We start from the raw sequence: 57671 nt of genomic DNA on the forward strand, positions 1-57671 counted from the left end.
AGGTAGATGCCCATGGGCTTGGGTTCGATCCAACGGGCAAGGGCCATACCCCACCATGGCCGACGCGCCGCCCCGTGCCAAGCGGCGGATCGAAAGCGCGCGACGGATCGTTGATCGATCAGAGTGTTACTGGAAGGCCGCAACCATGATCGACCTGTCTAGCCTGTGGGGTTTGCTCACCGTTATCGGCCCGCTTCTGTTGCTGGGCGTGCTGGCATGGGCGGTGCTGCACAACCGTCGCAGCCGTGGCGCACGCGATGCGACCGAACGCGCGACCGCGAAAAATTACGACGAGCAGGACCGGATCGACCGGAACCGGTAAAGGATAACGTCGGGCTTCGACTTTCTTCCGGGCCTTTTCGGTCAAGCAGGCGCGCGCGAAGCTGGTTCGATCGAACGGTAAGGCTGTTCGATCCGAGGATGCCGCGGCGCAGTAGGCTCGCGTATCCCAATCCGTACCAGAACCTAGTCCGGGGCATAGGCGCGATGGAACAGGTCCACGGCGTCCTGCGCATCGCGTTCGCGTTCCTCCGCCGGCAACGGCCCGGCGCTGCCCCATAGCTGGGTATTGTGCCGAATCTGGATCAACTGGATCAGATGCTGCGCGGCACGAAACGGGTCTGCCCGACGGAAATGACCGGCGGCCATTTCGCGTTCGAGGTAGGTTGCCAGCCGCGCCTTCACCTGCGCGGGGCCACGATCGTCGAACAGGCGACCGATCTCGGGGAAGCGTCCTCCTTCCCCGATGACCAGCCGGTACAGGCTGACCGCATCGGGACTGAGCAGCTTTTCCGAAAAGCGCCGCGCGAAATCGAGCAGGGTCGTGCGGCAGTCGCGTCCCGGCCGCAACGCGTCGTACAGTTGCGCACGAAAAGCCTCGGTTACGTCGTCGAGCACGGCGGCGAACAACGCCTCCTTCGACGGGAAATAGGCCCATAACGTCCCCTTAGACCCGCCCAGCTTGCCTGCGATGGTCGACATCGACGTCGCGGCATAGCCGTGATCGAGGAAATTGCGTCGCGCGATCGCGATGATCGCCGCCTGGCGTGCGGCACGGCTTTCATCGCGGCGGGTCGGGCTTGCGAACATAACCGTACCATACGGTACGCTTTCAAATTGACAAGCAAATGCAGTGGGAGCAGAGGCGCAATCGTACCGGGGAGTACGGTGAAATCATGCGTTCGATTCGACGATATGGCAGCGTGGCGATCCTGCTGGCGCTGGGCGGATGCGCGGCACCCGATCTGGGCGCGCCCCCCGAAATCGCGTCGGCGAATCGCTACGCCTCGACCGCGACGCTGGCCGGATCGTCGGCGCGCTGGCCCGACGCGGCATGGTGGCGCGGCTATGGCGATCCACAGCTCGACGCGCTGATCGGCGAGGCGCTGGCCGGATCGCCGGATATCACCATCGCCGCCGCCCGGGTCCGCGCTGCCGAAGGCGTGGCGCGACAGGCGGGGGCCGCCGGCCAGCCTTTCGTAACCGGCGAAGCATCGGCGGGGCTGACCAAGCAGAGCTACAATGCCGGAATCCCGCGCGCCTTCGTCCCAAGTGGGTGGAACGACACCGGGCGGGTCGCGCTCAACGCCGGACTCGATCTCGACCTGTTCGGGCGCAACCGCGCGTCGCTGGTCGCCGCGACCTCCGCCGCCGAAGCCGCGCGGCTGGACCGCGAACAGGCGGCGCTGGTGCTGGCGAGCGATATCGCCGCCGCCTATGCCGATCTGGCGCGGCTCTATTCGTTGCGCGACGTGCTGGCCCGCGCGCTGGAAGTACGGACGCAGACGCAGCGGCTGGTCGCCGATCGGCTGGCCAACGGGCTGGAGACGCAGGGCGAACTGAAACAGGCGCAGTCGGCGGTGCCCGCGTCGCGCGCCGAACTGGCCGCCAATGCCGAACAGATCGCACTGACCGGCAACCGCATCGCCGCGTTGATCGGTGCGGGACCGGATCGCGCGCGGACGCTGACGCGGCCGGCAGTGACGGCCCTACCCGCCGATTTGCCTGCCGATGCCGGGATCGCGCTGGCCGGGCGGCGTCCCGACCTGCTCGCCGCGCGGGCGCGGGTCGAGGCGGCGGCAAGCCGGATCAAGGTCGCGCGCGCCGACTTCTATCCTGATATCCGCCTGTCGGGCCTGTTCGGGTTGCAGTCGCTCGGACTCGACGTGCTGGCGAACGGCGGATCGACGATCGGGTCGGTCGGCCCTGCGATCACACTGCCGATCTTCAACGGCGGGCGCATCGACGGCCGGTATCGCGAAGTCCGCGCCGATTATGACGAAGCGGTCGCGACCTATGACCGCACGCTGCTGAACGCGTTGCGCGAAGTCGCCGATGCGGTGACCAGTCGTGGGCAGGTGGCGACGCAGGTCGCCGACGCACGCGAGGCGCTGACCGGGGCGGAGGGTGCGTATCGCATCGCGCAACTACGCTATCGCGGCGGGCTGTCGACCTTTCTCAACGTGCTGAGCGCCGAACAGGCGGTGCTGACCGCGCGCCGGACGCTCGCCGAACTCGACGCGCGACGCTTCGCGATCGACGTGCAACTCGTCCGCGCACTCGGCGGCGGCTATCTTCCTTCTCATAGCGGGAATCTCTGATGGATACGCCATCCCCCACTCCGGCCCCGGCCGATCATGCCAATCCGGGCAGGCGCAAGCGGCTGTTGCTGATCTTCGCGGCGATCGTCGGGCTGCTCGCGCTCGGCTACTGGCTGTACGACACGGTCATCGCGTCGAAGCGCGTCGGCACCGACAATGCCTATGTCGCCGCCGAAGTCGCGCAGGTCACGCCGCTGGTCGCCGGACAGGTGGTCGAACTGACCGTCAGCGACACGCAGCCGGTCCGGCGCGGACAGGTGCTGATGCGGCTGGACGATGCGGATCAGAAGATCGCGGTCGCGCAGGCGCAGGCGGAACTGGCCACCGCCGAACGTCGCTATGGTCAGACCGCGGCGACCGGCGCGGCGTTGCAGGCGCAGGCCGATGCGCGCGGCGCGGATATCGGCAGCGCAGAGGCGCAGCTGACCGTCGCCCGCGGCAACCTGACCCGCGCGGAAACCGATTATCGCCGGCGACAGGCGCTGTCGGGCGAAGGCGCGGTGTCGGGTGAGGAACTGACCGCCGCGACCAACGCACTGTCGACCGCCCGCGCCAATGTCGCGTTGGCGGAGGCGGGCGTGGCACAGGCACGCGCCAACCGCGTGTCGGCACAGCGCGAACGCGCCGCCAACACCGCGCTGACGGAGGGCACGACCCAGGCGACCGCACCAGAGGTACTGGCGGCGCGGGCGAAGCTGGCGCAGGCGCAACTCGATCTGGAACGCACCGTCGTACGCGCGCCGATCGCCGGCGTAGTGGCGCAGCGGAACGTCCAGATCGGGCAGCGTGTCGCGGCGGGCGCGGTAGCCATGGCGATCGTGCCGGTCGAACGGCTGTACGTCGATGCGAACTATAAGGAAGGCCAGTTGCAGCATGTCCGCATCGGCCAGCCTGCGACGCTGACGTCCGACCTGCATGGTGGCGACGTGGTCTATCATGGCCGGGTGGTCGGGCTGGCGGGCGGTACCGGATCGGCGTTCGCGCTGATCCCGGCGCAGAATGCGACGGGCAACTGGATCAAGGTGGTCCAGCGCCTGCCGGTCCGCATCGCGCTCGACCCGAAGGACCTGCGCGCGCATCCGTTGCGCGTCGGGCTGTCGATGGATGCCGAGATCGACATTTCGGGCGACCGGTGACCCGACCCGTTTCACCCGTTCGTTCCGAGTAGAACGAAGCGACGCCGAAGCCCGTATCGGAGCACCCGCGCCGGTCCTGCGATACGCCGTTTCGCCCCGCGCGCCGCTAACCCGGGACGGACGGGTCCGTGCAAGCCGTTCGATTTCAAGGAGCCGTCATGGCCTCTGCCGCTGCCCCGACGCGTTCCGCCGCCCCCACGCCCACGCTGACCGGATCGCGGCTGGTGCTGGCCGGGGTGGTGCTGGCGCTGACCAACTTCATGGTGGTGCTCGACACCACCATCGCCAACGTGTCGGTGCCGCACATCGCGGGCGGGCTGGGCGTATCGCCGACACAGGGGACGTGGGTCGTCACCTCCTATTCGGTGGCGGAGGCGGTGTGCGTACCGCTGACCGGGTGGCTGGTACGGCGGTTCGGGACGATCCGCGTGTTCATGGCGGCGATGATCGGCTTCGCGATATTCTCCGCGCTGTGCGGCCTTGCCACGTCGCTGGGCATGATGGTCGCGTTCCGCATCGGACAGGGGTTCTGCGGCGGGCCGCTGATGCCGCTGACGCAGACGCTGCTGCTGCGCATCTTTCCCAAGGAGAAACAGGCGGCGGCGATGGGGGTCTGGGCGATGACCACCGTCACCGCGCCGATCCTCGGGCCGATCCTTGGCGGGACGATCAGCGATACGTGGTCGTGGCCGTGGATCTTCTTCATCAACCTGCCGATCGCCGTGCTGTGCATCTTCGGCGTGTTCACCCTGTTGCGCCAGACCGAGACCCCGCGTGAGATCGTGGCCGTCGACCGCATCGGCCTTGCGCTGATGGTGCTGTGGATCGCGGCGTTGCAGGTGATGCTCGATCTGGGACGCGAACATGACTGGCTGGGGTCCAGCTTTATCGTCGGGTGCGCGGTGGTCGCGGCGATCGGGTTCGTCGTGTTCCTGATCTGGGAACTGACCGAGGCCAATCCGATCGTCGACCTGCGCGTGTTCCGTCACAGGGGGTTCACCGTCGCGGTGGCGGCGCTGTCATTCAGTTTCGGTACCTTCTTCGCCTCGGTCGTCATCATCCCGCAATGGTTGCAGACCGCGATGGGCTATACCGCGACCGAGGCCGGCTATGTCACCGCGTTCAACGGCGTGCTGGCGGTCATCATGTCGCCGGTCGTCGCAAGGCTGAGCAACAAGGTCGATCCGCGCCTGTTGGTGTGTTTCGGCATATCGTGGCTGGGTCTGACGTCGATCCTGCGCACCTTCTGGACCAGCGGGGCGGACTTCTGGACGCTCGCGCTGCCGCAGCTGGTGCAGGGGCTGGGCATGCCGTTCTTTTTCATTCCGCTGACGATCATCGCGCTGGGGGCGGTGCCGCCGTCCGAAACCGCGTCGGCGGCGGGGTTGATGAGCTTCCTGCGCACGCTGGCCGCCGCCATCGGAACCTCGATCGGCGCGACGGTCTGGCAGAACAGCGCACAGGTGAACCGCGCCGAACTGGCCGGGGTGCTGAACGATCCGGGACAGGTGCTGGCGGGCGCGGCGGCGCGCGGGATGTCGCAGGAACAGGGTCGCGGGCTCCTCGAACAATTGGTCGACCGGGAAGCGTTCGCGCTGGCGACCAATCACCTGTTCGCCATCGCGGCGGTGATCTTCTTCGCATCGGCGATGATCATCTGGCTGGCCCCCCGGCCCGGCGGCAAGGTGGATACGTCGGCGGCGCACTGACGGTCGCGCCCCGTCTTGGCCCGCGCGCACGGGCGATGGCTGGTATCCGGCGCGCTGCGGCCCCAGATGGGGCACAGTGTCCGACAGCCTCCCCGCCCCCCTCGCCCAATGGTTCGCCGCGCGCGGATGGACCCCGCGTCGTCACCAGCGCGAAATGCTGGCGGTCGCGCGACAGGGACGCCACGCGCTGCTGGTCGCGACCACCGGCGCGGGCAAGACGCTGGCCGGGTTTCTGCCGACGCTGACCGACCTGATCGAGACGCCGGTCGACGGGTTGCACACGCTCTACATCTCGCCGCTCAAGGCGTTGGCGGTCGACGTGCAGCGCAACCTGCTGGCCCCGATCGAGGAAATGGCACTGCCGATCCGGGTCGAGACGCGCACCGGCGACACGCCGTCCGACCGCAAGGCACGGCAGCGCAGTCGCCCGCCGCACATCCTGCTGACCACGCCGGAATCGCTCAGCCTGTTGCTGTCCTATCCCGACAGCGCCACGATGTTCGCGGGTCTGCGGTCGATCGTGATCGACGAGGTGCACGCCTTCGCCACCGACAAGCGCGGCGACCTGTTGTCGTTGTGCCTTGCGCGGTTGCAGCGGTTCGCGCCTGCGCTGCGCCGCGTGGCGCTGTCGGCGACGGTCGCGGATGCCGACGGCTATCGCGCATGGCTGGCCCCCGATGGCGATATCGATACGGTCGCGCTGGTACAGGGCGAACCGGGCGCCGACCCCGAAATCGCCATCCTGTTGCCGCACGATCGCATCCCGTGGTCGGGCCATTCCGGGCGCTATGCCGCGGCGCAGGTGATGGCGGAGATCGAACGCAACCGCACCACCATCGTGTTCTGCAACACCCGCAGCCTTGCTGAACTGATCTTTCAGGATCTGTGGAAGACCAATGACCGGCAATTGCCGATCGGCGTCCATCACGGCAGCCTCGACCGCGAAGCGCGGCGCAAGGTGGAACAGGCAATGGCCGACGGGCGGCTGCGGGCGCTGGTGGCAACCGCCAGTCTCGATCTGGGCGTCGATTGGGGCGACGTCGACTGCGTGATCCAAATGGGCGCGCCCAAGGGATCGTCGCGCCTGCTCCAGCGGATCGGACGCGCCAATCACCGGCTGGACGAAGCATCGCGCGCCGTGCTGGTGCCCGGCAACCGGTTCGAGTTTCTGGAGGCGCAGGCGGCGTTGGACGCGGTCGAGGCAGGCGAACTCGACCCCGACGTCTTCCGCCCCGGCGCGCTCGACGTACTGGCGCAGCATCTGATGGCATGCGCCTGTGCTGCACCATTTGCTGCGCAGCAAATGCTTGATGAAGTGCGCAGCGCGCTTCCCTATTCCGCGCTCGAAAGCGACACGTTCGACCGCGTGCTGCACTATATCGCGGAAGGCGGCTATGCGCTGAAAGCCTATGACCGGTTCAAGCGGTTGCGGCTGGGTGCCGATGGCCTGTGGCAGGTGACGAAGCCCGGTTTCGTGGCGCAGCATCGGCTGAACGCCGGCATCATCGTGGATGCGACCACGCTCGACGTGCGGTTCAAGAATGGGCGGCGGCTGGGAACGGTCGAGGAATATTTCGCGTCCACACTGTCGCCGGGCGATACCTTCTTCTTCTCCGGCCTCAGTCTCGAAGTCGAGAAGATCGAACTGAACGATCTGGTCGTACGCGCGACCAGCCGCCCGGCGCGGGTGCCGACCTATGGCGGGTCGCGCATGGCATTGTCGACCAACCTCGCCGACCGGGTGCGCGGGTTCCTCGACGACCGCAGCCAGTGGGCGCGCTTTCCCGACGATGTCCGCGAATGGCTGGAATATCAGGCGCGACGCTCGGTGCTGCCCAAGCCGGGCGAGTTGCTGGTCGAAACCTTCCCCCGCGAAGGGCGGCATTATATGGTAGCCTACAGCTTCGAAGGGTGGAACGCGCACCAGTCGCTGGGCATGCTGGTCACGCGGCGGATGGAGGCGATGGGGCTGAACCCGGTCGGGTTCGTGTCGAACGACTATGCGCTGGCCTGTTACGGGCTGGAGCCGATCACCGATCCTCAGGCGCTGTTCTCGCCCGACATTCTGGAACATGAATTCGTCGACTGGGTGCAGCAATCGGCGCTGCTCAAACGCGCGTTCCGCGAAGTAGCCGTGATCGGCGGGCTGGTCGAACGCCAGCATCCCGGCAAGCGCAAGACCGGCAAACAGGTCACTTTTTCGACCGACCTGATCTACGACGTGCTGCGAAAATACGAACCCGGCCACCTGTTGCTCGAAGCGGCGTGGCAGGATGCGCGTGCGCGGATGACCGATGTCGGGCGGCTGGCGGTGCTGCTGGAAACGGCGCAGGGGCGGATGCGGCACGTCACGCTCGACCGCGTCAGTCCGCTTGCGGTGCCGGTACTGGTGCTGATCGGTCGCGAACGCGTGACGCAGGGGTCGGCGGACGATGCGCTGCTGATCGAGGCCGAGGCACTGGCGAGCGAGGCGATGACGCTCGATCCATAGGCTTTTTCCTGCCGCACCGATGCTTGAGCCGCGCGGTGGCATGCGGCATAGGCGGATCATGGTTCCGCTTTCGTTCGCCGGTCACGTCTTTCACGCCCTGTCCGCCGGTGCGCTCTACTGGCCGGCGCGGCGCGCGCTGTTGCTGGCGGACCTGCATTTCGAAAAGGCGAGCTGGTTCGCGCAGTTCGGGCAGATGCTGCCGCCCTACGACACGCTGGCGACCCTGTCGGCGATCGAGGCGGTGGTGGCGCGCACCGACCCGGCGGAAATCTGGTGTCTGGGTGACAGTTTCCACGACAGCGCGGGATGCGACCGGCTGTCGGAAACGGCACAGGCGAAGCTGCGCGCGCTGACCGGTGCCTGCGACTGGGTATGGATTACCGGCAATCACGACCGCGTCGTGGCGACGCATTGCGGCGGCCGGGTGCTGGACGAGGCGCTGGTCGATGGGCTGGTGCTGCGGCACGAGGCCGACCCGGCCGATCCACGTCCCGAACTGTCGGGCCATTTCCATCCGAAACTGCGCGTCAGCGTGCGCGGGCGCAATGTATCGCGCCGCTGTTTCGTGGCGACCGCGACCAAGTTGATCCTGCCCGCCTTCGGCTCGCTGACCGGCGGACTGGACGCGCAGCATCCCGAAATCGTCCGTGCGGTCGGTGGCGGCGCAGAAGCACTGATCGCGCTCGACGACCGGCTGCTGCGCTTCCGGCTGGCCGCGTAACGCACGTCGATCGCCGCCGGACCGAACGAGATCGGGCGAGCCGGTCGCTACCGGCTCGCCCGACCGGTTACGCCAGCGTGCGGACGCCCGGCTCGCGCGCATAGAAGCGCTTCTTGGCGGCAGCGATGAAATCACTGCCCAGCCCGGTCACGCCCTCGTCCGGCTCGACGCCGGCCTTGTCCAGCAGCGGCTTCGCCGACGCGCTGGCACCGATCGCCTTCAAGTGGCCGAACGCATCCATCGCGAACTGGACCGCCGCCGCTTCCTTGAGCAGCGCGGCACAGCCGTCCTGCGACAGCACGATCGCGACCGCGTCGAACAGCTGCGATGGCGTACCGGCCAGTTGCCCGTCCGCCTTGCGCTTCGATCCGTCGGCGAGCGTCGCACCACCGACCTTGGGCGACACCAGCACCGCCTTGCCCTTCGCCGCCACGACCGCCGCGACGACTGCGTCGATCTCCGCGCCGTCGCTGCCATCGGTATAGAGGATGCCGACGGCGCGACCTTCCAGCGTGTCCTTCATGTTCCGGTGGATCGACAGCGCATCGGACGGTGACATCTCAACCGGTTCCCGCGCCGCCGCCGCCTTTTCCGGCAGGTCGATGCCTAACCCGTCGGCCACGCGTTTCGCCAGATCCTCGTCGACGTTGCGCAGGTTGGCGACCATCCGTGGCGGCACCTGATCGAGCACGCCGACCTTCGACAGTTCGAACACGAACGACGACGCGATATGCGCCTGCTCGTTCTCGGTCTGCGACCGATAGAACAGGCGTGCCTGACTGTAATGGTCGGCGAACAGTTCGGCGCGGATACGCTGTTTATCGCCCTGTTCGTCCCCGCCAGTCGCCGCGTTGACGGTTGCGAAGCCGCGCGTCGCCGATTCGCGGGGGCCGCCATCCTCGCCATGCGCGGACAGGCTGTTCGGTTCGTAGTTCGCGCGCCCCTTTGGCACATGGGTCTGCATCTTGCCGTCGCGCTGGAAATTGCCGAACGGGCAACGCGGGGCGTTGATCGGGATCTGGTGGAAGTTGGTCGTCCCCAGCCGCGAATTCTGCGTGTCGAGATAGCTGAACAGGCGTCCTTGCAGCAGCGGATCGTTCGAAAAATCGATGCCCGGCACGATGTTGGTCGGCAGGAACGCGACCTGCTCGGTCTCCGCGAAGAAATTGTCCGGGTTGCGGTTCAGCGTCAGCGTGCCGATCACCCGCACCGGTACGTCTTCCTCCGGGATCAGCTTGGTCGCGTCGAGCACGTCATAGGGCTGTGCTTCGGCAAACGCCTGATCGAACACCTGGATGCCGAGATCCCATTTGGGGAAGGCACCGGTATCGATCGCTTCCCACAAGTCGCGGCGCTGATAGTCGTTGTCGGCGGCCTGCAGCTTGAGCGCTTCGTCCCAGATCGTCGATTGCAGACCCAGTTGCGGCTTCCAGTGGAACTTGACGAAGCTCGCCTTGCCGTCCGCATTCACCAGCTTGAAGGTGTGGACGCCGAACCCCTCCATCGTGCGGAACGAGCGCGGCAGCGTGCGGTCGGACATCGCCCACATCAACATGTGCGTGGTTTCGGGCATCAGCGATGCCCAGTCCCAGAAGGTGTCGTGCGCGCTGCCGGCCTGCGGATAGGCGCGGTCGGCCTCCATCTTCACCGAATGGACGAGGTCGGGAAACTTGATCGCGTCCTGGATAAAGAAGACCGGGATGTTGTTGCCGACCAGATCCCAATTGCCTTCGCGGGTATAGAATTTGACCGCGAAGCCGCGCACGTCGCGCGGCGTGTCGACCGATCCCGCACCGCCCGCGACGGTGGAAAAGCGGACGAAGACCTCGGTCTTCTCGCCCTTGGTAAACACCGCCGCCTTGCTCAGGTCGCTGATGTCGTCGGTCGTTTCGAACACGCCGTGTGCGCCCGACCCGCGTGCATGGACGATCCGTTCGGGAATCCGTTCGTGGTCGAAATGGAAGATCTTTTCGCGGAGAACGAAATCCTCCAGCAGCGTCGGACCCCGCGCACCGGACTTCAGGCTGTTCTGATTGTCCGACACGGGCACGCCGTGGTTGGTGGTCAGCACCGCGGCGTCGCCGGTCGCGCGCTGGTGCGTCTCGCCACCATCGCCGGTGGTCGTCGTCATGTCACTCATGGGAATCCTCGGTCGCCGGAACGGCTAACCCATGTAACGAAGCGTCGGACATAAGGTCGCATCGGCGGAGTGTTATCGAACGGAACAAGCACTTTACGCTCGGCCAGGAATAACGATTGCCTTCGGTCCGGGCCCGACGTTCCCGGAACCCGGAGCGACGCCGGGGCTTGTGACACCATCCCGCACCACGAAAGCTGTCCGATGTCCGAGACCGATCGCCGTACCTTCGTCACCGGCGCCGCCCTGACCATGGGCGCGCTGGGCGCTGCGCCCGCCGCCGCCGCACAGGGCAGCCCTGCCGCCCCGGTAACTCCCGCCGCCGCACGCTATCCCAAGCCACCGTTTCCGGTGCAGCGGCAACCTTGGCCGGGGCTTGCCTCCCGCATGAACCCGCGCCCCGATCATGGCGAGACCAGCTACAAGGGTTCGGGGCGGCTGGCCGGGAAAAAGGCGCTGATCACGGGCGGTGACAGCGGAATAGGACGCGCGGCCGCGATCGCCTATGCCCGCGAAGGTGCCGACGTCGCGATCAACTATCTGCCCGCTGAGGAACCGGACGCCCGCGAAGTGGTGGCGTTGATCCGGGCGGAAGGCCGCAAGGCCGTGGCGATTCCCGGCGATCTGCGCGACGAACGCTTCTGTCGTCGGCTGGTGGCGGAGGCCGCCGATCAACTGGGCGGGCTGGACATCCTCGTCAACAACGCGGCGCGCCAACAGACCCGTCCGACGATCGCCGATATCTCGTCGCAGGACTTCGACGACACGATGAAGACGAACGTCTACGCCCCGTTCTGGCTGACCAAGGCGGCGCTGGAGCGGATGACCGCAGGCGCGGTGATCGTGAACACGTCGTCCGAACAGGCGGGCGACCCGTCCAAGGATATCGTCGATTATGCGATGACGCGCGCCGCCGTCCTGAACTTCACCAAGGGGATGGCCAAGCAGTTGGCCTCGCGCGGGATACGCGTCAACGCGGTCGCGCCGGGACCGTTCTGGACGCCGCTTCAGGTGAGCGGCGGCGCGACGCCCGAAAAGCAGCGGACCTTCGCAGCGGACTCGCCGTTCGGCCGGCCGGGGCAGCCCGCCGAGATCGCGGGGCTGTATGTCGCGGCCGCCGATCCGGCGCTGAGCTATTCCACCGGTCAGATCTTCGGCGCGACCGGTGGGAACGGTCAGCCCGCCTGACGGGACGCCTCCCGATCGTCGAACGATCGACCGATGACGGTCACGCGACCAGCGTGTCGTCGGACCGCAGGAAGGATACGAAAAGGTCGGTGGACGCACGCAATTCGCGCGTGCTGTCCACCAACTGACCGACACTGGTCCGCACCGCGACCGACAGCGTCGACGCCGCACCGGCGGCATTGGCGACGCTTTCGATCTGCTGCCCGACTTCGCCGGCGGTCAGCACGGCCCGGTCGGCCCCGGCATCGACCTCCTGCGAGGTTCCGTTCTGTTCGCGCACGGCGGACGCGATACCCGATGCGGCGTGCGAAACTTCGCCGATCGACTGGTTGACCGACCGGAGCTTGTCGCCGGTTTCCGCCACGCCGTTGCGGATGCCGGCGATCAGCGCGCTGATACGATCGCTGGCCCCCTTCGTATCGGCTGACAGCAATTTCACTTCGTTGGCGACCACCACGAAACCACGTCCGGCCTCCCCCGCACGCGCCGCTTCGATCGTCGCGTTGAGTGCGAGCAGGTTCGTCTTGCTGGCGATGCTGCGAATGTCGTCCAGAAACCGTTCGATCTGGACCGCATGTTCCTCCAGCATGGCGACGGTCTGAACGCTTCGCGCCGCATTGGTGCTGGCGGTATCGGTCAGCACGGCCTGCCGTTCGGCGGCGGTCGCGATCGTGCGGATCGATGCCGACAGATCCCGGATCGACGTGACCACCACCGCGATATCGTTCGCGGCACGGCTGGCGCCGACCGACGCGCCTTCCGCTTCGAACCGCGCCGCCCCGGTAATGCTTTCCAGCCGGACCGCCGATTCTTCCAGCCGGCCGGTGGCGTCGCCCATGCATTTCACGACCGTCGTGACGGAGCGTTCGAATTCCTGCGCGAGCATCACCAGTTCGCTGCGACGTTCCCGTGCGATCCGGGCGGTCTGCTCCTCGCGCTGGCGGCGCTCGTCGGCGGCCTGCAATTCGGCCGCCCGCGCAAGGCGCATCGCTTCTTCCGCGCGCCGTTGCCCGTCTTCCGCGACTTCCGCGAGTTCGTGCGATCGTCGCAGGGCAGCGTCCTGCGCGGTGAACAGCCGATTCAACTGGGTCGTCAGGATCGCCAGAATGCCGAATTGCAATCCGACGGCGACGACGTGGAACGCGATACGGCCGATGTTGCCGTCGCCCGTGAACACGAAGCTGGGCGCAAGCCATTCCAGCGCGATGTGATGGATGGCGGTCAACGTCGTCGCCACCGCGATCGGACGCCAGTCGGCCAGCACGACCAGCGCGGCCATACCGACGAAGAAGTACATGTGGGCGTCCATCTGCCACGGATGTCCGCGTAACAGGAAAACGAGCATCGCCGGTATCGCCGCCGCCAGCGTCCCCATCGTGGCGCGTGCCGCAGCGTCGTAGCGTCGACGCAGCGCCGCCATCGTCGGAACGATGTTCAGAAGCACCCCGGCAATGAGCAGGGGCCAGCCCATGCCGGCGTCCAGCGCAGCGTCCCCGACCAGCAGGACGACGAGCGAAACCCATCCCAGAACCGCCCACGCCACGATTCCGCGCAGGCGGAGGGCGTCGAGCGAACGCAGCGTCGGTGCGGCCTCTGCGATCCCGGCTGGCGGTGCCGACCGGTTCACGACGCGGTGCCCCGATCGGTCGCGCTTCCACAACTGAACGCAGGCGCGGCGAGCACGAGCAACCTTGCACCGCGAAGGCCGATCGCGTGCCGGTCGCCCAGCACGATCATCGAACCGGGAAGCGGACCGCTTTCCGACAGCGATGCCCCGCTATCGAGGGCGAGGCGCGAGACGGCGTTGCGATCGCTGCCGTCGATCGGCACCAGCAGCAGCTTTCCATGGGCAGGCGGCCACAAGGCGAACGAGGCAAAGGCTGCGACGGTCGCACCGATCTGTAACAGGGCGGCGGTGCTGGCAAAGACAGGGGGCATACCCGACCCTAGGGCGACGGATATTAAGGAGCGGTAATTGCGGCACAAATGCTGGTCGCTCCGAATGTCCGCACCGTACACACCCACGCGCAATCTCTCGGCCATCCGTACGCCGATGCGCGGACAGCGCGAGCCGATGTGGCGTCGGTCAGGAACGCGCCTCGCGTCCGGCCAGCCAGCGCTGAAGCCGCGGGCGGTTCTTCAGGAAATGCACATATGCGCGCTCCATCAGGAACAGCACCGGTCGATACCGCGCAAGCAGCCCTACCGGCCGTAGCAGCGGGATCGCGCGCCACATGGCCGCGAACGCCGCAGCACCGGACAGCATCCGGCCGTCCTCCATCGCATGGAATCGCGCGAGCAGGGCGGCACGGTCGATGGGACACGCGATCGGGCCGGTGGCATCGACGAAATCGATCCGTCCACGCCGGTCCAGCCGGCGCATCCACGCGATCTCGCGACGACACAGTGGGCAATTGCCATCGTGCCAGACGGTGACGCGGGTCATTCGCCCTTGGCGGGATTGTCGCGCCAGATCCGCTCGGCCAGCAACGTGGCGAAACCCAGCCATGCGACGAACGGCACGCCGACCGCTGCGGCCGGCTTGTCGGCCCGCGCTGCCGCCGCGACATAGGCGGCGCCCGATGCGACCATCGCGCCCGATGCCGCCGCACTCGCACCCAGCTTCTTCTCGCGGAAGAACAGCTGCGTCCAGCCGCCGACCATCGCCGTGTTGACCAGCCACAAGGCGACCGCCGTGTTGCGCGCCGTTCCCGACGGTTGCCGCAACAGTCGATATCCGCCGATCGCCAGACCGGTTTCCAGTACCGGCCACACCGCCCCGAACGCGGCATCGGGCGGCGTGAAGCCCGGCTTGTCGAGCCTGCGATACCAGCGACGGATACCGGGATGCGACGGATCGGGCGCATTGCGACGTCCGACGATCGCGCTTGCCCCCAACACGATGCCGACCGCGCCAAGCGCCAGCAACGGCGAAAGTCCGCCCCGCGCAGCCCCGCTATCGGCGGACAAGGGTTCGGGCGACGGTCCGGCAGCATCGTATCGCGACAGGTCCGGCTCTTTCCCGCCACCGCCGAACAGCTTGCCCGTAACACCACGGACGACAGGGCGGCTGGCCAGCGCCAGCGCGCCGTGCAGCAGCCGGATACCGGTACGGCTCTGCGGATTCATGATCCGTGGCGCGATCTTCGGCACCCCCTGCCCATCCTCGACCATCGGCCGCATCGCGCGTTCATAGGCGGCGAACGCGGGGGCGACGTCGTCCGCCCGCGCCATTTCGGACGCCAGCACATAGGCACCGGTAATCGCCAGCGTCGTACCGATCCCGGCGATCGGTGTCGCGCACCACGCCGCGTCGCCGGTCAGCACGACCCGGCCGTTCGCCCAGCGCGGCATCCGCACCTGCCGCAGCACGTCGAAATAGAAATCGTCGGTCGCGTCCATGCCGTCCAGCACCCGCGCGGATTGCCATCCGGCGTCGGCGAACCGTTCGCGCAGCCACGCCTTCTGCCGCGCGACGCTCCAGTCCTGCTCGCCGCCCGGTGCCTGCCGGACAGACAGCATCGCCCGGGTCATGCCATGGCGATCGGGGCGCAACGACACGCTGCGACCCCCGGTCGCATTGTACCAGCGCCACAGCCGGTCGTCGTCCGGCGTCCGCGGGATCATGAAATATGCGATGGTCAGGTCCATCCAGCGCGGCACGTTCTCGTTCGGGAACATCTGTTTGCGGGTGGCGGAGCCGACGCCTTCAGCGACGATGACCGCATCGTACCGCTCGGTCCGGCCGCTGGCGAAGGTCACGGTGGCGGCATCGTCATCCTGCACGATCGACGCGATGCTGTCGCCGAAGCGATAGGTCGCATGCTCGACGGCGGGTTCGTACAGCAACCGGGCAAGGTCGCCGCGCAATATCTCCATTTCGGCGGTCGGGCCGTCCGCCGTCGTGCCATCGGTCAGGAACTTCGCGGCGACTCCGCCATTGGCATCCACCCATGCCGTGCCTTCCTCGCCGGTGCCCCGATCGAGCGCCGCCTGCTCCAGCCCCATGCGGCGCAACACCTCGCGCCCCGATCCGCGCACGTCGATGTTCTGGCCGCCGTCGCGGAACAACGGCGCACGTTCGACGACGGTGACGTCGAAACCGACGCGACCCAGCCACCACGCGGCGGTGTTGCCGGCAACGCTGGCACCGGAAATCAGAATAGGACGTGACATGGATGCATCTCCCTGTACCGCACAACGGTCGAGACGGACTTCGGTCGCGCGCGTTCGGGCTTCGTTGCAACCTCCGGTCCGCTGCGATAGCCATGGTGCGGCCAGGAGACGACGCCATGGAAACGATCGGACGCGACCTGCGCGAGATGCAGCGCATCCCGCTGGAACCCGCGCACATCGCCGCGATCCGCGCAGCGGGAACGCGGCGGCACTATGCGAAAGGGGCGATGCTGGCAGAGGTCGGCGCACCCGCCGACCGCTTCGTCTATGTCGAGGAGGGCGAGATAGAGGTCGTGAACCCGTTCACCGGGGAACGACAGGTGCCCTCCACGCTCGGGCCGACGCAGTTCATGGCGGAGATTTCGCTGCTGTCGGGTGGCACCTGGTCGATGCCGATGCGGGCGGCGGCCGATACGGTCGTGGTAGAGGTTCCGCGACACGCCATGCTGCGGTTGATGGCGGCGATCCCCGAACTGTCGGATATCGTCATCACCGTACTGGCGGCGCGTCGGCGGCGTCAGCTCGATTCGGGCGATGGCATGCTCATCCTTGTCGGAGAGGAACGCAGCGCCGCGGTGCGAAGGATTGCCGAATTCGCGTCGCGCAACCGCGTGCCGTACCGCTCCTATCCACTGGGAAGCACGGAAGCCGCCGGCGTGGCCGTCAGCTGCGGAACCGGACCCGACGATCCGTCCGTCGTCTTCGGCCGCGATCTGGTGGTCGGCGATCCGACCCCGGAAAATGTCGCGCGGCTGCTGGGGCTGGATCAGGATCTGCCGGAAGAGGACGCGTTCGACGTGCTGATCGTCGGGGCCGGTCCGGCGGGGGTGGCGGCGGGTGTCTATGCCGGTGCGGAAGGGCTGCGCGCGCTGGTGGTCGACGACACCGCGATCGGGGGGCAGGCGGGCACGTCGAGCCGCATCGAAAACTATATGGGATTTCCGACCGGCATATCGGGCGCGGATCTGGTGTGGCGGGGCGAGGTGCAGGCGATGAAGTTCGGGACGCGCTTCGTCATGCCGCGTCGTGTCGCATTCCTCGAACGGCTGGCGAAGGGCGATCTGTGCGCGACCTTCGCCAACGGGCAACGCGTCCGCGCCGGCGCGGTGGTCGTCGCGACCGGTGTCCAGTATCGCCGCCTTCCCCTCGACCGCCTCCGCGAATTCGAAAATGCCGGAATTTATTACGCCGCGACCGAGAACGAGGCGCGCTTCTGCCGCGATGGCGAAGTGATCGTGATCGGCGGAGGAAATTCCGCCGGACAGGCCGCGATGTTCCTCAGCCGCGTCGCGCGTCACGTCCGGCTGATCGTGCGAGGCAATACGCTGGCAACGTCGATGTCGCATTATCTGTCCAGCCGGCTGGAAACCGATCCGGCGATCACGATCGAATATGGCGCGCACGTCGCCGAACTGCATGGCGGGCAAAGGCTGGACGCGGTGACGATCCGCAACGCGGACGGCGACCGGACGATCGATACCCGCGCGATGTTCGTCATGGTCGGCGCGGCCCCCAATACCGCATGGCTTTCCGGGCTGGTCGCGCTGGATGACAAGGGGTTCGTCCTGACGGGTGAATCGGCCGGCGCCACATCACCCTATGCCACCTCACAGCCCGGTATTTTCGCGGTCGGCGATGTCCGTGCCGGTTCGACCAAGCGGGTTGCGTCGTCGGTGGGCGAAGGTTCGGTCGTCATCGCGAAAGTGTGGGAGCATGTGCGCGGCTAGGGTCGACGCCGTTCCATGCCGGTTCCGGTCGCATCGGAGCCGTTCTCGATCGGGCCGAAAACCGCGCTAGCGCGAAGCCGGCAACACCTCGACCGAGAGGATCTGCCGCCCGGTCGCCGGCAAGGAGGCTGGTCGATGCACCAGATGATCCATGCGCAACTGCCCGGTCGTCGCCGATCGCCAGACCGTTCGACAATAGCGCCCGGTCAGCCACCGCTCCGCTGGCGAGCCGCGATCGGCCGTGACGCACAGGCTACCCTTTGCGATCGTCCATCGCCCCGAAAAGGGGATCGGTCCACGCCCCAGCCGGACGCCGCGCCATGTGCCGTCGGCGTGGAATTCCTCCCGTACGCCGGCATCGGCCGAGCCGGGGGGAGAATAGCGGACTGCCTTCCCAATCATCGCCTGCCGGATCGCCGCTCCGTCGAGCGGGATGGCGTCGTCCCTGCCGGATGCAGGCGAACCCGTCATAAGCACGACCATCGCGCAGGCATACCATGGTTTACACCAGATCATGCGGCCTCCCGATGCCCTTCCCAAGTCGGGCAGGACAGTAACATGCGATACCAGAACAAGACGCCGCTGTCATCCCGAAGTAACATCGATCTGTATCGTTGGTTACGCCGAATTATTCCAAATGTAGATTGAGTACACGTCAAAAGCGGGATACTGGACCTCTTGGTTTTTTTCGCGTGCGTTAGTGATTCGGCGTATCAGTGGACAAGTATCGGCAGCCCTGCAGATGCTGTCGCAATAGTATACCTTCCTAACGACAGGGACCGAAGTGATCGCTGGCATCGAACCCCTATCGACGGACCACAGACGCGCGTCGGGTGCCTTCGTGCTGGATATCGTCGATGAAAGTATCGGAAGCGAAGGCCATACTTCGCCCGCCGCGATCGGGAACGAAGGATTTCGACGCTTCGTGTCGGAAACGATCGCGGCGTTCGGGGAATCGGGTTTCGGTGCCAGCCCGTCTGACGCAACCGCGATCGGTAGCGCGCGAGCCATGCTGGTCTTTCGCCGTTCGCCACTGGTCACGTCGGGGGACGATCCGTTTCCCGCTCCGCCCGAACCTGCGCCCGCATCGTCCGCCGCCGGCCGGGTCGTCACGCCATGGTTCAATTTCTCCGTCACCGGCGATCCGCCCTGCATCGACGGCGTCTTTCACTGGAGCGAGCGCGCGGTGCTGCGCGATCAGGCGATTCTGGCGGGCATCGCGGTCGATGACGCCGCCGCGCCGACGCCGTTGCCGCGCAGCGAATTCGAACGGCTGGCCGACGACTTTGCAACCGGCCGTTCGTCGGATGCGCCGCCCGAACTGACGTGGCTGTTCCACCAGTCGCCACGGAACCGGCGCGGCCGCTTCTCCGACGTCGTGGTGGACCAGATGCACCGGTTGAGCACCGGAGCGGCCGATCGCTATGCGCGCCTTGCCGGCATTCTTGCCGCGCGCTGCATCGCGGGGGGCGGCGCAACGATATCGATCGCCGACATTCGGGCGGCGCGATCTGTACCTGAGTAACGATGGAGCGGCACGACCTGCCGCATTTCAGGGAGAGCAGACATGGCATTTGCAGATATCGAAGCCAGACTGACGATCACCGGCTTTTCCGCCGGCGCCGCCGCCACGATCAAAGCTGCGATCAAGACCGTCTATGAAGGGTCCGCGACCGCGAAGGGCATTTTCGACGGCTGGATCGCGACGGCGGGCAATGTGTTCACCGTCGAATTCGTCGCAGGCGCGTTCCAGGCGCTGACCGGCACCGGACGCATCCAGATCGACTTGGCCGAACTTACCAATGCCAACTATATCGACAATAACGGCAAGGCAGTGGCGGACACCGCCGCCACGGCGATCCTGCACGAATTCGTGCACGCCCTGACCGGAAAGATCGACAACTGGAACAACATCGACGATTATCGCGGCGATACCGTCCGGCAATCGAACATCATCTACAAGGAACTCGGCCTTCCTGAACAGAACAGCTATATCGCGTACGACACCACCGGCAACATCCTGACCCGTGGCCGCGACTATACCGGCGGGGCGGCGATCGACCGGTCGGAGTCGGGCGACCGGAACTGGAATTCGGGCCCGGCGGGCGATTCCAAGGATCTGCTGATCGGCGGAGCGTCGGCCAACACGCTGCAATCTGGGGCCGGTGCCGATTTCCTGTTCGGGGCGGGCGGCAACGACACGCTCGATGGCGGTGACGGGTCCGATACGATCGTGCTGACCGGCAAGCCCACCGATTACGACATCCGCCTGCAGGCCGACGGGTCGTACATCTCGCGCCACGTCCGCGGCACGGCGGACGAAGGGACCGATACGATCGGGAATGCCGAGCGCGTCCAGTTCCTCGACGGCCAGACGTTCAACCTCGCCAAGAACGGCCTGAGCTTCCAGACCGACTTTTCGTTCGTGATCGATACCACCGGATCGATGGGAGACGATATCGCGGCGGTGAAATCGGCGGCGACCGGCGTGGTCAATGCGCTGTTCGCGGGCGATACGATCGATGCGCGGATCAACGTCGTCACGTACAAGGACAATACCAACGGCGAACCGACGGTGGTCGAACTGGGCTTCACCGATCAGGACGCGTTCGCGGATCGCAAGGCGGCGGCGCTGTCCGCAATCAACGGCATTTCGGTCGGCGGCGGCGGCGACTTCCCCGAAACCGCGTTCGAAGGGCTGTTGAAGGCGCTGGACGGCAGCGCGGGCGAATGGCGACCGGCGGCCGGGACCAAGAAGATCGCGCTGTTCACCGATGCGACGGCCAAGGATGCGTTCCTGCTGCCCACCGTACTCGCCTATGCGACCAATGTCGGCGCCACGATTTCCGCCAAGAATTCCGCCCTGCTCGGTTCGATCGGCGTGGTCGACACGTTCGAACTGACCTTCGGCCCGGACGATTTCCAGCAACGCAACCCGGTTTCGGAAGGTGACGACGTCATCTCGCCGCCGCTGGTACCGTTCGTCGTCACGCCGGCCGGCGGAAAGGGGCTGATCCAGATCACCACCATCTTCATTTCGGGATTCACCACCCCCGACCCCAATTTGACGACGGTGTCGGAGGAAACGGGCGGATCGGTGCTGACCGCGTCCAATCCGGCGGAAGTCGTCGCGCGGCTGCTGGAAGTCATTACCACCGCCAATTTCAGCATCGGCTTCGCCAGTTCGTCGGTGACCGAAGGGAACAGCGGAACCACCGACGTCGTCATCACGATCAGTCGCGATCGCGGGGAACAGGCGGCTACGGTCGAGCTGTCCGTATCGGGAACCGCCAACGCCGGCGACATTTCCGGCACGATCCCCGACAGCGTCACCTTCGAAGCGGGCGAACTGACCAAGGATATCGTGATCGGGGTGCGTGGCGATACGGTAAACGAAGCCGACGAGACGCTGATCGTTACCATCGGCGACATCAGCACCCCCGCCACCGTTCTGACGGGAGAAGCCACGCTCAGCATCCTGAACGACGATGCGGACGCGGTACTGGTCATCGAAGGCGACGAGAACAACAATGTGCTGCGAGGCACTGCGGCAAATGAGGTCATCATCGGCCGTGACGGATCGGACCGGATGGCCGGGCGGGGCGGCTCCGACGTCTTCGTATTCCTCGAATCCGATGGTCCGGGTCGGGATCGCATCGGCGATTTCGGCAGCGACGACGTGTTCATGAGCGACGTAAAGCTGTTCGACAGCAATGGCGACAACATCATCACGTTCGGCAGCAACCTGATCGTGGATATCGAAACCAGCCGCAGCGTGTCGATCTTCGGCGAAACCGGCGCGCTGGTCCGGCGGCTGGAATATGACGGCGTCTATGTCGACGAAACGACCGGCGTCGAATATTACATCTACAGCCGGGTCGGATCGGACGCCGGGCTGGATACGGTCGCGGGCCTGACGATCTGATTGCTATCGGGGCGGGCGTCTGCGGACACCCGCCCCGAACATCGATCACCGTGTCCCGATCCGTCCCGTCCGCCGGATCGCAACGCCCGCCGATCGGGCCGGAAGCGGCGCAGGCCGATTGCGACGACTGGAACACCTTCCGACCCGATCGTTCGGTCCGTAATCGACGTTTGGCGATCGGCATCGCAACCCGCTACGGTCCCCGACCACCTCGCGCATTTCCGCGGCGGCGTTGTTGTTCAGAGCCTTGCCATGTCCGATCGCCTGAAGATCCTGTTGCAACACCTGTTGCCGAAAAAATGGTTGACCCTGTTCGCCGGCCGCGTCGCCGGCGCGCATGGCAGCGCGGCCACTCCCATGCTGATCCGCTGGTTCGTCCGCAAATACGGCGTCGACATGCGCGAAGCGCTCGATCCCGACCTTGCCAGCTATCGCAGCTTCAACGATTTTTTCACCCGCGCGCTCAGGGCGGATGCCCGGCCGATGGCGGCGGCGGATTTCGTATCGCCGGTCGACGGCGCGATCAGCCAGTTCGGTGCGATCGACGATCACCACATGGTGCAGGCAAAGGGGCATCGCTTCACGATCACCGATCTGGTCGGCGGCGATACCGATCTGGCCGGTGTTTTCCGTCACGGCAGCTTCGCCAATCTGTACCTTTCGCCGAAGGATTATCACCGGCTGCACATGCCGTGCGATGGCCGGTTGATGCGCATGATTCACGTACCCGGCGCGCTGTTTTCGGTGAACCCGACCACGGCGCGCGGCGTCGCCAACCTGTTCGCGCGCAACGAACGTCTGGTGTGCGTTTTTGAATCCGAACGCCATGGGCCGTTCGTGATGGTTCTGGTCGGCGCGACCATCGTCGGCAGCATGGCAACCGTGTGGCACGGCGTCGTGAACGCCAAACGCACCGGCAAGCCGTCCGAATGGAACTATGCCGATCGCGACATCCGGCTGAAAAAGGGCGAAGAGATGGGGCGGTTCCTGCTGGGATCGACGATCATCATGCTGTTCCGGCCGGGCTGCGTCGTCTTCAACCCCGAATGGGCACCGGAACGGCCGGTACGGCTGGGCGAAGCGATGGGAAAGGTTCCGGGGTAGCCGTCATCCGCTGATGATGCAGCGCCCTTCCCAAACCCACCAGTTCGGCATTTTCCAGCATCATCAACGACCGCGGCACGGTCAGCAAGGCACGGCGGTATTTCGCCGAAATCGGGAACAGCGCCTGTGCTTCGGGCTGGCGCAGGAACGGACGGATCGCACGGGCGACCTCACCAGTGATCAGTACGCCGTCCCACGCGCCGAACGTCATGACAAGGTTTCCGGCCTGCGCCCAGAAGGCTCTGGCCAGCAACTGACAGGCACCACGCGCGATCGGATCGGTCGCGGCCAGCCGGGTGACGTCTTCGGGCGTCGTCGCACGCGGCGGAACCGACGCGCGTCGGGCCAACAGCGCATAGATCGCCAGCAGACCACGTGCCGACACGATATCCTCGCTCGCGACGGGATGTTGCCCCGCGAACAGGTCGATAGCCAGCCCTGCCAGCTCGTCCGTCGCTCCCGCGAAAACTGCGTGCCCCGCCTCGGTCGCCAGCACAGCGACGGTCCCGGTTTCGCTGCGGTTCACGACCGCGACGCCCAGACCCGAGGTGATGCCGACGATCAGGTAACATCCCGGCCGTCGCAACAATTGTCCCGGGGCACCGCCAAAGGCTTCGTCGACCCGTGTATCAACGCTCGCGAACGCCCAGGCTTCCGCCGCGAAGTCGTTCAGGATCAACGGCGGTTCGCCCAGCATCGCCTCCAGCCCGGAACGCGACAGGAACCATCGGGTGTTAGTGATCGAAATCGTATCGCCGCGTACCAGCCCGGGCACCGAAACGGCCGACCTTCGGGGGAGCGCCGGGAGGTTGAGGTCGCGTTGGAATGCGATAAGCGCTGCCGATACTCCTGTCGTGGCATCGGCGCTGTAGCTGCGGATCGTATCGGGGCGGATCGATCCGTCCCCCTTCGACAGCGCGAACCGGACGTGTTTGCGCCCGATCGATCCGAGCACAGCGCTATCGCACGTCGCGGTCATGGCCTCTTCCTGTCGTTCACGCTTATCGTTGTCGATACCGGGAATAACGATGAAGAGTTTGCAAAACATTACAGCGATTTACGGTGCCAAGCCGGTGCCCGGCGACGCCGTCCCGGACAGGGTCCGGGACGGCGCGCGCGGCGGTTCAGCGACGGCCCGGCCGGTCGTTACGATCGCGGCGGTCGTTCCGTTCGATGCGTACCTTGCGCGACAGTGCGTCGAAACGCCTGTCGAGGTCGCGGCGTTCGCCGACCGACAACCCGTTCGAACGGCGATAGCGCTGTTCCAGCTGCGCGATCTGGCGGAACTCGCTGCGCAGGCTCACCGCCTCGCGCCGGTCGAGCGCGCCGTTGCGGATACCCTGATCGATCCGGCGATCGATCTGTGCCTGACGCTGGTTGATGTTCTGCCACGGCGCCGCAGCGGCGGGCAGTGCGGCGGTGGCGATGCCCAGACCAGCGATCAGCAGTGCGAACTTCTTCATCGGATGTCTCCTTGTCCCTCTGACAAATTCAATATCGTCCCACGCTGTCGCAACATCTTGTCATCAAACCCGGAAAATTGTCCCGATTTGTCGTACGGCCGATGCGGTCGTTCAGGTTTTCCTATCGCGGGGTCAGCGTCACCACCGCCCCGCCCGATCCCGCCAGCGACAGGTCGATGACGTCGTCCGCCCCCACCGCCTTGCGCGAACGCACGATCGCGGTCGGCGCGGCACCGTCGCCGATCATTGCCGCATCGAACCGCCCCTTGCCCAGAAACGCCAGCGGCAGGCGCACATTGCGGGCGGTCTCGTTGTTCAGGGTGCCTATGTACCATGTACGCCCCTTGCGCCGGGCGACCGCGATATAGTCGCCGACATCCCCCGCGACGAAGCGCGTTTCGTCCCACGACGTCGGGACCGTCCGCACGAAATCCAGTCCGTCGGGCGATGCGGCATAGGTGTCGGGGCTGTCCGACACCATCGCGACCGGACTGTCGTAGACGACGTACAGCGCCAGCCCGTGCGCGCGCGTCGTCTGGACGAACGGCAGCACGCTGCGGATCTGAAAGCTGTCGGGCGACGCATTGCGAAAGCCCCCCGGGGTATAGTCCATCGGGCCGAGCAGGTTGCGGGTATAGGCCAGCATGACGTTGTGCCCCGCCGTGATCCGCGCCGACCATTTATTGTATTCCGCGCCCAGCACGCCTTCCTGCGTCACGAAATTGGGCCACGTGCGGTTCAGCCCGCGCGGCGCATAGGCTCCGTGCAGATTGACCATCAGCTTGTGCCGCGCCGCCGCCGCAAGGAATTTCGTGTACCATGCCACGATCGCCTGATCGTCGCGGTCCATGAAATCGACCTTCACCCCGGCCACGCCCAGCTTTTCGTAGAGCGCCAGCGCGTCTTCCATCTGGTCGTCGAGCGCGATCCAGTTGAGCCACAGCCAGACGCCGACCTTCTTCGACCGGGCATAGTCGATCACGCCCTTCAGATCGATCGACGACGCCGCCCGCGTCACGTCGACGCCGGGTTTCACCAGCGCGCCGCCGCCTGCGCCGACATACCAGCCTTCGTCGATCATCATATATTCGATGCCCTGCGCGGCGGCGAAGTCGATGAAGGCGCGGGTCGTCGCGGTGTTGGTGCCCGGTTGCGGCGCGGTGGCGATGCTGGGACCGTTCCACCAGTCCCATGCCGACTTGCCCGGCCGGATCCAGCCGGTGTCAGCGATCTTCGACGGAGTGGCCAGCGTGTTGACCAGCGTCGATTCGGCCAGTTCGCCGGCGCGGTCCGCCAGCATCACCACGCGCCACGGCGTGCGGATCGGACTGCCGACGCGCGTGCGGACGGCGACGCGGGGATCGTCGATCGACGGCGACAGCCGCGTCGTCAGCCCCAGCCCGCCATCGGCACGCCCGGTCAGGTACATGCCCGCGAAATCGACCAGATCGGATTCGGCGATGGCGAACGCCGCCTTGCCGGTTTCGCAGAGGAACGGCACGTCGAACAGATTGTGTTCGCGCGTGCGGGTCACGTCGACCGGGTCGAATTCGCCTTCGTGGCTGTTGCGGAAGCGGCCGGGGTTGAAGCCCCAACATTTATAGGCCGCGGGGAAATTGAAGTTCGTCTGTTCGCCGCGCACCACGGTCGCTTCGGTCGCGGCCTGTACCGGCAGCACGGTGCGAAACGCGACGCCGTCGTCATAGGCGCGAACGATGACGTCCATTCGCCGCCGCTGGCCCGTGTTCTCCGCGAAATGGACTGTCAGTTCGCTATAATGGTCGCGCCCCTCGCGCGCCTTGCCGACGACGATCGGATAGCGGGTGTCGTTGCTGCGCCGTTCGCTGCCGGTGACGGACATGCCATAGCCGATGCGATCGTCGGCCAGTTCCAGCACGATCGGCGACGGCGCGATCACCGCCGAACCGCCGCGCGCGATCGCATAGGTCGGCCGCCCCATCGTATCGAGCGTGATCGCCACCGCGTTGCGTCCATCGGGCGACTGCAATTCGATCGCCCCCGCCGCCGGGGCGGCCGTCACGGTCGCCGGTGGCGAGACGTCCTGCGCGAACGCGCCGAGCGGCATCGCGGCGGCCAGCGCAAGCGCAGCGCGGATCATACGCGCAGTCCCTTCTGCTTGAGGATCGGGGTCAGCACGGTCGCCATCGCGTCATAACCCGCTTCGGTCGGATGCACGCCGTCATAGGCCAGACCGGGCCGCATCGCGCCGTCCGGCGTTGCCAGCACCGGGGTGTAGTCCACCCATGTCGCGCCCGTCCGGGCGGCATAGGCCCGGCTCCATGCGTTGATCTCCCGGATCGGCCCGACCACGTCCAGCCCCGGCCGCCACGGAAAGTTCGCGGCGGGCGGCACGCTGGCCATCAGCACGCCGATCCCCGCCTGCTTCGCCAGCATCGCCATCATCGCCAGATTGTCGAACGTCTGCGGACGGGTGATGACGCCGGTATTGCCTGCGATATCGTTGGTGCCGGCCATGATGTGGACGAATCTGGGCCGGTGCGCGATCACGTCCGCCATCATCCGCAATACCATCTGCGGCGTCGTCTGCCCGCCGATGCCGCGTCCGACCCGGCCGGGCAGGAAAAAGCCGGGGCGCTTGTCGCGCCACCCTTCCGTGATCGAATCGCCCATGAAGACGATATCGGTCTTCGCGCCCGAAGCCTTCAGCGCGGCATTGTCGGCGGCATAGCGGCCAAGCCACGGCCAGTCCTCACGCAACTGGCGCTGGTGCTTCTGCTCCCACGTCTCTTCCTGGGTGGCACGGGCAGCGGCGGCGGGCAGCAGCGTCGCAGCGCCCGCGACAGTCAGAAAGGCACGGCGATCGAAGGTCATAGCAATCCTTGCAGCTTGCAGATGTCGGGACGGATGTCGCCGGTCCGCGGCGTCGCGCCATTGGCGTCGAACAACAGGTTCGCAGGTGCGCCGCGCGTCGTGCGCGGCCATGCCGGACGCCCGTCGCCCGACGGATCGCCGGTCGTGGCGAAGGCGACCCAGTAATCCTGAAGATGGACCGATCCGGCGCGCTGGTCACCGAAGATATGCTGGATTTCCGCACCGTGATGCGTCAGCCCGCCGCCGGTGCCGATATCGAACTCATAGCGCCACACCGGCCAACCACGCCCCGCCAGCAGGGTCGTCAGCGTCCCGGCCGGACAGCGGAAGATCGCATCGGTCGCAATCTGCTGGTCGCGCGTGCCCATGCGCGGATGGGCCGCGGGATCGGCCTGATCGAGGCGGTAGAAGCTTCGGGCACCGTCGGCGTTCGCCCCGAACGACAGATCGACGAAGCCGTCGCGCGCGGGACGGCCGCCGGGCAGGTCGAATTCGAACATGTTCGAACCGATCAGCACCGGCCGTTTCGGCGCGGTCACGAACAGCCGGTCCGGCGTGTCGGGCAGCACCGCGCCGTCGATCGTCGTCCGCAGATACAGGAAATCGTCGGCGGTCAGCTTCGCGTCGTGCAGCTTCAGGTCGGCGGCAAGCAACGATGCGGCCGATGCGCGACGCAACGCCGCCGCGCCCTGTGTCCCCAACAGCACGTCGAGCTGGTCGCCGATACGGAACGCTTCCTTCAGCGGCCGCCATGGCAGGCCGAAACCGGGCGTTCCCGACTGGATCGCCGCGCGGGCGAACAGGCCGCGTGCCAGCGGGGTGGCGAGCATCAACGACACGTCCTGCGCACCGGCGCTTTCTCCGGTGATCGTGACGTTGTCGGGATCGCCCCCGAATTTGGCGATATTGTCGCGGACCCAGCGCAGCGCCGCGATCTGGTCCATCAGCCCGTAATTGCCGCTGGCGCCCTTGGCCTCCGCCTCTGCCGCGAGTGCGCGATGGGGCAGGAATCCCATGATGCCCAGACGATACTGGACCGCCACCAGTACCACGCCGCGCCGGACGAGGTTCGACCGGACCATGCCCCCGGCCGATCCGGCGCGGTTGCTGCCACCGTGAATCCACACGACCACCGGACGCTTGCCCGTCAGCGACGGGGTGGCAACGTCGAGCGTCAGGCAGTCTTCGCTGGCGAAGACGTGATCGGCGCGGTTCCAGCCATAGTCGTTCTGGAGACAGGCGGGTGCCGTCTCGGTCGCGGCGCGGATTCCCGTCCATTCGAGCACCGGCTGCGGCTCGCGCCAGCGGTTGGCACCCAATGGCGGCGCGGCGAACGGCATCCCGAGGAACAGGACGCGATCCGCTTCGGCCTTGCCCTCCACGATACCGCCCGACACCGATACGCGCGGGGGCACGGGTGCGGGAACCGGAGCTGGCGCCTCCTGTGCGACGGCGGGGACGCTCGCCGCCCATGCCGCCAGTGCGAATCCCACGACACCCATGCCCGATCGCTTCATCGCACCATCCGTTCCGCCACGTTCCACCCGCTCAACCGCACGCCCGGCGCGGCCCGCACCGTCGCGGGCCAGCGGATCTCGATCGTCCTGCGCTCACCCGGAAGCAGCCCGACATAATTGTCGGAATAATAGGCCGGCAGGATGCGCTGTCCATCCGGTCCGACCAGCGTCAGCTTGGTGTTGATCGCGGCGACCGGACCGTCATTGGCGATCGTGACCGCCATCTTCCGGTCGGTGCCGTCGACCACCGGCGCAGCACGCGTCACGGCGAGTTTGGCGGGCGCCAGCGTATTGAGCGCGCGATACGAAGCGGTGTCGCGCCCCCGCCAATAGAAATTGTCGGCGACCACCCGCCCGCCGGCATCGGTCAGGGTCAGCGCCACCAGCACCATGCCGTCGGCCGGATACAAGGTGTCGAGCGGCACCGCCGGCAGCGGCGTCGCGCGATTGGCCAGCGCATCGACCGGCAGGCTGCGCCGGAACAGTTCGCGATTGTCCAGCCCGACGACGCGCGCCGTCGTGGTCAGCCCGCGCATGTCCGCCTGGGTCGTGTTGAGCACCACCAGTTCGTTGCCCGGCAGGTTCAGCTGGACATGGACCGGCTCGGCCGCCTTCTTCGCACCGTAATAGGCGGCGGACGTGTCGTAATCCCACGAATATAGCTGCCACGCGTTCGACGGCCATGCCGGGTGCGTCATCCACAGCAACCGGCCGCTGTTCTTCGTCCACAGATGCCCGAGGAACCCTTCGTACATCGCCTTGTGCGTTTCGAGGTTCATCATCTGCGCCTTGCGTTCGAAATCGGGCAGGCTGGTGCCCGGTCCGAACATCGTCGCCAGCGTGGTCATGAACGTCTTCGTGTCGCCGTTCCCGCCGAAATGCCAGTCGTGATACGCCAGCGTGTCGCTCAGCGGCCACTGGTCGGCGGTGGGGACGTAGCTGCGGATCGATTCGATCGTCGACAGCGACGGCGTGCCGGTTTCGACTGAAAAGCCGGTGGCGAGATCGGTGAAATACCCGGACGGCGGGCGATAATTATACGGGCCGGAGCCTTGCAGGTTCACGACGTTCGACGATCCGGTGAACCAGCGCGTGCCGTCCAGTTCGAACACCGCATCGTCCAGCCCTTCGTTCAGCGTCGGATAGGGTACGCCCTCGTTCCGGCCGAACCACAGGATAATCGACGGATGGTTGCGATAGCGCGCGATGGTATCGCGGGCATTGTTCAGGAACCGTTGCGGGTCCTGTGGCTCCACCTGGAAATTCTGGGTCGATTGCCAGAAATCGTTCATCACCATCATGCCGTATTCGTCGGCTAGGTCGTAGAATTGCGGTTCGGTGTTGGTGCCCATCCAGTTGCGGATGATGTTCATGTGCGCATCACGCTGAAGCCGGAAATAGGGTTCCAGACGCGTGCGGTCGGACCGCTTCATGGCGTCGTCCATGCCCCAGTTGCCGCCGCGCGCGGCGATGCGCACGCCGTTGACCCGGATCGTCAGATGCGGTTCGGGCAGCGTTTCCGCGATCGGGGTGACGCCCGGCGATGTTTCGCCCGCAGCGGTCAGTGATTCCGCCCAGCCGGTCGGGGTCTGCTTGATCGCTTCGTGGCGCACGTCGATCAGCCGGTTGCCGGACAGGCCACCGTCGGTGGTCTGCACGTTGACCCGCCGCAACGCCCCCGCCGCATCGAACAGCGACAGGTCGTAGCTGACTTCGCGGATGCCGAACCGCGTGCGGTGCGTGTCCGATACGCCCGCTTCGTCGGCGACGGTGATCGTCATGTCGTGCAGCGCCGGATCGCCATAGCCGTTGGGCCACCACAATTTCGGGTTCGCCACGCGCAGTGCCGGATCGGTCGCGGGCGTGAAGGCGACGATCGTGCTCGCGCCCGGTGCCACCGTGACCGTGCGGCGCACCTCCACGCCGTCGAACCGTGCCGCGACCGTCGCCTGCCGCGCGGTGGTGCCGCCATTGGACACCGGCACGCGGATATGGATGTCGGCGCTGTCGATGCGGGGCAGCGGCAGGTCGGTCACGATCTGCGGATCGCCGATCATCAGGTCGCCATGCGCTTCCAACTCGACCGGCAGCCACAGGCCGGTGTTGCGGTCGCGGATGCCGGGGATCCAGTCCCACCCCTCGGTCGCGACGAAGGTCGGACCGTCGATCGCCAGCTGTCCGCCATTCTCGCCCACGCCCGCCGCGATCGACTGTTCGTGCGGCGTGCCGGGATGCGGCGGCGGCGACACCTTCACCGCGATGACGTTCTCGCCCGCGACCAGCGGCAGGTCGAACCGGCCCCGCACGAACGCACCGATGGTCGTGCCGACCTTCGCGCCATTGACCCACACTTCGCTGGCATAGTTGATGCCCCCGAACTGGATCGTGGTGCGCTTGCCTGCCGCGCCGGCAGGGGCGGTGAAGCTGGTGCGATACCACCAGTCCTGCCGCGCGAGCCGTTCGGGGATGGCGAGGTTGTTCAGCCCGATATACGGATCGGGATAGACGCCGCGATCGACCAGCGTGGTCAGCACCGTCCCCGGCACCGTCGCCGCATGCCATTTGCGCGCGTCATAGGCCGGACGCGACAGCACCGCGCCGCCCTGTGCCACGTCGGGCGCACCCGCCAGCCGCCAGCCATGGACGATCCAGCGCAGGTCGCCCGCCGCCTCCAGCGCGGGTTCGGCGCGAAGCGGCTTGGCGACCGGGGCGGAGACATCGCCCTTGGACTGCGGCAGCGTCCACGGGTCCTGCGGACGCCAGTATCCGGTATTGGCGGTCTTCTGGAATTCCCAGCCGACGCCGACCTGCCACAACTGCACCGTATCGAAATCGGGACGCGTCTTTGCCAGCGCGGCGATATCCAGCGCGGCGTCGTCCACCCGCGCCTCGACTAGCGTACCGCCGAAATGCGGCGCGCCCGGCGTCACGCCGGCGATCGCGATCTTCGCGGGGATCGCGGTGGAGGGGGCCGCGCCGCTGGCGACCTGCCGTCCGTCGACGAACAGCCGTACGGTGCGTCCGTCCGACGTCGCGGCGACATGATGCCATTCGCCCGGTGCCAGCACCGCGCGTGAGGCGACTCCGGTGGCGGCATCGGCATAGGCAAGTACGCCGTCGCGCAGGTAGAGCGCACGCTTGGCGGTGCCGTCGCCCAGCGTCACCAGTTCGACCGGCCCGGCCTGTCGCGCATCGGGCCGCACCCAGCCCGCCAGCGTGAACGGCGCATCCGCCGCGACGATGCGGTCGCCGGCCGCCAGATCGCGGACGATACCGACCCCGCCCGACAGGAAATGCGCGTTATATGGACCGCCATTAGTCGGCGGCGCGGCGTGCGCGTGCCCCACGATCGTTCCGGCCAGCAGCATCGCCGCCCGCGTGAAGCTCCGCATCGTCCACTCTCCCTGTCGCCCGGTTCGGCGATAACGGAATTAGTACATCAAATTTTGCTATTCAATCGAAACTGCGTGCCGCCTCGTGCGCGGACCGGCCTTCCCTGCTGGTGCGGACGCCGGGCAGTCCGCCCCTCCCGGCCCATGGGAGGGGCGCGCGAGCATTACTTGGCGCAGGTGAGCTTTACGTCGGCGACCGTGCCCAGCGCGACGCGGGCGATGCTTACCGTCGCGCGGCCGGTGGTGCTCAGGATGAACGGCGCATCGACCGTGTTCATGTTGACGTTGCCCGAATTGAAGCACTTCAGCGGCACGCCCAGCGTCTTCCATTCGCCGACGGGCAGCTGCTCCATCCGCCCCAACGTGACGTTGCCGCCGCCCGCACCGGTACGGATCGCCAGCTTGACCTCGGCGGTCGGGGCTTCGTCGACGCGCATCGTGGCCAGCAACAGCACGTCGCCATTCGTTTCGCGCGTCAGGTCGACGGACGACTGGGTCCGCAACACGATTTCCGCCGGGCCGCTGCCGTCGATCTGGAACCGGCGCGCGCCTTCCTGCACGCCGTGATCGGTCGCCGTCACCTTCACCCGGCCCCCGCCCGATTGTGCGGGCACGGTGGTGATGCGCGTGTTGCCGCCGGTGCCGGCCCCGCCGACCTCAAGCGACCAGCTGGTCGACGGCAGGCCCTTGTCCATGAACACGCCGCCGGCATCGGTTTCGACCACGCCCGCATCTTCGGACAGTGCCGGGACCGTCGTTCCGCTCGCGCCCTTCAGGCCATAGCCGATCGGGAACAGCGTCTTGCCGAGCGCATCAGCAGTCGCGGGCCATGCGAAGGACAGCGTGCCGGTGAAGTCGCGCTGGACCTTGCCCGCCTTGTCGCGGAACAGCACGTCAGCGACGCCGGCCCCTTCCGATCCCGGCAGCCATGCGACGACGAACGCATCGGACGCATTGATCGCCGGGTTCACGAACAGCGGACGCCCGGTCAGCATCACTGCGACGACCGGAATACCCTGCGCCTTCAGCTTGCGCATCGTTTCGATCGGCGCACGCTGTTCGGGCTTGAGCTGCAACGTTTTGATGTCGCCCTGGAACTCGGCATATTGGGTTTCACCGAACACCACGATCGCCGCATCGGGCTTCGCACCGGTGAAGCTGCCGTCGGGCGACAGCGTCGCGCTGCCCCCCGCCGCCTTCACCGCGCCGTCGATGCCCTGATACAGGCTGGTCGCGCCGGGGAAATACTTCTTGTCGATCCCGGTGCCCTGCCACGTCAGCGTCCAGCCACCCGACTGGCGGGCGACGTCGTCCGCACCGTCCCCCGCGACTAGGATACGCGCACCGGGCTTGAGCGGCAGCAGCGAGCCGTTGTTCTTGAGCAGCACCAGCGACTTGGCGACTGCTTCCCGCGCGATGGCGCGGTGTTCCGCACTGCCGAGCAGCTCGTACTTGCCCGACAGCGGACGCGTCGACGGTGCCCCCGCTTCGAACAGGCCGGCGCGGATCTTGACGCGCAGGACGTTGGCGACCGCGTCGTCCAGCCGGCTCATCGGCACCTGCCCCGACTTCACCTGCGCGACGAGGCTTTCCCAGATCGGCTTCCAGCTGTCCGGTGCCATGTACATGTCCAGCCCGGCGTTGATCGCGCGGGCGCAGGTGGCGTTGGTGCACCCCGCGACCTGACCATGCGCGTTCCAGTCGCTGACGATGAACCCGCCAAAGCCCATGCGCTTCTTGAGCACATCGGTCATCAGCCCCTTGTGGCCGGTGATCTTTTCGCCGTTCCAGCTGCTGAAACTGGCCATGACCGTCTGCACGCCGGCGTTGATCGCCGCGACATAGGGCGTGCCGTGGATATCGCGCAGCACCGTCTCCGGAATGCGCGCATCGCCCTGATCCTGACCGCCGAACGTACCGCCATCGGCAAGGAAATGCTTGGTGGAAGCGAGGACGTATGGGCCTTTGAGCTGGTTCGTCGATCCCGGTGCGCCCTGCAACCCTTCGATGAACTGCGTCACATAGCTGGCAACCAGCTTCGGATCGGACGAATAGCCTTCATAGGCGCGACCCCAGCGCACGTCCTGCGGCACGGTGATCGTCGGTGCGAACGTCCATTCGATACCGGTCGCGCGGATTTCCGCCGCCGTCGCCTGCGCGATCTTCCGCATTACGGCCGGGTCGTGCATCGCGCCCAGCCCGACATTGTGCGGGAACAGCGTCGCACCGACGATGTTGCTGTGGCCATGGACCGCATCCGTGCCCCAGATCACCGGGATGCCGACGCCGCCGTCACTCTTGTCGACCGATGCGGCATAGAATTGGTCGGCCAGCTTCAGCCATTCGGACGCAGGCGCGAACTCATCGTTGTTCGGGGCGGAGTTACCGCCGTTCAGCACCGAACCCAGATGATATTTCTTCACGTCCGCCGGGGTCAGGCTGGCGATGTCGCCCTGCACGACCTGTCCGACCTTCTCCTCCAGCGTCATGCGGCGAAGCAGGTCGGCGATGCGCCGCTCGACCGCCGGATCAGCCTTGTACGGCCATTTCGCCTGCGGCCAGATTTCGGGATGCACCGTCGCGGCGGGGGCCGGGGCGGGCACGGTCTGCGCCGATGCCGGCAGGGCCGCTGCGACCAGCGCGGTGCACATCAGGAATTTCGAAGCGGCCTTCATCACATACTCTCCATGATCTTTTCGATCCTCGACGCGCGGGATCGTAAATTACGACAACGCTGTCAACTGGTCCGGGCGCGCCGTACTTGCTAATTTGACAGACGTTTTTACATTTGCCGCAGGGTTCGCATTGATACACGCATGGTTGAAACCGGTTCCGTGGCGACGGCGGCCGGCGGCATCGGGACAGGAGAGCGCCGACGTGACCGTCATATTCGCAGCGATCCGGCGGAACCGGTCTTGACCGCCGACCGGTCCCCTATCCGGCTGTCGGGCACCAATCTGGAACGTGCCGCCGACCATAACCAGCGAATCACGCTGCATGCGATCCGCGTATCGGGATCGCTGACCCGTATCGACCTTGCCAACATCACGGGGCTGACCCCGCCCGCAATCGCCAACATCACCCGCCGGCTGCTGGGCGAAGGACTGATCGAGGAAGCGGGGCGCAGGCGTGGCGGACGCGGCCAGCCGCCGACGAAGCTCGTGGTCAATCCGGCCGCCTGCTATGCCATCGGGATCAACGTCGACCGCGATCACGTTACCATCGTGCTGGTCGATTTCGCCGGACAGACGCTGGCGCGGGCCGCGCGCGAACTCGATTTCGCGCTGCCCGCCGATGTCGCCGCCTTTTACGGCGACGCGGTGCGCGGGCTGATCGCCGATGCCGGAATCGACGCCACGCGCATCGTCGGGATCGGCGTGGCGAAGCCCGACGATCTGGGCAGCATCGACCTGCCCGGCCGTCCCGCCGCCTATGCCGAATGGGACACGGCGGATATCGAGGCGCTGTTCGCCGATCCGCTCGGCCTGCCGGTATTCGTCGAAAACGATGCGGCGGCGGCGGCGATGGGGGAGTTGCAGCTTGGCCACGGCCAGCATCATGCCAGCTTCTTCTATATCCTCATTTCCTCCGCGCTCGGCGGCGGGCTGGTCCTCGACGGTGCCTATTTCCGTGGTGCGAAGGGGCGATCGGGCGAACTGGGCTTCCTGCTGGGCAGCGACGGACAGGGCGGACGCGCGCAGATCCAGCAGATGGTGTCGCTGTCGGGCCTGTCGCATCCATTGAAACGGGCGGGGTTCAGCATCGCCGACATGCTGGGCGACCGTGCCGACGATCCCGCGTTGCTCGCGGTGGTCGATACGTGGATCGACGCGTCGGTCGATCGGCTGGTCGAACCGCTGATCGCGATCAACTGCCTCATCAATCCCGCCGCCGTGTTCGTCGGCGGTCGCCTGCCCGGTGCGCATGTCGATACGCTGACGCAGCGGCTGGGCGACCGGCTGCGCGCGGAAGCGACGCATGTCCCCGCCATGGCCCCGGTGCGCCGGGCGATGCTGGCGGAGGACGCGCCGGCGGTCGGCGCGGCGATCCTGCCGTTCAGCCATTTCCTGCTGCCCAGCACCCACGCCCTGTGGAAGGCGGGGGACGTGGCGTGACCATGTCCCCGGTGCGCGAGATCGGCGCTGTCGACGCCGAAACCTTTGCACGCGACCATGCCGAAACCTACGAACCCGTCGTGCTGCGCGGCATCGCCGCCGACTGGCCGCTGGTCGCAGCGGGACGGAAAGGTGCGGAGACGGCCGCCGACTATCTGGCGCAGTTCGACCATGGTCAGGCGACGCATGTGATGCGCGCCCCGCCCGAAGTCGGCGGTCGGCTGTTCTACGACGACGCGATGCGCGGGTTTAATTTCAAGGTCGAGCGGCGGGCGCTGACGCCGTTGATGGCCGAGCTGCTCGCGCTGGCCGACGATCCGGCCCCGCCCGGCGTCTATGCCGGGTCCGCGCCGGTCGCGCAGCATCTGCCGGGGTTCGCCGAGGCGCATGCGATGCCGCTGGCACCGGGCGGTACGTCGCCGCGCATCTGGGTGGGCAACGCCACGCGCGTCGCGCCGCATTACGACGTGTCGGACAATATCGCCGTGGTTGCATTGGGGCGGCGACGCTTCACGCTGTTCCCGCCTGCCGCCACGCCCGACCTGTATGTCGGGCCGCTCGACATCACCATCGCGGGCCAGCCGGTCAGCATGGTCGACACGGCCGCGCCCGACCTCGACCGCTTCCCCCGCTATCCCGCCGCGCTGGCGATGGCGTCCAGCGTGGTGCTGGAACCGGGTGACGCGATCTATGTGCCGACCCTGTGGTGGCATGGAGTCGAGGCGCTCGATCCGGTCAACATCCTCGTCAACTACTGGTACAACCAGCCTCCGTCGGGATCGCCGTTCGCCGCGCTGATGCATGCGATGCTCGCAATCCGCGACCTGCCGTCGGGGCAGCGTGACGCATGGGCGACATGGTTCGACCACTATGTCTTTTGCGACGATGCCGCCGCCAGCGCCGACCATCTGCCGCCGCATGCCCGCGGCGTGGCGGGGGCGGCGTCCGACAGCCGGACGCAGGCGCTGCGGGCGTTCGTCCTGCGGGCATTGGGGTAGCGGTTTCGGGGGCACGGCGTAGCGTGCTGCCGAGCAGGCCTCACCGAGCGTACTTCCCGTTTCCCGGCCAAGACCGGATCACGCGGCTATCCCGAACGTCGCTGCGCCTCTCAACCCGCCCGCATGGGTGCCGTGCGCGCGACATAGTCCGAATGTGCCGGCATGCGCTGCGCAAGGTCGGCATAGGCAGCGGCCATCCGTTGCATCGCGTCGTTCACCCGCGCATCGTCCAGCGAATCGGCGACGGCATCGTGACCGACCGGCACGATCCCCTGTCCGAACATCACCGACACCCAGCTCGGCACTTCGAACAGGTCGTGGTCGTAGCGCAGGATGCGGCCCTTTTCGCGGAACAGCTCGATCTTGTGCGCCAGCGTGTCGGGGATGGCCATGTCGCGGACATAGCGCCAGAACGGCGTGTCCGACCGGGTGGTGGCCTTGTAATGCAGCACGATGAAGTCGCGGATGTAATCGAACTGCTCGGTCATCAACCGGTTGTATTCGCGGCGTTCGACCTCGGCGAAACGGGTGTCGGGGAATAGCCAGAACAGTTTCGATATGCCCGTCTGGATCAGGTGGATGCTGGTCGATTCGAGCGGTTCGATGAACCCGCCCGACAGGCCGAGTGCAACAACGTTCTTTTCCCACAGTTTTTCGCGCACCCCGGCGGTGAACGAAATACGGCGCGGGTCGGCGGTCGGCGCACCGTCGAGATTCGCCAGCAGCACCGCCTCCGCCGTCGCATCGTCGGTAAACCCGCTGGAATAGACATGGCCGTTGCCCGTGCGGTGTTGCAGCGGGATGCGCCATTGCCATCCGGCATCGCGCGCCGTGGCGCGGGTATAGGGGAACAGCGGCTCGGTCCGCGCGCTGGGCACCGCGATCGCGCGGTCGCACGGCAGCCAGTGCGACCAGTCGCGATAGCCGACACCCATCGTCTCGCCCAGCAACAGGCTGCGGAACCCCGAACAGTCGATGAACAACTCCCCTTCGACCCGGGTGCCGTTGTCGAGCAGCAGTGCGTCGACGAAGCCGCTTTCGCCGTCGCGCTCGACCTGTGCGACGCGACCTTCGATCCGCTTCACCCCCTGTGCCTCCGCCCGCCCGCGCAGGAATCTGGCGTAGAGACCTGCATCGAAATGATAGGCATGCGCCAGTTGCGATGCCGGGGTGCGCGGATCGGCGGGTGCGGGGGCGAAGCGGTGCGCCCGTGCCGCCTGTCCCGACATCGAAAAGCGTTCGAAATCGCCGGTGCCGTGATGACGACGATGTTTCAGCCAGTGCTGGTGAAACGCGACGCCTTCGAAATCGCGCCCGATCGTGCCGAACGGGTGGAGGTAGCGATCGCCCTTTGCCGCCCAGTCGACGAACTCGATCCCCAGCTTGAACGTCGCGCCGGTCGCGGCGACGAACTCCGCCTCGTCGATGCCCAGCAGCGCGTTGAACTGCAGGATCGGCGGGATCGTCGCCTCGCCTACCCCGACCGTGCCGATCGCGTCGCTTTCGACCAGCGTGATTGTGCGCCGGCCGTCGTCGAGATAGCGCGCGGCGGCGGCGGCGACCATCCATCCGGCGGTGCCGCCGCCGACGATGACGACCGAGGTGATCGGGGCGGCGGCGTCGGTCATGCGGATGCTCCATGCGTGCGTGCCAGCCACGCGGGATAGGGTTCGGCCATCGCCACCGCCTGCGCGATGCGACGGTCGTGCGCGCTGCGGGCGGCGGCGCGGGTGGTCGGATCGGTCGCCGCGACCCGTGCCGATATGCCGGGGGTGATGCCGGTCGCGGTCAGCAACTGTATCCACAGGTCGCGCGGCACGGCGTCCTCCTCGACATATGGAATGCGACCGCGCCGGACAAACTCGGCGATGCGCAGCGCCAGCAGCGGCGACTGCGCCGGCGCCAGCGGATGCGTCGATGGCAGGCCGGCCAGATGCGCGGCCACGAAATCGCATGTCGCATCGGCCGCCCGTCCGAAGCGACGGTTCCATTCGGCGCGCTCCAGCGGATCGATCGCACGGCCCGGCAGCAATTCGACCAGCAACTCGATCGCCAGCACCGCCAGATGCAGATTGGCCCAGCCGAGCGGTGGCAGCATCGCCGCGGCGTCGCCGATCGCGACCACCCGCCCGTCCCATGCCACCTGCCGCCGACCGTTGGCGATGGCGACGCCCGCACCCCCGCGCGACAGCGTCACGATTCGCGTCGCATCCCGCCCGGGCGAAGTGACGCGCACCCGGTCGCTAGTCAGTTCGACGGTATCGACCACCGACAGGTCGGGCCGCCCGGTCGCGCTTTCGACGCGGTCGACCGGCAATTCGCGCGACCAGTCGATCCAGTCGGCGACGGCGCGCTGGCCGGCGGCATCGATCACCAGATCGGCATCGACCGTGGCCGGATCGCCATCCCCCCCTTCGCCGAACGTCACGCCCAGATGTCGCGCCAGCGATGCCAGCCGCGCACGATACGCGGCGGGCGACCAGCGCAACGCATGGTCGATATCGCTGAGCGGCGATGCCGGGTCGTCCGACGGCGGCGCATATCGCCCGGCCTGTGCGAGCGCCGCCGCCGGCCCGGTCGCAACGCCGCCGCCCTCGCTGCGGATCGCCCATGCGGGCACCGGATCCGCCGCCGCGCCATGCGCCATCCATCCGGCGGGCAAATCCGGCGCGATCAGGCGCGTCGCCAGCCGGTGGCTCGCCGCTGCGCGCGCCATCATGCCCGGTTCGTCCATCCCGATCCGCTCGTGCAGCCGCGCCAGCGTCGGCAGCGTGGTATGCGCCTGATCCGCCAGCGCATCGTCGCACACCGGCGCGTGCAGCACCCGCACCGACGTGCCGGGCAGCGTCCGCGCGATCGCGCAGGCGGCGAGCAGCGCGACCTGTCCCGCGCCCAGCACCGCCACGCTCCGCAGCCGTTCGCGCGCGCTCATGCCATTCCCAGCGCGGCGCGATGCCCCGGCATCGCTGACGCGATCCGCGCAACCTCGTCGCGCAACCCGCCCATCGCCTGCGCCAGTTGCGCGTCGCCGGGAATGTCGGCACGCGGGTCGTAGCCAGCCGGCACGATCCCCTGCCCCAGATAGACGGCGATCCAGCTGGGTTCGAGGAACAGCCCCTCGCCATAGCGCTCCACGCGTGCGGTGCGCCGCCACAACTCCATCTTGTCCGACAGGCTGTCGGGGATCGCCATCGTACGGACATGATCCCAGAACGGCGAATCGTCGCGTCGCGTCGCGTGATAATGCAGGATGAGGAAGTCGCGGATCCGGTCATATTCCATGTCGACCAGCCGGTTGAACTCGGCGCGGTCGGCGGCGGCGATCCCGTCGACGGGGAACAGGTCGATCAGCCGTTCGATCGCCATCTGCGCCAGATAGATCGACGTCGATTCGAGCGGTTCGAGAAACCCCGATGCCAGCCCGACCGCGACGACGTTGCGCACCCAGCTGTGGCGGCGGCGACCCGCGCGGAACCGAAGCACGCGCGGGTCGGCCAGCGCCCGCCCCTCCACTGCCCCGGCGATCGCGGCGCATGCCTGGTCCTCCGAACAATGCGCCGACGAAAAGACATAGCCGTTGCCGACCCGGCTGGTCAGCGGGATGCGCCAGCGCCATCCCGCCGGCATTGCCGTCGCCCGGGTATAGGGTTCGATCTCCCCCGGCGGCGATTCGCACGGCATCGCCGTCGCGCGGTCGCATGGCAGCCACTGCGACCAGTCCTCCCACGGTTCGGCCAGCGCATCGCCCAGCAACAGGCTGCGGAACCCCGAACAGTCGACGAACAGGTCGCCGGCCACGCGTTCGCCGGTGTCGAGCAGCAGCGCGGCGACGTCGCCATCGGCGTGACGTTCGACCGACACGACCCTCGCCTCGGTCCGCACCACGCCGAGCGGCAGTGCGAAATCGCGCAGAAACGGGGCGAACTTCGTCGCGTCGAACTGATAGGCATAGCCATAGCTGGCCGCGAGCGAGAGATCGTCCGCGCGTGGCTGCGCGAAGCGCCGGGCCGTGGCGGCGGTGACGCCCAGCGACCATTCGCCGATCGGCGGCACCGCGCCGCCCCGCCCCTGTCGCAGCCAGAAATGATGGAAGCCGATACCGGCCAGCGGCCGCCCGAACGTGCCGAACGGATGGACATAGCGTTCGCCGATCGCCCCGAAATTCTCGAACGCGATCCCCAGCTTGTACGTCGCGTCGGTGGCAGCCATGAACGCCCGCTCGTCGATGCCAAGTGCCTCAACGAACTGCCGGACGTGGGGCAACGTCGCCTCGCCGACACCGACGATCCCGATATCCGCCGATTCGATCAGCCGCACACGCGCCACGCCACGCAGATGTTGCGCGATCGCCGCCGCCGCCATCCATCCGGCAGTCCCGCCGCCGACGATCACCAACTCCACCGGCTTCGGTCCGTTCACCGCATCGCTCTCCCGCTGTGGCACTTGTTGCACAAACGCCACGCTGCGCGCCAATCGTATTCGATGATAAATCCTATTTGCTTTGTATATTGTCCGACAGCGCTGGACAGCATAGTGGAAACAGGTGGTTGCACGAATGGTGCAGCGGCAGTCGAGTCGCAACCGGCGTTAGACCGGCGTGCAGGAGGAGGGGACGTAATGGCCGATACGAGCAAGCGCGCGCATATCAAGTTCTTGAAGTTGACCGGCGGCGCATCCGCGCTGGCGCTGGCACTCGTCGCACAGGCGGCGTGGGCGCAGGATACCGTCGCGCCGGAAGCGCAGACGACGACCGCGACCGAAACGCCGACCGGCGCACCGAACAATCCGACGGACCAGCCCTCCCCTGCCAAGGACGAGGGTGCGGAAGGCGACGAGATCGTCGTAACCGGCATCCGCGCCTCGCTGGCCAAGGCGCAGGACATCAAGCGCGACAGCGCCACCGTGGTCGACGCGATCACCGCCGAGGATATCGGCGCGCTCCCGGATCGCTCGGTCAACGAAGCGCTTCAGCGCGTCCCCGGCGTCGCCATTACCCGCTTCGCTTCCGCTGAGGATTCCGCTCACTTCTCCGTCGAAGGTTCGGGCGTCGTCATCCGTGGCCTGACCTTCGTTCGCGGCGAATTCAACGGTCGTGACACCTTCTCGACATCGGGCGGGCGTGAGATCGGCTTCAACGACGTTGCCCCGGAACTCGTGGGTTCGGTGGAGGTGTTCAAGAACCTCACCGCCGACTTGATCGAAGGCGGCATCGCCGGCACGGTCAACATCAACACGCGCAAGCCGTTCGATTCCAAGAAGCGGCTCGTCTATCTGTCGGCCGAAATCAACTATGCCGACCTGATTGACAAGTCGGCTCCGACCTTCACGGGGCTGTATTCGAACCAGTGGGAGTTGCCGGGCGGTTCGCGCGTCGGCCTGCTGGTGTCGGGCACATATTCGCAGCTGTTCTCGCAGTCGCATTCGGCGTTCGTCGCCTCACCGCTCGAGCGCTTTACCGGCACGCGAACCTTCAACGCCGGTTCGCCCTATCAGTCGACCGTCACCGATACCTTCGCCTGTCCGACCGGCCTGACCAGCTGCTATGCACCGACCGGTGCCGGCGTTCGGAACCAGGATTTCAACCGCGAACGCTATGGCATCTCGGCAGCCGTCCAGTTCGCGACGCCGGGCGACGAAGTCATCGCGACCGCCCAGTTCCTGCGTACCAACGGCAAGAACAGCTGGGTCGAGCGGACGATCGAACCGAACGTCTATTACGGCGACGTCAATGCAACCTTCCCGCAGCCCGGCACTAGCTTCGTCTTCGATGACAATGCGGTATTCGTCAGCGGCAACATCAACCGTCCGGGCGGGTTCAAGCAGGGCACCATCCCCGGCACCAACGGGACATTCGGTCAGCTGAACAATTTCCAGTCGGGCGGCATCTTTACGACGTTCTCGAACCGGGCGAACAGCAGCGAAGCGCAGACCGATGATTACTCGCTAAACTTCAAGGTAACGCCCACTGATCGGCTGCGGTTCAATTTCGACGGACAATATGTCAAGTCCAAGCTGAACTCGTTCGACAACATCATCGATACCGGAACCTGGTCGAACATCTCGCTCGACACTTCGGGTCGTATTCCGGTAGTTGGTTTTTCGATCGGCGACGTGCCCAATTACAACGGCCGTCAGCCCAGCGCGTCGGAGTACTTCACCAATCCTAACAGCATTTACTTCCGCGATGCGTTCAGCGACATCAACGATAACAATGGTGAGGAATGGGCGTTCCGAGCTGACGCAGAATATGATTTGTCTGATACCGGCTTCCTACGGCGCCTGCGTGTCGGCGGACGCTATGCCGATCGCGACCAGATTGTCCGCAACAACGGCTACAACAATTGGGGCGCACCTTCGGAAACGTGGACCGGGGGCGGCGCGCAGACGTTTGCTACGATCGATCCGTCCAATTACGGCGCGTACGGCTTCAACGATTTCTTCCGCGGCGACGTGCCGGCAGTGCCGATCGCGAACTTCCTGAACCCCGGCCTGCTGATGGATTACACGGCCAGCCAAGCGCTGCTGCGGCAAATCACGCGGGCCGGTGGCGGAAATTATACTCCGATCGAGGATCGCGCCTGCGCGACCGTCAACGAGTATTTCTGTCCCAGCGAAGTGTTCCGCAACTCCGAATCGACGATTTCCGGCTATGCCCGGCTCGACTTTGCGGTGGATGTCGGAGACTCGGCATTCGACGGTAACATTGGCGTCCGGTACGTGAACACGCTCGATCGCTCGTTCGGTGCACTCACTGCCCCACAGCCCAATTCGGTGTTCAATCCGACCACCAATCCGGCGACGCAGCAGCCCTATACGTTGGCAGAGTTCTGCGCATTGCCCCTTGGGTCAGGACAGCAGCGCGCACCGATCTGTGGCCTGACCGCCGCCCAGCAACAAGCTGCGATCGGTTTCGCCAACGGCGCTTCGCGCGACTATCTTGCCCGTAACCGGTTCGACCACTGGCTCCCCAGCATCAACCTGCGCTTCAAGGCGACCGACGAGCTTCAGTTCCGCGTCGCGGCATCGAAGGCTATCTCGCGTCCGAACTTCGGCAACCTGCGCGCGTTCATCGGTGTCAACGGCGGTGCCAGCCAAGCGAACACCCTGTTCTTCTCGGCCAATTCGCAGAACCCGTTCCTCGAACCGGTCGAGGCGAAACAGGCGGACGTGACTGCCGAATGGTATTTCAACCGGGTCGGATCGATCACCGCCGCCGCCTTCTTCAAGCGGCTGACCAACCTTATCGACTATAACAGCCAGTCGGTGCTCGACGTTACGAACAATGGCCAGACCTATCCGGTCGTCATCAACGGTCCGTCCAACACCGACGGGTCGGCTGATATCAAGGGCGTCGAACTTTCGTACCAGCAGACGTACGAGTTCCTGCCGGGTGCCTTGTCGGGTCTCGGCATGCAGGCGACGTACACCTTCGTCGATACCGGCAGCTTCCCGAACACCACGGCCAACAACGGGGCGGCCGACGGCGCGCGTCCGCCGGGCCAGGTCGACGGCCTGTACGACAACCTGCCGCTGACCCAGTTGTCGAAGCACAACGTCAATCTGGCCGGCTTCTACGACAAATACGGCATCTATGCTCGCATGGCGTACAGCTGGCGTTCGTCGTACCTGATTTCGGTACGCGACTGCTGCTTCCCGTTCCTGCCGAACTACAATGAGGCGACGGGCCAGCTCGATGGGTCGTTGTTCTATACCGTCAACGAGCAGTTCAAGATCGGTTTGCAGGTCAGCAACATCCTGAACGAGGTGACGCGGACCAGCTTTGGCCTGTATGCCGACGACGAGGGCGAAGTCGTCCGGTCCAAGAAAGCCGCGTTCATCAACGATCGTCGCTTCTCCCTTTCGGTCCGCCTGACGCTGTGACGATGGCGCGGGGCGGCGTGCCAGCGCGCGCCGCCCCGCTACGTTGCTGTTAAAACAAAATGTTATTTGGTATTGTCCTGTGCCGTCGCGTTCGCGGCGGCATTTCTTTTCCTGTGTGACGGATCGATTGGCGATGACCCTGCCCCCCCCTGTCGAACCGCTCGCGGATACGCCGACGCTGCCCTTTGCCGGGATCGAACTGGGCGGCACGAAATGCGTCTGCACGCTCGCGTTCGGCCCCGGCGCGATCGTGGCGCAGGAGACGGTGCCGACCGAACATCCCGCCACCACCATCCCCGCCATCGCCGCCGTGCTGCAACGCTGGTGGGACGATCATGGTTTTGCCGCGCTGGGTATCGCCAGCTTCGGCCCGGTCGATCTGGACCCCGCGTCGCCGACATGGGGTCATATCCTTGCCACCACCAAGCCCGACTGGCCGATGACCGACGTCGCGGGCGTGTTGTCGGCGATGTTCCCGGTGCCGAGCGCCTTCGATACCGACGTCAATGGCGCGGCATTCGCCGAAGTGTCGTGGGGGTCGGCGACCGGGCTGGACGATTTCGCCTATGTCACGATCGGCACCGGCGTGGGCGTGGGGCTGCTGGTCAACGGTCGTCCCACGCGCGGGCTGGGCCATGCCGAGATCGGCCACCTGCGCGTGCCGCGTCTGTCCGACGATACCCTGCCCAGCGGCTGCCCGTTCCATGACGATTGCGTCGAGGGACTGGCGTCGGGCACCGGGATCAAGGCGGCGCTGGGCGACGTGCATGTCTCGACCATCCCAGAGGATCATCCGGTGTGGGACCGGGTCGCGGCGGCGATCGTCGCGATGTGCCACGCGATGGTCGCGACGACCGGCCCGAAACGGATCGCGATCGGCGGCGGGGTGATGAACAAGCAGCCGCATCTGCTTGCCCGGATCGAACCGGCGCTGCGTGAGAGCATCAACGGCTATCTGCCGTTGCCGCCGGAGGGCACGTATATCGTGGCCCCTGCATTGGGCGATCAGGCGGGTCCGTTGGGATCGATCGCCTTGGCCAAGGTCGCGCTGCGCGACGCGGATACCGCCAGCGTTCCTGCCTGAACCCGCGCTGGCACCGGTCGACAGGCGCGCTTGCCCGGCGCGGTTTGCATGACCTTCGTGGCCACCGGGTCTCGCCGCAAGGCAAGACGATCTCTGCCGGTCGTCGCGCCGCCCACGCGGCGAGGGACGGAAGGATTATTCGTCCGTGCCGATCGCTGCAAACCGTCGTCCCCCTTGTGAAGACGCCCGCTCGTGACCTCTTGAAGGCGACTGGCCTTTCCGACCGCAATTCCGGTCATCTCAGTCCGAACGGGTTCCAATGGCATCGGAATGTCGGTTCATTGCCGGACGCGCGTCGCTGCGAGGATCGCGCTCTACGCGCAACGGCGGCGGCCGATCGTCCCGGCTCCGCCGCAAGAACCACCCGCCAGCGGCACAGGATCACCGGACACGGCGCCGAAGCCGTTGGGGCAGCCCGCATCGCGAACCGCCCCCTTCCACGATCAGTGCAGGCTCTTCGCCCCGGCCACGTTGCGCGCGCCGGTGCGTCCGGCGGTGATCGCGAAAGCGCACAGCGCGGCGTAGCACAGCGCCGGCACGACGAACGCGGTGCCGTGGCTGGTCGCGCCCGACACCAGCCCGACGATCAGCGGGATCACCGCGCCACCGACGATCGCGGTGCACAGCAGCCCGGAGGTCGCCGCCTCGCTGGCGGTCGAGCGTTCGAGGGTCAGCGTAAAGATCACCGGGAACATGATCGAGTTGAACAGGCCGATCGCCACCGCGACGAAGCCCGCCGTCACCCCGCCGACGACCGCGACGTACAGGCACATCGCCACGGCGATGGCGGTGAACAGCGCCAGCAGACTGGCGGCCTTCACCTTCGACAACAGCACCGATCCGATCGCACGGCCGACCATTGCGCCGAACCAGTAGAAGGCGACCGCCTTGCCCGCTTCCTGCAACGACACGCCAGGCACGCCGTCATTGCCCATCGCAAGGCCGAGCAACGGCACGCCGAACGCGGCGTCCGACGCGCCCCAGATCGTGTCGCCGTTGAGGAACAGCGCCATCTGCGTCCCGATCGCGACTTCTGCACCGACATAGAGGAAGATCGCTCCTGCGCCCATCAGCGCCCAGCGCGATCCGAACGCATCGGCCAGCAGCGCGCCGGGGCCCGGCACCTTGGCGGGCGTGGGGGGCACGGCGGCCGACACGACCTTGCGGCTCAAAAAGAAGAACAGCGCCAGCGCCGCGATCAGCCCCGCGATCCAGAAATAGGCGCGATCGATCCCGGCCAGCGCGCCCGCGCGTACCGCATCGGTCAGCACGGTGCCGTCCTTGACCTCCACACCTTCGAGGAACAGGCTGGCACCCAGCAGCGGGCCGAGGAACGTGCCGAACGAATTGAACGTCTGGCTGAGCGTCAGGCGGAAATGGCTCAGCTTTGGATCGCCCAGCGCCGCTGCCAGCGGGTTGGCCGCGACCTGCAACACGGTGATCCCGGCGGCGAGGACGAACAGCCCCAGCAGCACCAGCGGAAATACCGCGAGGTTCGCCGCGACCAGCATCGTCAGACAGCCGACGACCATCGTGATGAGCGCGAACAGGATCGAGGGCACCGCCTTCAATCGCGCCAGCAGGATCGCGGCGGGCATCGAGATCAGGCCATAGGCGAGGAAGAACGCCGTCGCCGCCAACTGCGCTTCGAAATCGCTGAGCGTGAAGATGCCCTTCACCGCCGCGACCAGCGGGTCGATCAGCGAGGTGATGAACCCCCATGCGAAGAACAAGGTGGTGACGGCGGCGAACGCCAGCCCCGTGGTGGTGGCGGAACCCGCCCGTGTGTCGGCCAACCGGCTTCTCCCTTTAATGGATGCGACCGGCGCCGAGCGCCTGGTCCATGTCTTCGAGCACGACGCCCTTCGTTTCCGGGAAGAAGCGTAGGACGATCACGAATTGCAGCACCATCGCGCCCGCGAACAGCCAGAAGGGCGCGGCCGGGGCCATGCGTTCGGCGACCACCGGAAATCCGAAGCTGAGAATGGTCGCCCAGATCCAGTGGGTGGCGCTGCCCAGCGCCTGTCCGCGCGCACGCACGGCGGTCGGGAATATTTCCGAGATATACACCCAGATCACCGCGCCTTGCGAAATCGCGAAAAAGGCGATGAACATCACCAGCAACGGCAGCAACAGCGCTTCCATGCCCGTGGTCGAATAGACCAGCGCCACCCCGGTCAGCGCGACCGCGCATCCGACCGATCCGATCAGCAGCAGCACGCGCCGCCCGACCCGGTCGATGATCGCCATGCCCAGCAGCGTCGCGAACAGGTTGGCGACGCCGATACCGATCGACTGGAGATCGGCCGACACCGCCGAAAACCCGGCGGCGGCAAAGATGTCGTTGAGGTAATAGAGGATCGCGTTGATCCCCGACAGCTGGTTGAAGCTGGCCACGCCGAACGCCAGCAGGATCGGGGTGCGATGCCGCCGCCAGTCGAGCCGTTCGCCCGACACCGGCGCGTCGTCGAAGCGCAGGTCGGTAAGGCCCAGCCGCGCGGCGACGGTGCGCGCCTCGTCGCTGCGGCCCTTGCTCAACAGCCAGCGCGGCGAATGCGGAATCGCCGCCATCGCGGCAAGGAACACCGCACCCGGCACGACCAGCACCGCCAGCTTCCACCGCCATGCGTCCGGCCCCGGCACCAGTTGGGCGACGGCAGCGTTGGACAGATAGGCGGCAAGGATACCGGTGACGATCGACAGCTGGAACAGCCCGACCAGCAGCCCGCGTTTGTCGGCGGGGCTTACCTCTGCGATGAATACCGGGGCCAGCACCGATGCGCCGCCGATCGCGAGGCCGCCGAGCAGGCGGAATGCGACGAAACTGCCGACGCCGCCGGCCAGCGCGCAGCCGATGCCAGACAGCACGAACGCGACACCGACCCACAGAAGCACCGTCCGGCTGCCATAACGGTCCCCCGGCACGCCCGCCGCCAGCGATCCGATCAACGTGCCGATCAGCGCGGAGGCGATGGCAAAGCCCTTGCCCGCATCGTCGAGCGCAAATTCAGTCGCCATCGGCGTCGCGACGCCGGCAACGACGGCGGTGTCGAACCCGAACAGCAACCCCGCCAGTGCCGCGGCGAACACCGCCCTTCGCGCCGTACCCTGCATCCCGACCCCTTGTCCGACATTTATCTATTTGTTTGCGGTATTATCGAAGGTGGGTCGCCGACAGGGGCCGCGAAGTCAAGCGATGTCGGATCGCCACCATGTGTCCGATCGGTACGCGTGCGGCGTGGCTCGGGAGGGGGCGGTTCGCCACTGCGAGCGATCGTCTGAATGCTACGGGTACGCCGGCTGTCGACGACCCGCTCGCCAGAACGATCTGGACGCCGGCAGGTGCGGAGGGCAGTCGCTGCGACCGCTTCGCGTCTATCGATCCCCTGCCCGACCACCCAGCATGGTCACCATTCCCGCCGCCAGTTCGGACAACGTGTCGTCGCGTGCGCCCATCACCACGATCCGGTCGCCGGGCCGCGCCTGCGCCACCAGATGCGCCGCCGCCGCCGCGCGGTCGGGGATGTGCCGCGCCGGTGCGCCCGCGACGGTCAGGTCGCCGACGATATCCGCGCTGGTCACTTCCCGCGAAACGGTGCCACCGCGATAGACCGGATCGGGCAGCACCAGCAGGTCGCCGTCGCGCAACCGGCCAAGGAACATCGTCACCAGTTCGCGCCGCATCACCTTCAGCGGGCCATAGCCATGCGGCTGGAACAGCAGCAGCAGCCGTCCGGGAAAGGCATGGAACGTATCGATCGTCGCCGCGATCTTTTCAGGGTTGTGTCCGAAATCGTCGAGCACCGCCACGCCGCCGGCTTCGCCGACCAATTCGAAGCGCCGCTTCAGTCCGGTAAAGCCGGCGATCGCTCGCACGGCATCGGCCAGCGCGACGCCCGCCGCCGTCACCGCACCGATCGCCGCCAGCGCGTTGGCGACATTGTGTCGTCCGGGCACCGCCAGCCTCACGCGATGCGTCTCGCCCGCCGCGACCAGATCGAACGCGATCCCGAACGGTTCGGGGACCAGCGACCGCGCGACCAGATCGGCGTCCCCCTCCACCGCGAAGGTCGTGCGCCGGTCGGCCGGGATCGCCGCCGCCAGCGCCGCCGCCTCGGCATCGCCGACATTGACCACCACCCGCGTCGCGCGGCCGGCGAACGCACCGAACAGCGCGCGGAGTTCGTCCAGCGTCTTGTGGTCGAGACTGACGTTGTTGAGGACGGCGATGCGCGGCGCATAGAAGGCGATCGATCCGTCGCTTTCGTCCACTTCGCTGACGAAGGCGTCGCCGCCGCCGACCAGCGCACTGGCGAACGGGCGGTCGGGTGCGACGAAGTCCTTCATCACCGCGCCGTTCATGACGGTCGGGTCGCGGCCCAGCGCGTGGAGCATGACGCCGATCATGCCGGTCACGGTCGATTTGCCGCTGGTCCCCGCCACCCCGATCGGCAGCGCGGCGGCGTTGAACAGTTCGGCCAGCAGTTCCGCCCGCCCCATCCGCGTCGCGCCGATCGCCTGTGCCGCGACGATATCGACCACGGTCGGTTCGATCGCGGCGGAGGCGACGACGATCTGGTCGGGCGACACCACGCCACTGCCGTCCTGTGCGAACAGCGCGATGCCGGCGGCGCGCAGGGCATCGAACTTCGCGGGCAGCGCCGCCTGATCGAGCGAGCGGTCGGAGCCGGCGACGGTCGCGCCGCGCCCGGCAAGGATCATGGCGAGCGGCAGCATGCCGGAACCGCCGATCCCGACGAGGAAGAAGGATTTGCCGTGGAGCATCCCACGGCGCTATCGATCCTGCCGCAAGGTGGCAAGCGGGGTTGAGGATGCGGATCGGCGTAGTGGCACCGGCGCGGCGGGTCGATGACGAACAGATGGCGCGGACGCAGGGCTATGCCGCGCTGACATACCCGTCGCTCGATCTGGTCGTGCATCCGCAATGCTTCCTCGATGCCGGCCATTTCGCCGGCACCGACCAACAGCGCGCTGACGCCTTCCTAGAATTCGCCAACGATCCGGGCTTCGACGCGATCTGGTTCGCGCGTGGCGGCTATGGATCGAACCGCATCCTCGACATGGTGATGCCGCGGCTGAACCGTGCGGCGGCGGCGAAGGCCTATCTGGGCTTTTCGGACATGGGGTTCCTGCTCGGCGCGCTCTATGCCCGGCGGATCGGACGCCCCGCGCACGGGCCGATGGCGGGACAGGTCGGCAAGGCCGGCGGCACCAACAGCGCGGCACGATCGCTGGCGTGGCTGATCGACGGCGACCGCCGCAGCCTTGCGCCCGAGCTGGACGGACGGCCGACGGTGGCGTTCAACCTCGTCATCCTGTGCGCGCTGGTCGGTACGCCGTGGCTGCCCGACCTGACCGACCATGTGGTGATGGTCGAGGAGGTCGGCGAGGACCTGTACCGGCTCGACCGGCTGTTCTTCCAGCTGGCGGCGGCGACGCAGTTGAAGGGCATCGCTGGCATCCGGCTGGGCGCGGTCACCGACCGCAGCGCGGACGACACGGGCTTCGGCGAGACCGAGGAACAGATCGTCGCGCGATGGGCGCGGGCGATGGGCGTCCCGTATCTGGGACGTGCCCAGATCGGCCATTATGCAGCCAATATGGTGGTGCCGTTCGGGGTGGCGTGACGCCAAAGGTCACAAAGGTCACACTCGCACGCTATTCGACGCGCAGTGGTTCGACGGAGTAGCGTAACGACGGGCGCACGGCCCTTGCGGGGACCATGGCGAGGCGCGTGCGTGTAGGAAAGTGGCAATCGCGGCGGGTCAGGCGCCGACCGCGTCCGACGATCAGTTCAGACCGAGCGCACGGTCATAGTCCTGACCGGGACCGATGATGCGGTGAACGAAAATGCGATCCGGCAGGATCGAGTAGAGTATGCCGTATCCCTTCCATGATCGTCGACGAATACCGTGCCGTTCGTAGCGCGGGACCAGCGGAAAACCATGGGGCATATCGGCCAGACGCTGCGCCGTGTCGCGCAGCTCCAGCACGAACGATGTGCTTCGGACCGAATTGTCGCGAGCGATGAAACGGGCGATATCCGCCAGATCGGCAATGGCACGCGTGGAAAGGACGACCTTCACCGCCGCGCTTTGCGGATTTCCGTCAACACGGCGTCGCACACTTCGCCAAGGTCGGTCCCGCCACCGGCATGCATTTCCGCCAATCCTTCCGAGATGGAGGCATCCAGTTCACGCAGCCAGCGTCCTTCATCGTGGATTACGCCCTGATCCCGGCGAATGAGATCGCGGACATAGTCGCTGACGCTGGCATAATGACCGTCGTCGATGCGCGCCTGCACATAATCCCGCATCGGATCGGGCAACGAGATGTTCATGGATGCCACGGCTTGATCCTCCGACGATGGATCATGGCAAAAATTGCCATCCGATGCAACGTTGCTGCTACTCCCCGAACCCCCGCGGGGCAGGCGATACCGTCACCGCGCCGCCGGTGCGGACTTCCTGTACCTCCAGCGCGCGTTCGGCCACGCCGTCGCGACCAAAGCGGAACGCGCCGTCCAGACCGGCGAAGCCGTCGGCCGCGCGCAGGCGGCTTTCGGGGAAGTCGCGTCCGATCGGCCAGTCGCGCGCGATGCGGATCGTCAGCAGCACCGAATCATAGCCGAGGCTCGCCAGCCGGTACGGCGCGGCGCTGAACCGTGCGCGATATTTGGTCGCGAACTGGCGGTACAGGCCGTTGGACACGCTGGCATACCATGCGCCGTTGAGCGCCGGGGTCGATCCCAGCGACGTTTCGGTGTTCCACAATTCGGTGCCCAGCACGCGCGCGGTGCGGCTGGGTGAGCGGCGGATCGCGGGCACTGCCAGCGACGCCGCCCCCGCCTGATCGGCGATCAGCACCGCTTCATAGGGCGAGGTACGCGACAGCTTCGCGACCGCCGCCGCGACCGTGCCGCGATCATAGGTCTGGAGCGACACGACCTGTCCCCCCGCCTGTTCGACCGCGCGCAGAAAGCTGGTCGAGGCGCGCTGACCATAGACGCCAGCGGGCACCAGCCCGGCGAAGCGGGTGATGCCGCTGGTCCGCGCGAAGCCGACGACGCGTTCGATCGACTGGCCGGGATTATAGCCCAGCAGGTACGCGCCGTTGCCCGCGACCGAGGCATCGTTGGAATAGCTGATGACCGGCACCCGCGCGCCCTTTGCGATCGGGGTGACGGCGCGGACGTCCTCCGCCAGCAACGGGCCGAGGATCAGCCGGTTGCCCTCCGCGATCGCGCGGGTGGCGGCGGCGGCGGCCCCGGCGGCGGTGTCGTAGGTCGTGATCCGCACGCGTTCGTTCTGCGAATCGAGCAGTGCCAGTTGCGTGGCGTTGGCGATGCTGCGCCCCACGCCGCCGTTCGGGCCGGTCAGCGGCACCAGCAGCGCGACCCGGTGGCGCTGCGTATCTTCGGGGATGCCGCCGGTGACGACCGGGGGACGTACCGTGTCCGGCCGGGTGACGGGCGGCGGCGCCCGTTCGACCGGCCCCTTGGGCACCAGCGTGCCGCACGCCGACAGCGCCGCCGCGCCCAGCAGCACGGCGGCGCGCGCAAGGTGATGTCGCCATTGCGGGCGTGCTACTGCGTCTGCCATGGACATATCCCTGATGACCGAGAAACTTGGCCCCGGCCTCTACATCGTCGCGACCCCAATCGGCAATCTCGCAGACCTAAGTCCGCGCGCTGCCGACATTTTATCGCGTGCGGACGTGATCGCGGTGGAGGACAGCCGCGTCACCGCCGGGCTGTTGCGCCATATCGGCGTCAAGCGGACGATGATCCCCTATCACGATCACAATGCCGAAGGGATGCGCCCCGGCCTGATCGCGCGGATGGCGGGCGAAGCGGTGGCGCTGGTGTCGGATGCGGGCACGCCGTTGATCTCCGATCCGGGATACAAGCTGGTCCGCGACGCGCGGGCGGCGGGACATGCGGTGGTGACGATCCCGGGACCGTGCGCGGCGGTGGCGGCGCTGACGCTGGCCGGGCTGCCGACCGACCGGTTCCTGTTCGCCGGATTCCTGCCGCCCAAGGCGCATGCACGGGCGGAGGCGATCGCTGAGATCGCCGCGATCCGCGCGACGCTGGTCCTGTACGAAAGCGGCCCGCGCCTGTCCGCCACGCTGTCCGCGCTGGCGGACGGGCTGGGCGACCGCGACGCGGGCGTCGCGCGCGAGATCACGAAGCGGTTCGAGGAATGCGTGACCGGCACGCTGTCGGTACTGGCGGCCCGCTATGCCGATGCGCCGCCGAAGGGCGAGATCGTGATCGTCGTCGCCCCGCCCGGCCCGCCCGCCCCGGCGACCGTCGAGGATGGCGATGCGGCCTTGCGCGAGGCGTTGACCCGACTGCCCGTATCCAAGGCGGCGGGCGAGGTGGCCAAGGCGCTGGGGCTGGACCGCAAGGCGCTGTACGCCCGCGCGATGGCGATCAAGGACGAAGGATAGCATGCGCTCCACCGCATCGCGCGTCGCCGCCGACGCGGCGGGCCGGCGCGGCGAACGGATCGCCGGCTGGTGGCTGCGACTGAAGGGGTGGCGCATCCTCGCGCGGCGGGTGAAGACGAAGGCGGGCGAGGTCGACCTGATCGCCCGGCGCGGCAATCTGGTCGCGTTCGTCGAGGTGAAGACGCGCGCGACTGCCGCCGCGCTGGACCTCGCGATCGACGAGCGCCGGTTGCGCCGGGTTGCGGCAGCGGCGGAGATACTCGCGGCGACCTATGCGCCCGACGGGGAGGATATCCGCGTCGACGTGCTGCTGATCGCGCCACGATGCGTGCCGCGTCATATCGAGAATGCGTGGATCGGGTATTAGGGCGGGTGTTAGGGGGTGTCTTCCGCTTGGTTATCCGGGCGGCGTTGAGGTTCGTTCCGTGATTCACGCGGCGGCCGCCGTGAGAAGAATCCCAGTCCTTCCGTCGCTTCCGCGAAGGTAGGGGACCGAGGCGGACGTAGCGTCCGCCCCAGTACGGTCCGGCCGCACGGCGCACTCCTTCCGTCATCCCGGCGAAGGCCGGGATCTCCCTGTGGCTGGCGCAGCGACCGCCCGGGGGAGACCCCAGCTTTCGCTGGGGTGACGATTTGGTAGTGGGGGGTGACGGTTGAGGAGTAGTGGCCGGGGGTAACGGTCGGAGGGGGTGGCCGTCCGGGGGAGGATGTCGGTCCGGCGGCGGCCGTCGGACGGTACGGCACGGCACAATGCTGCACAACGCTGTGCGCGGCCGCGCGGGGATGACATACCGCCCGCGCCGCCCTACCTGCGTCGACGATCCACAGGAGTATTCCATGCCGCTGACCGTCGCCGTCCAGATGGACCCCATCGCCGGCATCAACATCGCCGGCGATTCGACCTTCGCGCTGATGCTGGCGGCACAGGCGCGCGGCCATCGGCTGTTCGTCTATGGCCCCGAAGAACTGAACCAGTCGGGCGAGCGCGTATGGGCACAGGCACGTCCGGTGACGGTGCAGCGCGTCGTCGGCGATCATTTCACGCCGGGCGATGCGGTGTCGATCGATCTGGGCGACGATGTAGACGTGGTGCTGATGCGGCAGGACCCGCCGTTCGACCTCGGCTACATCACCGCCACCCACCTGCTGGAGCGCATTGCCGACCGGACGCTGGTGGTCAACGATCCGGCCAGCGTCCGAAACGCGCCCGAAAAGCTGTTCGTGCTCGATTATCGCCGCTTCATGCCGCCGACGCTCATCACCCGGTCGGTGGACGAGGCTCGCGCGTTCCTGAAGGAACATGGCTCGGTCGTGGTCAAGCCGCTGCACGGCAATGGCGGCAAGGCGATCTTCAAGGTCGATGCCGACGGCCAGAACCTGTCGTCGCTGATCGAAGTGTTCAACACCGCGTATCGCGAACCGCATATGGTGCAGGCGTTCCTGCCGGCGGTGGCGAAGGGCGACAAGCGGATCGTGCTGGTCGACGGCGAGGTCGCGGGCGCGGTCAACCGGCTGCCCGGCGAGGGGGAGATCAGGTCGAACCTCGCGGTCGGCGGAACGGCGGCGAAGACCGAACTGACGCCGCGCGAGCGCGAAATCTGTGCCGCGCTCGGCCCCGAACTGAAACGGCGGGGGCTGATCTTCGTCGGGATCGACGTGATCGGCGGCGAATGGCTGACCGAGATCAACGTCACGTCCCCGACCGGCATCGTCGCGATCGAAAAATTCGACGGGACCGACGTCGCAGGGCTGATCTGGGACGCGATCGAGGCGCGGATCGCGGCGCGCTGAACCCCCGCCCCGCCCCCATGACGGAGGAGCGCGGCGCAACCCATTGCTTATCCGAAACGTTGCGCCGCGCATGACGAACTTCATCCTCGATGCCATCGCGTGGGGCGGCTATCTCGGCATCTTCCTGCTGATGGCGCTGGAAAACGTCGTGCCGCCGGTCCCGTCGGAGGTCATCATGGGGCTGGGCGGCATGGCGGTCGCGCGGGGCGACATGGCGATGCTGCCGCTGTTGCTGTGGGGTACCGCGGGGACGACCGCCGGCAATTACTTCTGGTACGCGATCGGGCGGCGCTTCGGCTATCACGGGCTCAAACCGTTCGTCGACCGGTGGGGCCGGTGGATGACGCTGGAATGGGAAGACGTGGAAAAGCTTCAGCGCTTCTTCCGCAAACATGGTGGCAAGACCGTGTTCGTGTTCCGGTTCATGCCAACGTTCCGCACGCTGATCTCGCTACCCGCCGGCATGGCGCGGATGCCGCACTGGCGGTTCATGCTCGCGACGTTCGGCGGCAGCATCCTGTGGAACAGCGTGCTGGCCTATGCCGGACTGTGGCTGGGATCGAATTTCGAACAGGTCGACCGCTATGTCGGGCCGGTCGCCATCGCCATGTCGGTCGCGATCGTGATCGGGTATCTGTACCGCGTATTTACGTGGAAACCGCGCGCGGAGCGATAGGCCGCCTTACGCGCGCGGGTGCGCGGCGCGGTACACGTCCATCAGATGCGCGGCATCGACGGCGGTATAGATCTGGGTCGACGACAGGCTGGCATGGCCCAGCAGTTCCTGCAACGAGCGCAGGTCCGCCCCGCGCCCCAGCAGGTGCGTCGCGAAACTGTGGCGCAGCGCGTGCGGCGTCGTCCGGTCACCCAGCCCCAGCCGACCGCGCGCGCCGCGTACCGACCGGCGCACCACCCCTGCCGCCAATGGCCCGCCCTTCGCCCCCCGGAACAGCGGCTCGCCCCGCGCCGTGCCCCATGGCTGTTGCGCGACATAGGCATCGATCGCCGCCCGGACCGGCGGCAGCAGCGGAACGACCCGCGTCTTGTCGCGCTTGCCGGTGACGCGGATCGTGTCGCCCAGCGGCAGCACCGCGCCGGTCAGCGCCAGTGCTTCGCCGATGCGTAGCCCCGCCCCGTACAGTAGCAGCAGCACCGCCCAATCGCGTGCGCCGATCCACGGTTCGGCAC

At 66.9% G+C, this 57671-nt stretch carries 45 protein-coding genes (2 of these 45 running past the window's edge); 20 read left to right on the plus strand and 25 right to left on the minus strand.

Going from position 1 to position 57671, the window contains the following annotated elements; all coding sequences use genetic code 11:
* Positions 1-47: the start of a ligase-associated DNA damage response exonuclease gene (locus IFT55_RS08955; protein WP_192091210.1), read on the minus strand. Its footprint begins 949 nt before the window's first position; the window shows 47 of its 996 coding nt (coding positions 1-47); its start codon is at positions 45-47; the stop codon falls past the left edge of the window.
* 98 nt (positions 48-145) lie between these two features.
* On the opposite strand from IFT55_RS08955, the gene IFT55_RS08960 reads away from it, so the two are divergent.
* On the plus strand, positions 146-322 hold the full coding sequence (locus IFT55_RS08960) for a hypothetical protein (protein WP_192091212.1): 177 nt from the start codon (positions 146-148) through the stop codon (positions 320-322).
* Positions 323-465: 143 nt separating this feature from the next.
* Here IFT55_RS08960 and IFT55_RS08965 read toward each other — a convergent pair whose 3' ends face one another.
* A complete protein-coding gene (locus tag IFT55_RS08965) occupies positions 466-1089 on the minus strand; it encodes a TetR/AcrR family transcriptional regulator (protein WP_192091214.1) in 624 nt (207 codons plus the stop codon).
* 86 nt (positions 1090-1175) lie between these two features.
* Between IFT55_RS08965 and IFT55_RS08970 the strand changes: the two genes are divergently transcribed.
* The 5 genes from IFT55_RS08970 to pdeM all read left to right on the plus strand — a co-directional run bounded on the left by IFT55_RS08970 (position 1176) and on the right by pdeM (position 8657).
* Entirely contained in the window at positions 1176-2600 is a 1425-nt protein-coding gene (locus tag IFT55_RS08970) for an efflux transporter outer membrane subunit (RefSeq protein ID WP_192091215.1), read from the plus strand.
* Complete coding sequence (locus IFT55_RS08975; protein WP_192091217.1) at positions 2600-3736, plus strand: HlyD family secretion protein; 1137 nt, start codon at positions 2600-2602, stop codon at positions 3734-3736. Before IFT55_RS08970 ends, IFT55_RS08975 begins: the two co-directional genes overlap by 1 nt.
* 158 nt (positions 3737-3894) lie before the next feature.
* On the plus strand, positions 3895-5445 hold the full coding sequence (locus IFT55_RS08980) for a DHA2 family efflux MFS transporter permease subunit (RefSeq protein ID WP_192091219.1): 1551 nt from the start codon (positions 3895-3897) through the stop codon (positions 5443-5445).
* A gap of 76 nt (positions 5446-5521) precedes the next feature.
* The gene (locus tag IFT55_RS08985) at positions 5522-7936 is read left to right on the plus strand and encodes a ligase-associated DNA damage response DEXH box helicase (protein WP_192091221.1); all 2415 of its coding nucleotides are present in this window, start codon (positions 5522-5524) and stop codon (positions 7934-7936) included.
* 58 nt (positions 7937-7994) lie between these two features.
* Positions 7995-8657, plus strand: a complete 663-nt coding sequence (pdeM, locus tag IFT55_RS08990) for a ligase-associated DNA damage response endonuclease PdeM (RefSeq protein ID WP_192091223.1) — start codon at positions 7995-7997, stop codon at positions 8655-8657.
* Positions 8658-8724: 67 nt separating this feature from the next.
* On the opposite strand, the gene IFT55_RS08995 is transcribed toward pdeM, so the two are convergent.
* The gene (locus IFT55_RS08995) at positions 8725-10797 is read right to left on the minus strand and encodes a catalase (protein ID WP_192091224.1); all 2073 of its coding nucleotides are present in this window, start codon (positions 10795-10797) and stop codon (positions 8725-8727) included.
* 201 nt (positions 10798-10998) lie between these two features.
* Here IFT55_RS08995 and IFT55_RS09000 point away from each other — a divergent pair, with 201 nt between their 5' ends.
* The gene (locus tag IFT55_RS09000) at positions 10999-11982 is read left to right on the plus strand and encodes an SDR family oxidoreductase (protein WP_197976382.1); all 984 of its coding nucleotides are present in this window, start codon (positions 10999-11001) and stop codon (positions 11980-11982) included.
* Positions 11983-12022: 40 nt separating this feature from the next.
* On the opposite strand, the gene IFT55_RS09005 is transcribed toward IFT55_RS09000, so the two are convergent.
* From IFT55_RS09005 to IFT55_RS09020, 4 genes are all read right to left on the minus strand, one after another.
* Entirely contained in the window at positions 12023-13609 is a 1587-nt protein-coding gene (locus IFT55_RS09005) for a methyl-accepting chemotaxis protein (protein WP_192091225.1), read from the minus strand.
* Positions 13606-13920, minus strand: coding sequence for a hypothetical protein (locus tag IFT55_RS09010; protein WP_192091227.1), 315 nt, complete (start codon positions 13918-13920; stop codon positions 13606-13608). Before IFT55_RS09010 ends, IFT55_RS09005 begins: the two co-directional genes overlap by 4 nt.
* Before the next feature lie 148 nt (positions 13921-14068).
* The gene (locus IFT55_RS09015) at positions 14069-14428 is read right to left on the minus strand and encodes a thiol-disulfide oxidoreductase DCC family protein (RefSeq protein WP_192091229.1); all 360 of its coding nucleotides are present in this window, start codon (positions 14426-14428) and stop codon (positions 14069-14071) included.
* Complete coding sequence (locus IFT55_RS09020; RefSeq protein WP_192091231.1) at positions 14425-16158, minus strand: tryptophan-rich sensory protein; 1734 nt, start codon at positions 16156-16158, stop codon at positions 14425-14427. The genes IFT55_RS09015 and IFT55_RS09020 overlap by 4 nt, the downstream gene beginning before the upstream one ends.
* Positions 16159-16274: 116 nt before the next feature.
* On the opposite strand from IFT55_RS09020, the gene IFT55_RS09025 reads away from it, so the two are divergent.
* Positions 16275-17885 (plus strand): FAD-dependent oxidoreductase, encoded by a 1611-nt coding sequence (locus IFT55_RS09025; RefSeq protein WP_192091233.1) that lies wholly within the window; start codon positions 16275-16277, stop codon positions 17883-17885.
* A 66-nt stretch (positions 17886-17951) separates the two neighbouring features.
* On the opposite strand, the gene IFT55_RS09030 is transcribed toward IFT55_RS09025, so the two are convergent.
* A complete protein-coding gene (locus tag IFT55_RS09030) occupies positions 17952-18401 on the minus strand; it encodes a hypothetical protein (RefSeq protein ID WP_192091235.1) in 450 nt (149 codons plus the stop codon).
* A gap of 409 nt (positions 18402-18810) precedes the next feature.
* Between IFT55_RS09030 and IFT55_RS09035 the strand changes: the two genes are divergently transcribed.
* The 3 genes from IFT55_RS09035 to asd all read left to right on the plus strand — a co-directional run bounded on the left by IFT55_RS09035 (position 18811) and on the right by asd (position 22914).
* Positions 18811-19410 (plus strand): hypothetical protein, encoded by a 600-nt coding sequence (locus IFT55_RS09035; RefSeq protein ID WP_192091237.1) that lies wholly within the window; start codon positions 18811-18813, stop codon positions 19408-19410.
* A gap of 42 nt (positions 19411-19452) precedes the next feature.
* Positions 19453-21810, plus strand: a complete 2358-nt coding sequence (locus IFT55_RS09040; RefSeq protein WP_192091243.1) for a PipA/GogA/GtgA family type III secretion system effector — start codon at positions 19453-19455, stop codon at positions 21808-21810.
* A gap of 252 nt (positions 21811-22062) precedes the next feature.
* Positions 22063-22914 (plus strand): archaetidylserine decarboxylase, encoded by an 852-nt coding sequence (asd, locus tag IFT55_RS09045; protein ID WP_192091244.1) that lies wholly within the window; start codon positions 22063-22065, stop codon positions 22912-22914.
* Here asd and IFT55_RS09050 read toward each other — a convergent pair.
* The 7 genes from IFT55_RS09050 to IFT55_RS09080 all read right to left on the minus strand — a co-directional run bounded on the left by IFT55_RS09050 (position 22847) and on the right by IFT55_RS09080 (position 34814).
* Positions 22847-23893, minus strand: a complete 1047-nt coding sequence (locus IFT55_RS09050) for a glucokinase (RefSeq protein ID WP_192091245.1) — start codon at positions 23891-23893, stop codon at positions 22847-22849. The genes asd and IFT55_RS09050 overlap by 68 nt on opposite strands.
* Before the next feature lie 145 nt (positions 23894-24038).
* Positions 24039-24377: a hypothetical protein gene (locus IFT55_RS09055; protein WP_192091246.1), complete on the minus strand. Its 339-nt coding sequence runs from the start codon at positions 24375-24377 to the stop codon at positions 24039-24041.
* Between the two features lie 121 nt (positions 24378-24498).
* Positions 24499-26496 (minus strand): glycoside hydrolase family 97 protein, encoded by a 1998-nt coding sequence (locus tag IFT55_RS09060; RefSeq protein ID WP_249403712.1) that lies wholly within the window; start codon positions 26494-26496, stop codon positions 24499-24501.
* Entirely contained in the window at positions 26493-27230 is a 738-nt protein-coding gene (locus tag IFT55_RS09065) for a GDSL-type esterase/lipase family protein (protein ID WP_192091247.1), read from the minus strand. Before IFT55_RS09065 ends, IFT55_RS09060 begins: the two co-directional genes overlap by 4 nt.
* Complete coding sequence (locus IFT55_RS09070; protein ID WP_192091249.1) at positions 27227-28747, minus strand: carboxylesterase/lipase family protein; 1521 nt, start codon at positions 28745-28747, stop codon at positions 27227-27229. The genes IFT55_RS09065 and IFT55_RS09070 overlap by 4 nt, the downstream gene beginning before the upstream one ends.
* A complete protein-coding gene (locus tag IFT55_RS09075; protein ID WP_192091251.1) occupies positions 28744-32139 on the minus strand; it encodes a glycosyl hydrolase 2 galactose-binding domain-containing protein in 3396 nt (1131 codons plus the stop codon). Before IFT55_RS09075 ends, IFT55_RS09070 begins: the two co-directional genes overlap by 4 nt.
* 164 nt (positions 32140-32303) lie before the next feature.
* The gene (locus IFT55_RS09080; RefSeq protein ID WP_192091253.1) at positions 32304-34814 is read right to left on the minus strand and encodes a glycoside hydrolase family 3 protein; all 2511 of its coding nucleotides are present in this window, start codon (positions 34812-34814) and stop codon (positions 32304-32306) included.
* A 240-nt stretch (positions 34815-35054) separates the two neighbouring features.
* On the opposite strand from IFT55_RS09080, the gene IFT55_RS09085 reads away from it, so the two are divergent.
* Complete coding sequence (locus tag IFT55_RS09085) at positions 35055-36254, plus strand: ROK family transcriptional regulator (protein ID WP_249403713.1); 1200 nt, start codon at positions 35055-35057, stop codon at positions 36252-36254.
* A gap of 2 nt (positions 36255-36256) precedes the next feature.
* A complete protein-coding gene (locus tag IFT55_RS09090; RefSeq protein ID WP_192091535.1) occupies positions 36257-37252 on the plus strand; it encodes a cupin-like domain-containing protein in 996 nt (331 codons plus the stop codon).
* A 110-nt stretch (positions 37253-37362) separates the two neighbouring features.
* Here IFT55_RS09090 and IFT55_RS09095 read toward each other — a convergent pair whose 3' ends face one another.
* The 3 genes from IFT55_RS09095 to IFT55_RS09105 are packed head-to-tail and all read right to left on the minus strand — an operon-like array spanning position 37363 to position 41671.
* A complete protein-coding gene (locus IFT55_RS09095) occupies positions 37363-38880 on the minus strand; it encodes a tryptophan halogenase family protein (protein WP_192091257.1) in 1518 nt (505 codons plus the stop codon).
* Positions 38877-40184, minus strand: a complete 1308-nt coding sequence (locus tag IFT55_RS09100) for a tryptophan 7-halogenase (protein ID WP_192091259.1) — start codon at positions 40182-40184, stop codon at positions 38877-38879. The genes IFT55_RS09095 and IFT55_RS09100 overlap by 4 nt, the downstream gene beginning before the upstream one ends.
* A complete protein-coding gene (locus IFT55_RS09105; RefSeq protein ID WP_192091260.1) occupies positions 40181-41671 on the minus strand; it encodes a tryptophan 7-halogenase in 1491 nt (496 codons plus the stop codon). Before IFT55_RS09105 ends, IFT55_RS09100 begins: the two co-directional genes overlap by 4 nt.
* A 198-nt stretch (positions 41672-41869) precedes the next feature.
* Between IFT55_RS09105 and IFT55_RS09110 the strand changes: the two genes are divergently transcribed.
* Both IFT55_RS09110 and IFT55_RS09115 read left to right on the plus strand, forming a co-directional pair.
* Complete coding sequence (locus IFT55_RS09110) at positions 41870-45133, plus strand: TonB-dependent receptor (protein ID WP_192091262.1); 3264 nt, start codon at positions 41870-41872, stop codon at positions 45131-45133.
* Between the two features lie 133 nt (positions 45134-45266).
* A complete protein-coding gene (locus IFT55_RS09115; protein ID WP_192091263.1) occupies positions 45267-46217 on the plus strand; it encodes an ROK family protein in 951 nt (316 codons plus the stop codon).
* 443 nt (positions 46218-46660) lie between these two features.
* Here the strand turns inward: IFT55_RS09115 and IFT55_RS09120 are convergent, their stop codons facing one another.
* The 3 genes from IFT55_RS09120 to IFT55_RS09130 form a co-directional block, all read right to left on the minus strand.
* A complete protein-coding gene (locus IFT55_RS09120; RefSeq protein ID WP_192091265.1) occupies positions 46661-48013 on the minus strand; it encodes an MFS transporter in 1353 nt (450 codons plus the stop codon).
* Positions 48014-48026: 13 nt separating this feature from the next.
* Entirely contained in the window at positions 48027-49331 is a 1305-nt protein-coding gene (locus IFT55_RS09125; protein ID WP_192091266.1) for a sugar porter family MFS transporter, read from the minus strand.
* Between the two features lie 261 nt (positions 49332-49592).
* A complete protein-coding gene (locus tag IFT55_RS09130) occupies positions 49593-51002 on the minus strand; it encodes a glutamate ligase domain-containing protein (RefSeq protein ID WP_192091268.1) in 1410 nt (469 codons plus the stop codon).
* A gap of 47 nt (positions 51003-51049) precedes the next feature.
* Here IFT55_RS09130 and IFT55_RS09135 point away from each other — a divergent pair, with 47 nt between their 5' ends.
* Positions 51050-51865 carry an LD-carboxypeptidase gene (locus IFT55_RS09135; RefSeq protein ID WP_192091269.1) on the plus strand — a complete coding sequence of 272 codons (816 nt, stop codon included), beginning with the start codon at positions 51050-51052 and terminating at the stop codon, positions 51863-51865.
* Between the two features lie 162 nt (positions 51866-52027).
* On the opposite strand, the gene IFT55_RS09140 is transcribed toward IFT55_RS09135, so the two are convergent.
* From IFT55_RS09140 to IFT55_RS09150, 3 genes are all read right to left on the minus strand, one after another.
* A complete protein-coding gene (locus IFT55_RS09140; RefSeq protein WP_192091271.1) occupies positions 52028-52324 on the minus strand; it encodes a type II toxin-antitoxin system RelE/ParE family toxin in 297 nt (98 codons plus the stop codon).
* Positions 52321-52578: a type II toxin-antitoxin system ParD family antitoxin gene (locus tag IFT55_RS09145; RefSeq protein ID WP_192091537.1), complete on the minus strand. Its 258-nt coding sequence runs from the start codon at positions 52576-52578 to the stop codon at positions 52321-52323. The genes IFT55_RS09140 and IFT55_RS09145 overlap by 4 nt, the downstream gene beginning before the upstream one ends.
* 67 nt (positions 52579-52645) lie before the next feature.
* Positions 52646-53839 (minus strand): penicillin-binding protein activator, encoded by a 1194-nt coding sequence (locus IFT55_RS09150; RefSeq protein WP_446740716.1) that lies wholly within the window; start codon positions 53837-53839, stop codon positions 52646-52648.
* 13 nt (positions 53840-53852) lie between these two features.
* Between IFT55_RS09150 and rsmI the strand changes: the two genes are divergently transcribed.
* The 4 genes from rsmI (at position 53853) to IFT55_RS09170 (ending at position 57159) form a co-directional block, all read left to right on the plus strand.
* Positions 53853-54692 carry a 16S rRNA (cytidine(1402)-2'-O)-methyltransferase gene (gene rsmI, locus IFT55_RS09155; protein WP_192091274.1) on the plus strand — a complete coding sequence of 280 codons (840 nt, stop codon included), beginning with the start codon at positions 53853-53855 and terminating at the stop codon, positions 54690-54692.
* Between the two features lies 1 nt (position 54693).
* Positions 54694-55059 carry a YraN family protein gene (locus IFT55_RS09160; protein WP_192091276.1) on the plus strand — a complete coding sequence of 122 codons (366 nt, stop codon included), beginning with the start codon at positions 54694-54696 and terminating at the stop codon, positions 55057-55059.
* Between the two features lie 470 nt (positions 55060-55529).
* Positions 55530-56483, plus strand: a complete 954-nt coding sequence (gene gshB, locus IFT55_RS09165) for a glutathione synthase (protein WP_192091278.1) — start codon at positions 55530-55532, stop codon at positions 56481-56483.
* A gap of 70 nt (positions 56484-56553) precedes the next feature.
* Positions 56554-57159 (plus strand): DedA family protein, encoded by a 606-nt coding sequence (locus tag IFT55_RS09170; RefSeq protein ID WP_192091279.1) that lies wholly within the window; start codon positions 56554-56556, stop codon positions 57157-57159.
* A 6-nt stretch (positions 57160-57165) separates the two neighbouring features.
* On the opposite strand, the gene IFT55_RS09175 is transcribed toward IFT55_RS09170, so the two are convergent.
* On the minus strand, positions 57166-57671 hold the 3' portion of the coding sequence (locus IFT55_RS09175; protein WP_192091281.1) for a tyrosine recombinase XerC. The gene runs 382 nt beyond the window's last position; only the last 506 of its 888 coding nucleotides appear in the window; its start codon lies off the right edge, out of view; its stop codon occupies positions 57166-57168.

The organism is Sphingomonas sp. CFBP 13720, assembly GCF_014842075.1.
GTDB lineage: Bacteria > Pseudomonadota > Alphaproteobacteria > Sphingomonadales > Sphingomonadaceae > Sphingomonas.

Bases quoted from the DNA above. Each gene is read 5' to 3' on its own strand.
- IFT55_RS09025 (WP_192091233.1), top strand. From the start codon at position 16,275: ATGGAAACGATCGGACGCGACCTGCGCGAGATGCAGCGCATCCCGCTG.
- IFT55_RS09070 (WP_192091249.1), bottom strand. From the start codon at position 28,747: ATGAAGCGATCGGGCATGGGTGTCGTGGGATTCGCACTGGCGGCATGG.
- IFT55_RS08970 (WP_192091215.1), top strand. From the start codon at position 1,176: ATGCGTTCGATTCGACGATATGGCAGCGTGGCGATCCTGCTGGCGCTG.
- IFT55_RS09065 (WP_192091247.1), bottom strand. From the start codon at position 27,230: ATGACCTTCGATCGCCGTGCCTTTCTGACTGTCGCGGGCGCTGCGACG.
- IFT55_RS09100 (WP_192091259.1), bottom strand. From the start codon at position 40,184: ATGAGCGCGCGCGAACGGCTGCGGAGCGTGGCGGTGCTGGGCGCGGGA.
- IFT55_RS09020 (WP_192091231.1), bottom strand. From the start codon at position 16,158: ATGTCACGTCCTATTCTGATTTCCGGTGCCAGCGTTGCCGGCAACACC.
- IFT55_RS09015 (WP_192091229.1), bottom strand. From the start codon at position 14,428: ATGACCCGCGTCACCGTCTGGCACGATGGCAATTGCCCACTGTGTCGT.
- IFT55_RS09010 (WP_192091227.1), bottom strand. From the start codon at position 13,920: ATGCCCCCTGTCTTTGCCAGCACCGCCGCCCTGTTACAGATCGGTGCG.
- IFT55_RS09050 (WP_192091245.1), bottom strand. From the start codon at position 23,893: ATGACCGCGACGTGCGATAGCGCTGTGCTCGGATCGATCGGGCGCAAA.
- IFT55_RS08960 (WP_192091212.1), top strand. From the start codon at position 146: ATGATCGACCTGTCTAGCCTGTGGGGTTTGCTCACCGTTATCGGCCCG.
- IFT55_RS09110 (WP_192091262.1), top strand. From the start codon at position 41,870: ATGGCCGATACGAGCAAGCGCGCGCATATCAAGTTCTTGAAGTTGACC.
- IFT55_RS09060 (WP_249403712.1), bottom strand. From the start codon at position 26,496: ATGATCCGCGCTGCGCTTGCGCTGGCCGCCGCGATGCCGCTCGGCGCG.
- IFT55_RS09000 (WP_197976382.1), top strand. From the start codon at position 10,999: ATGTCCGAGACCGATCGCCGTACCTTCGTCACCGGCGCCGCCCTGACC.
- IFT55_RS09095 (WP_192091257.1), bottom strand. From the start codon at position 38,880: ATGACCGACGCCGCCGCCCCGATCACCTCGGTCGTCATCGTCGGCGGC.
- rsmI (WP_192091274.1), top strand. From the start codon at position 53,853: ATGACCGAGAAACTTGGCCCCGGCCTCTACATCGTCGCGACCCCAATC.
- IFT55_RS09170 (WP_192091279.1), top strand. From the start codon at position 56,554: ATGACGAACTTCATCCTCGATGCCATCGCGTGGGGCGGCTATCTCGGC.
- IFT55_RS09150 (WP_446740716.1), bottom strand. From the start codon at position 53,839: ATGGCAGACGCAGTAGCACGCCCGCAATGGCGACATCACCTTGCGCGC.
- IFT55_RS09160 (WP_192091276.1), top strand. From the start codon at position 54,694: ATGCGCTCCACCGCATCGCGCGTCGCCGCCGACGCGGCGGGCCGGCGC.
- IFT55_RS09135 (WP_192091269.1), top strand. From the start codon at position 51,050: ATGCGGATCGGCGTAGTGGCACCGGCGCGGCGGGTCGATGACGAACAG.
- IFT55_RS08995 (WP_192091224.1), bottom strand. From the start codon at position 10,797: ATGAGTGACATGACGACGACCACCGGCGATGGTGGCGAGACGCACCAG.
- IFT55_RS09075 (WP_192091251.1), bottom strand. From the start codon at position 32,139: ATGCGGAGCTTCACGCGGGCGGCGATGCTGCTGGCCGGAACGATCGTG.
- IFT55_RS09125 (WP_192091266.1), bottom strand. From the start codon at position 49,331: ATGCAGGGTACGGCGCGAAGGGCGGTGTTCGCCGCGGCACTGGCGGGG.
- IFT55_RS08965 (WP_192091214.1), bottom strand. From the start codon at position 1,089: ATGTTCGCAAGCCCGACCCGCCGCGATGAAAGCCGTGCCGCACGCCAG.
- IFT55_RS08980 (WP_192091219.1), top strand. From the start codon at position 3,895: ATGGCCTCTGCCGCTGCCCCGACGCGTTCCGCCGCCCCCACGCCCACG.
- IFT55_RS09115 (WP_192091263.1), top strand. From the start codon at position 45,267: ATGACCCTGCCCCCCCCTGTCGAACCGCTCGCGGATACGCCGACGCTG.
- asd (WP_192091244.1), top strand. From the start codon at position 22,063: ATGTCCGATCGCCTGAAGATCCTGTTGCAACACCTGTTGCCGAAAAAA.
- IFT55_RS09040 (WP_192091243.1), top strand. From the start codon at position 19,453: ATGGCATTTGCAGATATCGAAGCCAGACTGACGATCACCGGCTTTTCC.
- IFT55_RS09145 (WP_192091537.1), bottom strand. From the start codon at position 52,578: ATGAACATCTCGTTGCCCGATCCGATGCGGGATTATGTGCAGGCGCGC.
- IFT55_RS09090 (WP_192091535.1), top strand. From the start codon at position 36,257: ATGTCCCCGGTGCGCGAGATCGGCGCTGTCGACGCCGAAACCTTTGCA.
- IFT55_RS09055 (WP_192091246.1), bottom strand. From the start codon at position 24,377: ATGAAGAAGTTCGCACTGCTGATCGCTGGTCTGGGCATCGCCACCGCC.
- gshB (WP_192091278.1), top strand. From the start codon at position 55,530: ATGCCGCTGACCGTCGCCGTCCAGATGGACCCCATCGCCGGCATCAAC.
- IFT55_RS08975 (WP_192091217.1), top strand. From the start codon at position 2,600: ATGGATACGCCATCCCCCACTCCGGCCCCGGCCGATCATGCCAATCCG.
- IFT55_RS09030 (WP_192091235.1), bottom strand. From the start codon at position 18,401: ATGATCTGGTGTAAACCATGGTATGCCTGCGCGATGGTCGTGCTTATG.
- IFT55_RS09130 (WP_192091268.1), bottom strand. From the start codon at position 51,002: ATGCTCCACGGCAAATCCTTCTTCCTCGTCGGGATCGGCGGTTCCGGC.
- IFT55_RS09080 (WP_192091253.1), bottom strand. From the start codon at position 34,814: ATGAAGGCCGCTTCGAAATTCCTGATGTGCACCGCGCTGGTCGCAGCG.
- pdeM (WP_192091223.1), top strand. From the start codon at position 7,995: ATGGTTCCGCTTTCGTTCGCCGGTCACGTCTTTCACGCCCTGTCCGCC.